56 protein-coding genes (2 of these 56 running past the window's edge) are annotated in these 57,671 nt (G+C 42.4%); 11 read left to right on the top strand and 45 right to left on the bottom strand.

Annotated features, from left to right (window positions below):
- The 5 genes from glpX to FBF83_RS08225 form a co-directional block, all read right to left on the bottom strand.
- Positions 1–120: the 5' portion of a class II fructose-bisphosphatase gene (glpX, locus tag FBF83_RS08245; protein WP_136946688.1), read on the bottom strand. 849 nt of this gene lie to the left of the window's left edge; 120 of the gene's 969 nt are visible here — the first part of the coding sequence; it begins with the start codon at positions 118–120; its stop codon lies beyond the left edge, outside the window.
- A 102-nt stretch (positions 121–222) separates the two neighbouring features.
- Positions 223–1,512 (bottom strand): UDP-N-acetylglucosamine 1-carboxyvinyltransferase, encoded by a 1,290-nt coding sequence (locus tag FBF83_RS08240; RefSeq protein WP_136946687.1) that lies wholly within the window; start codon positions 1,510–1,512, stop codon positions 223–225.
- 109 nt (positions 1,513–1,621) lie between these two features.
- Positions 1,622–2,275, bottom strand: a complete 654-nt coding sequence (gene fsa / locus FBF83_RS08235) for a fructose-6-phosphate aldolase (protein ID WP_136946686.1) — start codon at positions 2,273–2,275, stop codon at positions 1,622–1,624.
- Positions 2,276–2,457: 182 nt separating this feature from the next.
- A complete protein-coding gene (gene fba / locus FBF83_RS08230) occupies positions 2,458–3,321 on the bottom strand; it encodes a class II fructose-1,6-bisphosphate aldolase (protein ID WP_136946685.1) in 864 nt (287 codons plus the stop codon).
- Between the two features lie 293 nt (positions 3,322–3,614).
- Positions 3,615–3,980 (bottom strand): response regulator, encoded by a 366-nt coding sequence (locus FBF83_RS08225; protein WP_136946684.1) that lies wholly within the window; start codon positions 3,978–3,980, stop codon positions 3,615–3,617.
- 496 nt (positions 3,981–4,476) lie between these two features.
- Here FBF83_RS08225 and FBF83_RS08215 point away from each other — a divergent pair, with 496 nt between their 5' ends.
- Positions 4,477–5,007 carry a DUF2529 family protein gene (locus tag FBF83_RS08215; protein WP_169525255.1) on the top strand — a complete coding sequence of 177 codons (531 nt, stop codon included), beginning with the start codon at positions 4,477–4,479 and terminating at the stop codon, positions 5,005–5,007.
- A gap of 279 nt (positions 5,008–5,286) precedes the next feature.
- Here the strand turns inward: FBF83_RS08215 and FBF83_RS08205 are convergent, their stop codons facing one another.
- The 10 genes from FBF83_RS08205 to FBF83_RS08155 all read right to left on the bottom strand — a co-directional run bounded on the left by FBF83_RS08205 (position 5,287) and on the right by FBF83_RS08155 (position 20,479).
- Complete coding sequence (locus tag FBF83_RS08205) at positions 5,287–6,903, bottom strand: CTP synthase (protein WP_136946680.1); 1,617 nt, start codon at positions 6,901–6,903, stop codon at positions 5,287–5,289.
- Positions 6,904–7,517: 614 nt separating this feature from the next.
- Entirely contained in the window at positions 7,518–8,015 is a 498-nt protein-coding gene (gene rpoE / locus FBF83_RS08200) for a DNA-directed RNA polymerase subunit delta (RefSeq protein WP_240688033.1), read from the bottom strand.
- A 579-nt stretch (positions 8,016–8,594) separates the two neighbouring features.
- Positions 8,595–11,849: a fused isobutyryl-CoA mutase/GTPase IcmF gene (gene icmF / locus FBF83_RS08190; RefSeq protein ID WP_136947147.1), complete on the bottom strand. Its 3,255-nt coding sequence runs from the start codon at positions 11,847–11,849 to the stop codon at positions 8,595–8,597.
- 22 nt (positions 11,850–11,871) lie between these two features.
- Positions 11,872–12,486, bottom strand: a complete 615-nt coding sequence (locus FBF83_RS08185) for a TetR/AcrR family transcriptional regulator (RefSeq protein ID WP_136947146.1) — start codon at positions 12,484–12,486, stop codon at positions 11,872–11,874.
- A complete protein-coding gene (gene meaB, locus FBF83_RS08180) occupies positions 12,473–13,471 on the bottom strand; it encodes a methylmalonyl Co-A mutase-associated GTPase MeaB (RefSeq protein ID WP_136946678.1) in 999 nt (332 codons plus the stop codon). The genes FBF83_RS08185 and meaB overlap by 14 nt, the downstream gene beginning before the upstream one ends.
- Positions 13,472–13,485: 14 nt before the next feature.
- Positions 13,486–14,628: an acyl-CoA dehydrogenase gene (locus FBF83_RS08175; RefSeq protein WP_048311336.1), complete on the bottom strand. Its 1,143-nt coding sequence runs from the start codon at positions 14,626–14,628 to the stop codon at positions 13,486–13,488.
- Positions 14,629–14,999: 371 nt separating this feature from the next.
- Positions 15,000–16,142 (bottom strand): acyl-CoA dehydrogenase, encoded by a 1,143-nt coding sequence (locus FBF83_RS08170; RefSeq protein ID WP_136946677.1) that lies wholly within the window; start codon positions 16,140–16,142, stop codon positions 15,000–15,002.
- A 20-nt stretch (positions 16,143–16,162) separates the two neighbouring features.
- Entirely contained in the window at positions 16,163–17,017 is an 855-nt protein-coding gene (locus FBF83_RS08165) for a 3-hydroxybutyryl-CoA dehydrogenase (protein ID WP_136947145.1), read from the bottom strand.
- 14 nt (positions 17,018–17,031) lie between these two features.
- Positions 17,032–18,210: an acetyl-CoA C-acetyltransferase gene (locus FBF83_RS08160; RefSeq protein ID WP_136946676.1), complete on the bottom strand. Its 1,179-nt coding sequence runs from the start codon at positions 18,208–18,210 to the stop codon at positions 17,032–17,034.
- Positions 18,211–18,370: 160 nt separating this feature from the next.
- Positions 18,371–20,479, bottom strand: a complete 2,109-nt coding sequence (locus FBF83_RS08155) for a (Fe-S)-binding protein (RefSeq protein WP_136946675.1) — start codon at positions 20,477–20,479, stop codon at positions 18,371–18,373.
- 237 nt (positions 20,480–20,716) lie between these two features.
- On the opposite strand from FBF83_RS08155, the gene cls reads away from it, so the two are divergent.
- Both cls and uvsE read left to right on the top strand, forming a co-directional pair.
- The gene (cls, locus tag FBF83_RS08150) at positions 20,717–21,904 is read left to right on the top strand and encodes a cardiolipin synthase (RefSeq protein WP_136946674.1); all 1,188 of its coding nucleotides are present in this window, start codon (positions 20,717–20,719) and stop codon (positions 21,902–21,904) included.
- 81 nt (positions 21,905–21,985) lie between these two features.
- On the top strand, positions 21,986–22,942 hold the full coding sequence (gene uvsE / locus FBF83_RS08145) for a UV DNA damage repair endonuclease UvsE (protein WP_136946673.1): 957 nt from the start codon (positions 21,986–21,988) through the stop codon (positions 22,940–22,942).
- 9 nt (positions 22,943–22,951) lie between these two features.
- Here uvsE and FBF83_RS08140 read toward each other — a convergent pair whose 3' ends face one another.
- The 6 genes from FBF83_RS08140 to bacA form a co-directional block, all read right to left on the bottom strand.
- The gene (locus FBF83_RS08140) at positions 22,952–23,122 is read right to left on the bottom strand and encodes a XapX domain-containing protein (protein ID WP_136946672.1); all 171 of its coding nucleotides are present in this window, start codon (positions 23,120–23,122) and stop codon (positions 22,952–22,954) included.
- 295 nt (positions 23,123–23,417) lie between these two features.
- Positions 23,418–25,079, bottom strand: a complete 1,662-nt coding sequence (gene argS / locus FBF83_RS08135) for an arginine--tRNA ligase (RefSeq protein ID WP_136946671.1) — start codon at positions 25,077–25,079, stop codon at positions 23,418–23,420.
- On the bottom strand, positions 25,076–25,501 hold the full coding sequence (locus FBF83_RS08130; protein WP_136946670.1) for a DUF1934 domain-containing protein: 426 nt from the start codon (positions 25,499–25,501) through the stop codon (positions 25,076–25,078). The genes argS and FBF83_RS08130 overlap by 4 nt, the downstream gene beginning before the upstream one ends.
- A gap of 174 nt (positions 25,502–25,675) precedes the next feature.
- Positions 25,676–26,554 (bottom strand): agmatinase, encoded by an 879-nt coding sequence (gene speB / locus FBF83_RS08125; RefSeq protein ID WP_136947144.1) that lies wholly within the window; start codon positions 26,552–26,554, stop codon positions 25,676–25,678.
- A gap of 7 nt (positions 26,555–26,561) precedes the next feature.
- Positions 26,562–27,389 (bottom strand): polyamine aminopropyltransferase, encoded by an 828-nt coding sequence (gene speE, locus FBF83_RS08120; protein ID WP_136946669.1) that lies wholly within the window; start codon positions 27,387–27,389, stop codon positions 26,562–26,564.
- A 387-nt stretch (positions 27,390–27,776) separates the two neighbouring features.
- Entirely contained in the window at positions 27,777–28,562 is a 786-nt protein-coding gene (gene bacA / locus FBF83_RS08115) for an undecaprenyl-diphosphate phosphatase (RefSeq protein WP_136947143.1), read from the bottom strand.
- A 224-nt stretch (positions 28,563–28,786) separates the two neighbouring features.
- On the opposite strand from bacA, the gene FBF83_RS08110 reads away from it, so the two are divergent.
- Positions 28,787–30,844: a transglycosylase domain-containing protein gene (locus FBF83_RS08110; RefSeq protein ID WP_136946668.1), complete on the top strand. Its 2,058-nt coding sequence runs from the start codon at positions 28,787–28,789 to the stop codon at positions 30,842–30,844.
- Between the two features lie 29 nt (positions 30,845–30,873).
- Here the strand turns inward: FBF83_RS08110 and FBF83_RS08105 are convergent, their stop codons facing one another.
- Both FBF83_RS08105 and FBF83_RS08100 read right to left on the bottom strand, forming a co-directional pair.
- Positions 30,874–31,122, bottom strand: a complete 249-nt coding sequence (locus FBF83_RS08105; RefSeq protein WP_240688032.1) for a DUF2164 domain-containing protein — start codon at positions 31,120–31,122, stop codon at positions 30,874–30,876.
- Positions 31,123–31,523: 401 nt separating this feature from the next.
- Complete coding sequence (locus FBF83_RS08100) at positions 31,524–32,051, bottom strand: YwhD family protein (RefSeq protein WP_136946666.1); 528 nt, start codon at positions 32,049–32,051, stop codon at positions 31,524–31,526.
- A 187-nt stretch (positions 32,052–32,238) separates the two neighbouring features.
- Between FBF83_RS08100 and FBF83_RS08095 the strand changes: the two genes are divergently transcribed.
- Complete coding sequence (locus FBF83_RS08095; RefSeq protein WP_136946665.1) at positions 32,239–33,555, top strand: NCS2 family permease; 1,317 nt, start codon at positions 32,239–32,241, stop codon at positions 33,553–33,555.
- 153 nt (positions 33,556–33,708) lie between these two features.
- Positions 33,709–34,920 carry an EAL and HDOD domain-containing protein gene (locus tag FBF83_RS08090; protein WP_136946664.1) on the top strand — a complete coding sequence of 404 codons (1,212 nt, stop codon included), beginning with the start codon at positions 33,709–33,711 and terminating at the stop codon, positions 34,918–34,920.
- Between the two features lie 59 nt (positions 34,921–34,979).
- Here the strand turns inward: FBF83_RS08090 and FBF83_RS08085 are convergent, their stop codons facing one another.
- Positions 34,980–35,426, bottom strand: a complete 447-nt coding sequence (locus FBF83_RS08085; RefSeq protein WP_136946663.1) for an SRPBCC family protein — start codon at positions 35,424–35,426, stop codon at positions 34,980–34,982.
- A 288-nt stretch (positions 35,427–35,714) separates the two neighbouring features.
- Here FBF83_RS08085 and FBF83_RS08080 point away from each other — a divergent pair, with 288 nt between their 5' ends.
- Positions 35,715–36,140, top strand: a complete 426-nt coding sequence (locus tag FBF83_RS08080; RefSeq protein ID WP_136946662.1) for a hypothetical protein — start codon at positions 35,715–35,717, stop codon at positions 36,138–36,140.
- A gap of 476 nt (positions 36,141–36,616) precedes the next feature.
- On the opposite strand, the gene FBF83_RS08075 is transcribed toward FBF83_RS08080, so the two are convergent.
- From FBF83_RS08075 to FBF83_RS08065, 3 genes are all read right to left on the bottom strand, one after another.
- A complete protein-coding gene (locus tag FBF83_RS08075; protein WP_136946661.1) occupies positions 36,617–37,111 on the bottom strand; it encodes a YwgA family protein in 495 nt (164 codons plus the stop codon).
- A gap of 116 nt (positions 37,112–37,227) precedes the next feature.
- Positions 37,228–38,508, bottom strand: coding sequence for an HD domain-containing protein (locus FBF83_RS08070; protein ID WP_136946660.1), 1,281 nt, complete (start codon positions 38,506–38,508; stop codon positions 37,228–37,230).
- A gap of 192 nt (positions 38,509–38,700) precedes the next feature.
- Positions 38,701–39,933: a dicarboxylate/amino acid:cation symporter gene (locus tag FBF83_RS08065; protein WP_136946659.1), complete on the bottom strand. Its 1,233-nt coding sequence runs from the start codon at positions 39,931–39,933 to the stop codon at positions 38,701–38,703.
- Positions 39,934–40,417: 484 nt separating this feature from the next.
- Between FBF83_RS08065 and FBF83_RS08060 the strand changes: the two genes are divergently transcribed.
- On the top strand, positions 40,418–41,251 hold the full coding sequence (locus FBF83_RS08060) for a lipoate--protein ligase family protein (RefSeq protein ID WP_136946658.1): 834 nt from the start codon (positions 40,418–40,420) through the stop codon (positions 41,249–41,251).
- Between the two features lie 45 nt (positions 41,252–41,296).
- On the opposite strand, the gene pta is transcribed toward FBF83_RS08060, so the two are convergent.
- Positions 41,297–42,271 (bottom strand): phosphate acetyltransferase, encoded by a 975-nt coding sequence (gene pta / locus FBF83_RS08055; protein WP_136946657.1) that lies wholly within the window; start codon positions 42,269–42,271, stop codon positions 41,297–41,299.
- Positions 42,272–42,967: 696 nt separating this feature from the next.
- Between pta and hemQ the strand changes: the two genes are divergently transcribed.
- The 3 genes from hemQ (at position 42,968) to gerQ (ending at position 44,821) form a co-directional block, all read left to right on the top strand.
- Entirely contained in the window at positions 42,968–43,714 is a 747-nt protein-coding gene (gene hemQ, locus FBF83_RS08045; RefSeq protein WP_136946655.1) for a hydrogen peroxide-dependent heme synthase, read from the top strand.
- Between the two features lie 187 nt (positions 43,715–43,901).
- Positions 43,902–44,333, top strand: a complete 432-nt coding sequence (locus tag FBF83_RS08040) for a cell wall hydrolase (protein WP_136946654.1) — start codon at positions 43,902–43,904, stop codon at positions 44,331–44,333.
- 23 nt (positions 44,334–44,356) lie between these two features.
- On the top strand, positions 44,357–44,821 hold the full coding sequence (gerQ, locus tag FBF83_RS08035; protein WP_136946653.1) for a spore coat protein GerQ: 465 nt from the start codon (positions 44,357–44,359) through the stop codon (positions 44,819–44,821).
- 221 nt (positions 44,822–45,042) lie between these two features.
- On the opposite strand, the gene FBF83_RS08030 is transcribed toward gerQ, so the two are convergent.
- The 17 genes from FBF83_RS08030 to FBF83_RS07950 form a co-directional block, all read right to left on the bottom strand.
- Positions 45,043–45,411, bottom strand: coding sequence for a DUF423 domain-containing protein (locus FBF83_RS08030; RefSeq protein WP_136946652.1), 369 nt, complete (start codon positions 45,409–45,411; stop codon positions 45,043–45,045).
- A gap of 92 nt (positions 45,412–45,503) precedes the next feature.
- Positions 45,504–46,748 carry an ABC transporter permease gene (locus tag FBF83_RS08025; protein ID WP_136946651.1) on the bottom strand — a complete coding sequence of 415 codons (1,245 nt, stop codon included), beginning with the start codon at positions 46,746–46,748 and terminating at the stop codon, positions 45,504–45,506.
- Positions 46,745–47,446: an ABC transporter ATP-binding protein gene (locus FBF83_RS08020; protein ID WP_136946650.1), complete on the bottom strand. Its 702-nt coding sequence runs from the start codon at positions 47,444–47,446 to the stop codon at positions 46,745–46,747. The genes FBF83_RS08025 and FBF83_RS08020 overlap by 4 nt, the downstream gene beginning before the upstream one ends.
- Positions 47,447–47,494: 48 nt before the next feature.
- Positions 47,495–47,740 (bottom strand): helix-turn-helix domain-containing protein, encoded by a 246-nt coding sequence (locus FBF83_RS08015; RefSeq protein WP_136946649.1) that lies wholly within the window; start codon positions 47,738–47,740, stop codon positions 47,495–47,497.
- Entirely contained in the window at positions 47,737–47,883 is a 147-nt protein-coding gene (locus tag FBF83_RS08010; protein WP_136946648.1) for a YvrJ family protein, read from the bottom strand. Before FBF83_RS08010 ends, FBF83_RS08015 begins: the two co-directional genes overlap by 4 nt.
- Positions 47,880–48,443 carry a sigma-70 family RNA polymerase sigma factor gene (locus FBF83_RS08005; RefSeq protein WP_136946647.1) on the bottom strand — a complete coding sequence of 188 codons (564 nt, stop codon included), beginning with the start codon at positions 48,441–48,443 and terminating at the stop codon, positions 47,880–47,882. Before FBF83_RS08005 ends, FBF83_RS08010 begins: the two co-directional genes overlap by 4 nt.
- 156 nt (positions 48,444–48,599) lie before the next feature.
- A complete protein-coding gene (locus tag FBF83_RS08000; protein WP_136946646.1) occupies positions 48,600–49,034 on the bottom strand; it encodes a YaaR family protein in 435 nt (144 codons plus the stop codon).
- Entirely contained in the window at positions 49,031–49,552 is a 522-nt protein-coding gene (locus FBF83_RS07995) for a DUF6115 domain-containing protein (RefSeq protein ID WP_136946645.1), read from the bottom strand. Before FBF83_RS07995 ends, FBF83_RS08000 begins: the two co-directional genes overlap by 4 nt.
- A gap of 15 nt (positions 49,553–49,567) precedes the next feature.
- Positions 49,568–50,353, bottom strand: coding sequence for a FliA/WhiG family RNA polymerase sigma factor (locus FBF83_RS07990; RefSeq protein WP_136946644.1), 786 nt, complete (start codon positions 50,351–50,353; stop codon positions 49,568–49,570).
- Positions 50,354–50,382: 29 nt separating this feature from the next.
- A complete protein-coding gene (locus FBF83_RS07985; RefSeq protein ID WP_136946643.1) occupies positions 50,383–51,246 on the bottom strand; it encodes a MinD/ParA family protein in 864 nt (287 codons plus the stop codon).
- Entirely contained in the window at positions 51,239–52,420 is a 1,182-nt protein-coding gene (gene flhF, locus FBF83_RS07980; protein ID WP_136946642.1) for a flagellar biosynthesis protein FlhF, read from the bottom strand. The genes FBF83_RS07985 and flhF overlap by 8 nt, the downstream gene beginning before the upstream one ends.
- Complete coding sequence (gene flhA, locus FBF83_RS07975; RefSeq protein WP_136946641.1) at positions 52,417–54,450, bottom strand: flagellar biosynthesis protein FlhA; 2,034 nt, start codon at positions 54,448–54,450, stop codon at positions 52,417–52,419. The genes flhF and flhA overlap by 4 nt, the downstream gene beginning before the upstream one ends.
- Before the next feature lie 2 nt (positions 54,451–54,452).
- Positions 54,453–55,553 (bottom strand): flagellar biosynthesis protein FlhB, encoded by a 1,101-nt coding sequence (gene flhB, locus FBF83_RS07970; RefSeq protein WP_136946640.1) that lies wholly within the window; start codon positions 55,551–55,553, stop codon positions 54,453–54,455.
- Between the two features lie 4 nt (positions 55,554–55,557).
- Positions 55,558–56,334 (bottom strand): flagellar biosynthetic protein FliR, encoded by a 777-nt coding sequence (gene fliR, locus FBF83_RS07965; RefSeq protein WP_136946639.1) that lies wholly within the window; start codon positions 56,332–56,334, stop codon positions 55,558–55,560.
- 2 nt (positions 56,335–56,336) lie between these two features.
- Positions 56,337–56,606, bottom strand: coding sequence for a flagellar biosynthesis protein FliQ (gene fliQ, locus FBF83_RS07960; RefSeq protein ID WP_048311296.1), 270 nt, complete (start codon positions 56,604–56,606; stop codon positions 56,337–56,339).
- Positions 56,607–56,617: 11 nt separating this feature from the next.
- Positions 56,618–57,295, bottom strand: coding sequence for a flagellar type III secretion system pore protein FliP (fliP, locus tag FBF83_RS07955; RefSeq protein WP_420875125.1), 678 nt, complete (start codon positions 57,293–57,295; stop codon positions 56,618–56,620).
- A 5-nt stretch (positions 57,296–57,300) separates the two neighbouring features.
- A protein-coding gene (locus FBF83_RS07950; RefSeq protein WP_136946637.1) for a flagellar biosynthetic protein FliO crosses the window boundary here: on the bottom strand, positions 57,301–57,671 show its 3' portion. Its footprint extends 217 nt past the window's final position; only the last 371 of its 588 coding nucleotides appear in the window; the start codon falls outside the window, past its right edge — the gene reads right to left on this strand; the stop codon is at positions 57,301–57,303.

Genomic DNA, 57,671 nt, shown 5'->3' with positions numbered 1-57,671 from the left:
CATCGCAGTTGTTGCCGCATCATCAGCCTCTTCCTTCTTACCTCGACCCATCCAACGAGCTGAAGCAAGGGCAGCTGCTTCTGTTACCCTTACTAGTTCCATCGATAAACTTCTTTCCATCATGCTCTCCTCCCCGAATTAACACGATCTCTAGATTTAAAACGCTTACACGAAAAGATTACAGAAAGGCGGTTTGCACCGCCGCTTCTGTTGCATACTACTTTAAGAGCTTTCTACTTCTTTCAACTCTTCCTGGTCGAGCTTTTCTCGCCAAACTCGTGCACCAAGATTGTTTAGCTTTTCTACTAGTCGCTCATATCCTCGATCAATGTGCTCAAGTCCTGATATTTCAGTTACTCCTTCAGCCATCAGTCCAGCAACAACAAGTGCGGCCCCAGCACGTAAATCTGTTGCACGCACCTTGGCTCCCTGGAGCTTAACAGCGCCATTAATAATGGCAGATCGGCCTTCCACCTTAACGTTTGCTCCCATTCTGCGAAGCTCGTCAATGTGCTTGAACCTAGCTCCATAAATCGTATCCGTCACAATGCTGCTACCTTCAGCGTTAGTGAGCAACGATGTGAACGGCTGTTGAAGATCTGTTGGAAACCCAGGATAAACGAGCGTTTTCAAGTCTACACTTGTCCAACCTTCACGTGGAGACTTTATATACACTTGATCTTCATTTGTTTCTACTTTCACACCCATCTCACGCAGTTTCGAAATGAGCGATTCAAGGTGTTGGGAGATGACATTATCAATGACAACCTCGTCTCCCATCGCAGCCGCCATAATCATGTAAGTTCCTGCCTCAATTCGGTCAGGAATGATGGAATGGTAACAGCCGCTAAGCTCGTCTACTCCATCGATTCGGATGACGTCCGTTCCAGCTCCTTTAATCTTTGCACCCATGCTTGATAGTAGTGTTGCCACATCAATAATTTCAGGCTCTTTTGCAGCGTTTTCGATAACGGTGCGCCCTTTTGCACGAACAGCAGCAAGCATAATGTTAATTGTAGCTCCGACACTAACCACATCAAGGTAAATGCGCGCACCTTTTAACTCATCAGCACGGAGATAGATTGCGCCTTGCTCATTCGTTACCTTTGCTCCTAAGGCCTCGAATCCCTTGATATGCTGATCAATTGGACGTGGTCCAAGGTTACATCCGCCAGGAAGCCCGATTACGGCTTTTTTAAAACGCCCTAACATCGCGCCCATTAAGTAGTAAGAAGCACGTAGCTTCTTCACTTTCCCATTCGGCAAAGGCATAGCAATCATATCCTGTGGGTTCACAGTTAATGTATTTCCATTCAATTCAGCTTGTCCGCCGATCTCTTCAAGAAGATCACGGAGAATTCCCACGTCAGAAATATTCGGTAAATGATCAATTGTGACAGTGGAATCTGCTAAAATAGCCGCCGGGATTAAAGCAACCGCGCTATTTTTGGCACCGCTCACTTGAACGGTCCCACTTAAACGGTGACCTCCGGCGATCATCAACTTTTCCATAATGGTCTCCCTTCTTCGTCCGCATCTCATTCCTCTAACAATGTCGAAATTTGATACTTCTTAAGAATAGTATGGGCAAAAACAGGAAGTTCATGCCAATTTGTTCTTGTTATTCCATCTCTTTTTTTGCTTCTTCCCAATCAGCAAGGAATTGATCTATCCCTTTATCTGTAAGTGGGTGTTCAAGCATTTGTAGAACGACCTTAAGCGGCATTGTTCCAATGTCAGCACCGCGAAGAGCGGCTTCTGTTACATGTAGAGGATGACGAATGGATGCAGCAATAATTTCTGTTTCGATACCATGTACAGCAAATAGATCAGAAATTTCAGAGATGAGATCAAGACCGTTGTGTCCGATATCATCAAGTCGTCCAAGGAATGGTGAAACGTAAGAAGCCCCTGCGCGGGCAGCTAGCAATGCCTGATTCGCCGAAAAAACAAGCGTGACATTTGTCTTGATACCAGCTTCAGAGAATGCTTTAACAGCTTTCATCCCTTCACGATTCATTGGCACCTTCACTGTAATATTTGGCGCAATATCAGCTAGTTGCTTTCCTTCTTCAATCATTTCCTCTGCTGTCGTCGAAACAACTTCTGCACTAACAGATCCAGATACAAGGCTAGTAATTTCTCTAAGACGGTCATGAAAATTCACTTTTTCTTTCATCACTAAAGAAGGATTTGTTGTTACACCAGAAACAACACCCATGTCATGTGCTTCTTTAATATCATTCAAGTTTGCAGAATCTATGAAAATTTTCATTACGTATGTCCTCCTTCAATTTAGAAAGCGTTTACGAGAAAAATTTTAACATATTTTGTTTTAAGTTAGACGATTTGAAGGTAAATAAATGAAAAATAGTCGCAAGGTAGTAGATGAGGGGTTAAAACGGAAATCAGAAACCGCTCGAAGTCGAGCGGTTTTGATGATCCGATTTAAGAAGTTTATGCTTTGTTAGAAGAACCGAACTCACGCATTTTGCCGATTACTGTTTCTTTAATCGCATCGCGTGCTGGTCCCATGTATTTACGAGGATCATAAAGATCTGGCTTTTCTTCAAGAACAGAACGAACTGCTCTAGCAGAAGAAATTTGGCTCTCAGTGTTCACGTTGATTTTAGCATGTCCAAACTTGATCGCTTTTTTCACGTCAGCTGTTGGGATACCAGTACCACCGTGAAGTACTAGAGGAACACCAGTCATTTTGCTGATTGTTTCCATGCGGTCGAATCCAAGGTTAGGCTCACCTTTGTAAGGGCCGTGTACAGAACCAAGTGCAGGTGCGAAGCAGTCTACACCAGTTTCGTTGATAAGGCGCTCACACTCTTCAGGGATCGCGTAAGCAGCATCAGCGTCTTCAACAACAAGATCGTCTTCTTGTCCGCCAATACGTCCAAGCTCAGCTTCAACAGAAACACCAACTGCATGTGCAGCTTCCACTACTTTAGAAGTAAGTGCGATGTTTTCGTCTAGAGGGTAGTGAGAACCATCGATCATAACAGAAGTGAATCCAGCGTTGATCGCTTGCATACACTTCTCGAAGCTAGAACCGTGGTCAAGGTGAATTGCAACTGGTACTGTAACCTTGTACTCTTCCATAAGCGCTTCTACAATTGTAACAATTGTTTTGAATCCGCCCATGTAACGAGCAGCACCTTCAGAAACACCAAGAATAACTGGTGACTTCTCTTCTTGTGCAGCTTGTAGGATCGCTTGAGTAAACTCAAGGTTGTTAAGGTTAAATTGGCCAATTGCATAGCCTTCTGCTTTACCTTTTTCGAGCATTTCTTTCATAGAAACTAAAGGCATAATAAATCCTCCTCAATATAATTTAGAATTGCCAGGTTCTGACCTGGACCATCTTAATAACCAATACCTGCCGTTGAAGCATGCAGATGCATCCAGAAAAAACTGTCTTCTTCAAGATGGCACAAACATCGTGTTTTTATGTATGTCCCGTTCCAAGAATTTTCTGCTAATCTGAATCCATTACCTCTACAAATTCTTCAAAAACACGGTTCTATTATAGCATATGAATTCTATAAAAGAAGGGGAAAAAGCTTGATTTAATGGGATTTGTTTATGTAAGCGCTACCTCTTTGTTAAGAGAGCGCTGCTAATTCTTTTTTAACTGATGCTTTGATTTCATCAATGTCAAATGGTTTAGCAAAGTGAGTAATTGCACCTAAATCCATTGCTTCGTGAATCATGTCCAGTTCACCGTAAGCTGTCATAATGATAACAAGTGCTCTTGCTTCCATTTTCTTTATTCGTTTCAAAATTTCTAGTCCATCCATACCAGGGATTTTCATATCTAAAATAACTAAATCGGGGTCCTCACTTTTAACGATCGAAAGGGCTTGTACACCGTTTGCTGCCTGAAATGTTTGATAGCCTTCTTTTTGAAAAATTTCGTTAAGAAGGATACGAATGCCATATTGGTCATCTACTATTAATATTTTCTCCATGTGTGAGCCACCTCTACTTTTCAGTTAGTCTTAGTGATTTAATTCGCTTAAAGTGATTAAATCCCTTCCTGATTATGATTTTCAAGCAGGAATTCGCAAGGAAACGTTGTACGCGTTATAATGGAGAACGCTGTTTATGAATTTTTTGTGTTAAGATGATTGCCGATATTGCGATAAGAGTAGTAGTTGATTTACGCTCCAGGTGCTCGCTTTCCGCGGGGCGGGCGGTGAGCCTCCTCGGCACGCTTGGGCGTGCCTGTGGGGTCTCACCTGTCCCGCTCATCCCGCAGGAGTCGAGCACCTTCTGCTCCAATCAACTTTGTATTGTGGTTTTAAAAACATTCAATACTTTAATCTTCTAGAAATAATGTAAACCAAAAATCGAGCGGGTTCTTTTAATGAGTTCTTTATCCATAGTAATGACATCATAATTACAAATACAAATCAAATAAAAAATTTCAAGTAAGAAATTAGAGATAGAAAGGTTGTGGGCATGATGATGAAGATATTTACTACGCAGTTGATGGGTAAGTTTAAATTGATACAAGATAATCATGAGATGGTGATTGAAGATATTTCGCGTTTGTTTGCTCAGACGATTAATGGTGGAGGGACGGTTTATTTTTATGGTGAGCATGAGCTTCAAGGTGCGGCACTAGAAGCTGTTTATGGTGCTGAAAAGTTGCCTTCTTGTTCTATTCTACATGATCCATCTGCTTTAACGGAAAAAGATTGCGTTATTTTATTTACTCGATTCAATGATGATCAAGGCGCCGCAGATCGAGTGAGTAGGTTTAAAGAAACAGGGGCAGCTGTTGTAGGTGTTTCAGCAACGCGAAAAGATGCGTCACACGCTCTTGAGGAAAATGTGCATTTCCATATAAACACGGGACTGACGGATGGACTTGTTCCAAATGATGATGGGGAGCGTGTTGGTTATCCGTCTCTACTCACTTCTCTTTATGTGTACCATGCCCTTTATTTAACAACGAGGGAAATACTGGAAGAACATGGTTACGAATTTTAATGTAATTTCGTTGACATTGTTGCCGTAAGAGTAGTAGTTGATTTCCGCTCCAGGATGCTCGCTTTCCTTGGTGCGGGCGGTGAGCATCCTCGGCGCGCTTTAGGCGCGCCTGTGGGGTCTCACCTGTCCCGCTAGTCCCGCAGGAGTCGAGCACCTTCCGCTACAATCAACTTTGATATGTGGTTTTATTAAACCTGTTACAAAAACTATAGTCTTTTAGAAAAGGTCCATTTGCAAAAAAACATCCACTTCAACGTTGAAGTGGATGTTTTATGATTATTATCTATTGTTAGCGATTGTTGCGCCGATAAATTCTTTAAACAACGGCTGTGGACGTGTTGGGCGAGAAGTGAATTCTGGGTGGAATTGTGATGCAACAAACCATGGGTGGTCTTGCACTTCAACAACTTCAACAAGGCGTCCATCAGGGCTAGTTCCTGAGAAAATAAATCCTGCCTCTTCCATTTGAGCACGGTATTGATTACTGAACTCATAGCGATGGCGGTGACGCTCGTAAACAACCTCGTCATTATAAGCTTCGTACGCTTTTGTACCTTCAATAAGTTTACAAGGATATAGGCCTAGACGTAGTGTACCACCGAGATCTTCAACATCCTTTTGCTCAGGAAGAAGGTCAATGACAGGGTATTTTGTAGTTGGCTTAATTTCAGCAGAATGAGCACCTTCAAGGTTCAATACATTGCGCGCAAATTCAACTGAAGCAAGCTGCATACCAAGACAGATTCCAAGGAAAGGAACCTTGTTTTCACGCGCATATTGAATAGCCGTGATTTTCCCTTCAATACCGCGATCTCCGAAACCACCAGGTACAAGAATACCATCAACGTCTGAGAGAAGCTCATGCACATTTTCCTGTGTAACTGTCTCAGAGTTTACCCATTTGATATCGATATCCGCATCAAATGCATATCCAGCGTGTTTCAACGATTCAACGACCGAAATATAAGCATCTTGAAGAGCAACGTATTTACCAACAAGAGCGATCTTCGTCTTGCCTGAAAGGTTCTGCACCTTATTAACAAGGGCATTCCACTCTTCCATGTCCGCTTCTTGACAGTTCAATTTCAAGTGACGGCAAGTGATTTCATCAAGCTTCTGCTCTTGAAGGGCTAGTGGAACTTTATAAAGCGTGTCAGCATCTAGTGCTTCGATAACAGCATGCTCATCAATGTCACAGAACAATGCAATTTTATCTTTCATTTCCTGTGGAACTGGCTGCTCTGCACGAACAACGATTACGTTCGGTTGAATACCAAGGCTACGAAGCTCTTTAACGCTATGCTGTGTTGGCTTTGTTTTCATCTCACCGGCAGCTCTCAAATAAGGAAGAAGCGTACAGTGAATGTACATCACGTTCTCTTTACCGATATCACTCTTGATCTGACGAATCGCTTCAAGGAAAGGAAGACTTTCGATATCTCCAACCGTTCCGCCGATTTCTGTAATAACAACATCTGCGTTCGTTTCGTTGCCAGCGCGGAAGATGCGCTCTTTGATTTCATTCGTAATATGAGGAATTACCTGAACAGTTCCACCAAGGTAGTCGCCACGGCGTTCTTTGCGAAGTACAGTGGAATAGACTTTACCTGTTGTTACGTTTGAATTCTTAGAAAGGTTAATATCAATAAAACGCTCATAGTGCCCAAGGTCAAGATCCGTCTCTGCGCCATCATCCGTTACAAATACCTCACCGTGCTGATACGGACTCATTGTTCCTGGATCGACGTTAATGTATGGATCGAACTTCTGAATCGTTACGCTCACGCCACGGTTCTTTAGAAGACGTCCTAGTGATGCTGCTGTGATCCCTTTTCCTAGCGATGATACAACGCCGCCTGTTACAAAAATATACTTCTTCTGTTTGCCTGCTGTCATATTTATGCCCCCTCATGGTTTGTATTCTGCCCTTCTTGAAAGGAAGAGGATTCATCCGAAACGGTTGATTTTAGATTTTTTTAAATAAAATCAATGCAGATGGTTAAAATGAAATAAATTTATTGGAAGGTTCACTTACTGGGTTTTAGTCGCTCATTAGAGTCACACTGCTTATATTAAAAATAAATTTGTTTTCGTAAGCAAGGTTCGCAGACATTGTTGCTTTTAGATAAGTGGTTAATTTCCGCTCCAGGATGCTCGCTTTCCGCGGGGCGGGCGGTGAGCCTCCTCGTCGCTAACGCTCCTGTGGGGTCTCACCTGTCCCGCTAATCCCGCAGGAGTCGAGCATCCTTCCGCTCCAATGAGCGAAGTGTTGTGTTTTATTCAACATTGGTTTCAAAAGCAACAATTTTTTAGAACAGAGCCTTTCACAAAACCTGTTTTGATAACCCTTTTAGTAATGAGACAAAAACAAAAAAACAAAAGTGGCACCTGTCCCATAAATGAGGGGGCACTTTTGTTTTTATATCGTATCTATAAGTATATTAGTTTATTGGTGAAGCCCAAAAATGATTCTACCGATTTCGTTACTGAAAGTCAAGAAGCGACAGAAATTATTTCTTGTCTTCTTCTGAATCGTCTTCTACGTCGTCATCGTCGTCTTCATCAATGTCTTCATCATCTAAATCTTCTGTATCATCATCGAAATCATCGTCGTCAAAGTCATCAAGATCATCAACTTCTAGGTCTTCAAGATCATCTTCAGCATCTTCATCAAAACCTAGCTCGTCATCATCGCTAGACTTCTTGCGTTTCTTCGGCTTGATTGTTGTTGCTAGCTCTTCCTGTGTTTGCTCAACAGGATACCAGCCTTTTAATCCCCACTGGTTGTCTCCAAGCGTAACAAAACGGCCGTCTGTATTTAAGTTTGTGTATACTTCTGCAAGCATTTCTTGAAGCTGAGTAGAGCTAAGCCCTTTCATCTTCCCAATTCGCTCCATTAGTGTATAGAAAGAAACTGGTTTCTTCTCATCTTGCAAAATGTAATACATAATATCAATCATCGATGTTTCTTGAATGTCTTCAGCAGATAGCTGCTTTAAGCTACTCACGATATCGGCACTCCCTTTCCATTATCCTACGCTACTTCTAATAAATGACTCGCGTGCTTCAGCTGGTCGCTCTCTAGTAAAAGAACAAGTTGAGAAACTAGCTTATCATTCATTCATAGCTATTATTACATCTAACCTGTAGATCCTAATACAAAACATACCATTCATTATAAACAAATTTCAGCAATCTATGCTACGATTTTTGAACAAATCTATTGAAATGGCTGTTTTCAGAAACATTGTTGTCATATCAGCAGTGGTGATTTCCGCTCCAGGTGCTCGCTTTCCTTGGTGCGGGCGGTGAGCCTCCTCGGCGCGCTTAAGGCGCGCCTGTGGGGTCTCACCTGTCCCGCTAGTCCCGCAGGAGTCGAGCACCTTCCGCTACAATCACTTCGAAGTGTGGAGTTTTTATACAAAATCAAGCGCAAAACAATAATCTTTTAAATCAAAGCCATTGTAATAGAAGGATTTCGCCTTCGAACTCCCACTATTTCCTTAAGTCAGCAGAACGAAAAGGAGGAAGGCTTCCCTTCCTCCTACAATAATATGAACGCTTGCATTTGACAAGTTGTTAACCGTCTACATATTTCGACGATATTTCCCGCCAACTTCATAGAGTGCTGTGGTGATTTGCCCAAGACTTGCAACCTTTACTGTTTCCATTAATTCTTCGAAAATATTTCCTTTTGTAAGGGCAGCGCGCTTTAAGCGATTAAGGGCGTCATTTGTCTTGTCAGTATGCTCTTCTTGAAACTGTTTTAAGTTCGTGATTTGCTGTTCTTTCTCTTCTTTACTCGCTCGCGCAAGCTCCATGTTCCACTCTTCTTCTGCAGGTGGATTCGGATTTTTGTACGTATTTACGCCAACAATTGGAAGCTCTCCACTATGCTTAAGCATTTCATAATGCATCGATTCCTCTTGAATCTTACCACGCTGATATTGCGTCTCCATGGCGCCAAGAACGCCTCCACGTGCGTTAATCCGTTCAAATTCAGATAGAACGGCTTCTTCTACAAGATCTGTTAGCTCTTCAATGATAAAGGAGCCCTGAAGTGGATTTTCGTTCTTCGTCAATCCATGTTCTTTCGTAATAATCATTTGAATCGCCATGGCACGGCGAACGGATTCTTCTGTCGGAGTTGTAACAGCTTCATCATAAGCATTCGTGTGAAGCGAGTTACAGTTGTCATGAATCGCCATCAAGCCCTGCAACGTTGTACGAATATCGTTGAAATCCATCTCCTGTGCATGGAGTGAGCGACCGGACGTTTGTACATGGTATTTCAGTTTCTGACTTCGTGCATTTGCACCGTACTTCTCCCTCATGACAGTAGCCCAGATTCTACGAGCAACTCTACCAATAACAGTGTATTCAGGATCTAACCCGTTACTGAAGAAGAACGATAAATTCGGCGCGAACTTATCAATATCCATACCGCGGCTCAAGTAATATTCCACATACGTGAAACCGTTCGCGAGCGTAAACGCAAGCTGAGAAATTGGATTCGCTCCCGCTTCTGCAATATGATATCCAGAAATGGAGACGGAATAATAATTTCGAACGTTTTCATTAATGAAATATTCTTGAATGTCACCCATCATACGAAGGGCGAACTCCGTTGAGAAGATGCACGTGTTCTGACCTTGGTCTTCTTTTAGAATATCAGCTTGAACGGTACCACGAACCGTACTAAGCGTGCTTGCCTTAATATCTGCAAGCTCCTGCTCGGTTGCTTTACGTCCTTCTTTCTCTTCAAAACGATTGATTTGCTGCTCAATTGCTGTATTCATGAACATCGCAAGAATGATCGGTGCAGGTCCATTGATCGTCATCGAAACAGATGTTGAAGGTGCACAAAGATCGAATCCTGCATAAAGCTTCTTCATATCATCGAGGGTACAAATGCTAACCCCACTCTCGCCAACTTTACCGTAAATATCAGGGCGATAGTCTGGATCTTCTCCATAAAGGGTTACCGAATCAAAAGCTGTACTTAGACGCTTAGCATCTTCATTCTCAGAAAGGTAATGGAAGCGACGATTCGTTCGCTCTGGCGTTCCTTCTCCTGCGAATTGACGCTTAGGATCCTCTCCTTTTCGCTTAAACGGAAATACACCGCCTGTATATGGGAAGGAGCCTGGTACATTTTCTTTCAATACCCAGCGTACAATTTCTCCCCAGTCTTCGTACTTTGGAAGGGATACTTTCGGTATATCAAGTCCGGCAAGACTTTTCGTCGTTAATTCAGTAACGATTTCTTTATCTCGAATAACCGTCACAAATTCCTTGCCGCTATATTTCTCTTTCAACTCTGGCCAGTTCTCAATGATTTTTCTCGTTTCAGCATGCATGTCATCCATATTTTGATCTTTCATCCCTGACAACATCGAAATCGTCTCGTCATTTCCTTCTGTGCTCTCTAACATTTCAATTGTTCCTTGAAGCTGGAATGCTTTCCGAGCAAGCTGCACTTGCTTCTCCACATATTCATGGTAGCGACGAACAGAGCCTGAAATATCCTGCAAATATTGCTGACGCTGTGGTGGAATGATTAAGTTTAATTTCTCAACGATATCGCTTGTTTCGATATCTGTTGCCCAATCATTGCGGCATTTGCGATGAATCGTATCAACGAGTGCTTTAAATAGCGTATTTGTTCCTGGGTCATTAAACTGACTTGCGATCGTGCCATAGACAGGCATCTTATCAAGACTTTGCTCAAATAGCATATGACTGCGCTGGTACTGTTTTTTCACATCCCGAAGCGCATCTTCAGAGCCTTTTCGCTCGTATTTATTAATAACAATTAAATCAGCAAAATCGATCATATCAATTTTCTCTAGCTGTGAAGGCGCACCGAATTCACTTGTCATCACATACATAGAAACATCGGCAATTTCAACGATCTCGGCATCCCCCTGGCCAATACCGCTTGTTTCAATGATGATCAAGTCATATCCGGCCGCTTTCACAACCGTTAACGCTTCGCGAATCGAAAGCGATAGTTCGGTTTTGGATTTACGCGTTGCAAGACTTCTCATAAAGACGCGATCGTTATGAATGGCATTCATACGGATACGGTCACCTAGAAGAGCTCCACCAGTCTTTTGCTTCGTCGGATCAATTGATAGAATCGCAACAGTTTTCTCACTGAATTCATTAATGAAACGACGAACAAGTTCATCTGTTAAGGAGCTTTTCCCTGCTCCACCTGTACCTGTAATACCGATTACCGGTGTTTCCGTTGCCATTGATTTCAGTTTATCGAATACCTTCTCAGCTGTAGCTGCCGTCTCTTCTGATCCTTCAGCTCCAAAGCTTTCTGCAAGCGTAATAAGACTTGAGACTGCTTGAGGATCGCGTTCGTGTAGACGATCAATCTGGTTATCGATTTGTTTAAATGTCGGAAAATCGCATTCTTTTATCATCAGGTCGATCATTCCCTGAAGACCAAGATCACTTCCATCGTCAGGTGAGAAAATACGAGAAATACCGTATTCATGTAGCTCCTTAATTTCTTTCGGTATAATAACTCCGCCACCGCCACCATAAATCTTAACGTGTGACGCGCCTTTTTCTTTTAGAAGATCATACATGTACTTAAAGTACTCCATATGACCGCCCTGGTAGGAAGAGATGGCAATTCCCTGCGCATCCTCCTGAATTGCTGCGTTAACAACTTCTTCTACAGAACGATTATGTCCAAGGTGAACAACCTCTGCTCCACTAGACTGTAAAATTCGTCGCATAATATTAATAGACGCATCATGACCATCAAATAAACTTGAAGCGGTTACAAAACGAACGTGATGAACCGGCTTATACGTTTCCATTACACTCACTGCTATTCCTCCCCTAAACGTTATTTGCTTCTACAGGATTCAGTGCTTGAATGAGAAAAGCTTCCTGCATCTTTGCGTATTCATCTATTGAATAATGAGACCGTAGCGCCCAGCGCCTGAACACCCACATCTGTCCTTGGACGAGAATATTGTGAGCAGCTCCGTAAATTTCATCATCTGAGAGATTAAGCTTTCCTTCTGCCACGCACTCTTCAATCAGCTTCTCGAAAATTTCGGCCATCCCAAGTTCTTTCTTCAACACATATGGAAGGGTTTCACGTGGAAGGGACTTTGCTTCCTGATACATGACAAGCACTTCATCCTGCATATCATCCATCACATGATAAAACGCATGAAGGGCCTGCCTTAACCGGTCAATTCCAGTAATATTCGGCTTCAATTGCTCTTCTAGACGTTCGCGAACTTCATCGTAAATGCTGTCACAAACGAGATACAGCACATCTTCTTTTTTGCGAATGTATTCATACAGCGTTCCGATGCTGAATCCAGCCGCACGTGCGATTTCTCTCGTTGTTGTACGGTGAAATCCCTTTTCTTTAAAAAGGGACACCGCTGCCTTAATCATTTGTTCACGTCTTTTCTGGATGAGCTTTTCATCCTTCACCATCGAAGGAACGTTCTTTTTCACCTTCCCATCCCCTTCCTCTTAGCGTTTGTCGACCAACATAATCCTCAAGCAGCCGAACCGCCGCTGAGTAAGGGTCAACTGAACCACTTGTCACTTCTTCGATCCAGCTTTTATCGCGAGATTCTTCTTGTTCAACGAGCTTTTTCATCATTTCCGCATGAACAACTTCAATGACTTCACGTTCAAGCGACGTCTTTCGTCTCGCCTCTCGCTCACCTGACTGCTTGCTGTATGCAAAGTGTTCCTGAATCTTCTCCCAGAGTTCCTCAAGACCTTCACTTCTTACAGAAACGGTTTTGACAATTGGCGGACGCCACGGCGCATCATGTTTCACAATATCAAGCATGCTTTCAAGCTCGGCTAGTAACTTCGGCACCCCTGACAAATCCGCCTTATTCACAACAAAAAGATCCGCAATTTCCATAATACCGGCTTTGAACACTTGAACGACATCGCCACTACCAGGATTCAACACGACCGCAATCGTATCAGCAATTTTCATAATATCGAGTTCTGATTGGCCAACTCCAACGGTTTCAATTAAAATGACGTCGAATCCAAACGCATCCATCAGTCGAACCGTTTCTTTCGTTGTACGTGATAAGCCACCAAGACTTCCTCTCGTTCCCATGCTACGGATGAAAACGCCAGGATCAGTAAAATGCTCCGCCATCCGCACCCGATCTCCGAGAAGAGCACCGCCGCTAAATGGGCTCGTTGGGTCGACCGCTACTACACCAACGGTTAACCCCTGTTTCCTAAGGTAAGTAATAAGCCTGTTAACGAGCGAGCTTTTACCAGCACCCGGCGATCCCGTCATCCCAATATAATGAGCGCGTCCTGTCATTGGATGGATATCCTTCAGCAGCTCTAGCTTTTCTTCCGAATCATTCTCAACAGTGCTAATCGCTTTCGCAAGCGCACGTTCATCCTGATTTGAAATTCGTTCTGCGAGTGGATGCATTGCTTTCACCCTTCTTAATCAGCCATCAACATTCTTGAAATAACAAGACGCTGAATTTCATTCGTTCCTTCGTAAATTTGCGTAATCTTTGCATCTCTCATATAACGCTCAACGGGATAGTCCTTCGTATAACCATAGCCACCAAACACTTGGACAGCTTCTGTTGTAACTTCCATTGAGATATCGCCAGCATACAATTTAGACATCGCTGATTCTTTGCCGTATGGAAGTCCCTGACTTTCCTTCCATGCTGCTTGATAAGTTAATAGTCTTGCAGCTTCGATTTTCGTTGCCATATCAGCAAGCTTGAAACCAATTCCCTGGTTCTCACCGATTGGTTTACCGAACTGCTTACGCTCTTTCGCATATGCCGTTGCTGCATCAAGTGCACCCTGTGCAATTCCCACTGCCTGAGCTGCAATTCCGTTACGACCACCATCGAGTGTTTTCATCGCAATCTTGAAGCCCTGTCCTTCATCGCCAAGACGATTTTCAACTGGCACACGGCAATCTTCGAAAATAATTTCTAGTGTTGGAGATGAACGAATGCCAAGCTTTTTCTCCTTTTTACCCATTGAGAATCCTGGCGTATCTTTTTCAACAATAAATGCCGTAATCCCCTTATGACGCTTTTCTTTATCTGTTTGAGCAAACACAATATAAATATCAGCTTCGCCACCGTTTGTGATAAAGATTTTCGATCCGTTCAAAATGTAATCATCGCCATCAAGTTTAGCCGTCGTCTTCATGCCACCTGCATCCGATCCTGATCCGGGTTCAGTTAGGCCATATGCTCCCATTAGCTTTCCTTCTGCCATCGGACGAAGGAATTTCTGCTTCTGCTCTTCCGTTCCAAATGCATTCACAGGCCAGCCAGCAAGAGACGTGTGAGCAGAAAGCGTAACTCCTGTAGACGCACATACGCGAGATAGCTCTTCAACTGCAATCACATAACTTAAATAGTCAGACCCAATGCCACCATACTCTTCAGACCACGGGATGCCCGTTAAACCAAGCTCAGCCATTTGTTCAAACAGGTTGCGGTCGAAACGCTCTTCTTCATCACGTTCTGCAGCTGTTGGTTCAACTTCCTTTCTCGCAAAGTCGCGCACCATTTTACGTAGCATTTCATGTTCTTCTGATAGTTGGAAATTCATATGATTTCTCTCCTTTTGGTGGTTTGGACAATAAAATGAGATTTTGGACAATATATCTCGAATTTGGCTAATAAAAATGAAATTTGGCTAATATATCTGATTTTTGGACAATAAAACGGGTTTTTCCGGCTATGCTGATCCAGCTGCAGTGACCAGGGTCTCGATCGCTTCACCTCACAACTCGAACACAAAAGGCGTGTTCAATTTGTGAGGCTCCAGCGCTTGTCGACCCTAAACGGCCACCTCCGCTTTTCTTTAAATCCAGCTGCGACTCGCAGAAACTCCGATATTTCACTCTTTCACAGGAACACAAAAAGCGTGTTACCATTCAAGAGTTCCAATATCTCCGTTTCTGAACGCTCGTCTCCGCTTTACTTCATCAGGTTCCTACTTATCACGATTTTCTGTATTTCACTTGTGCCTTCGTAGATTTCGCATACTTTTGCGTCTCTAAAGAGGCGCTCGACTGGGTAATCTTTTGTGTAACCATATCCGCCGTAGACTTGGACGGCTTCGATTGATGCTTTGACAGCTGCTTTGGATGCGAAGAGCTTCGCCATCGATACTTCCTGCATGCACGGGGTGCCGTGGTTCTTTAGATCTGCTGCACGATAGGTTAGTAGTTTCGCAGCTTCTACATCCGTTGCCATATCAGCGAGTTTGAAGCCAAGCCCCTGGTTCTGACCGATTGGCTTACCAAACTGCTCGCGTTCTTTGGCGTAGGCTGTTGCATATTCCAATGCCGCTTCTGCAATTCCAAGGGATTGTGCAGCGATCCCGATTCTGCCGCTTTCAAGGTTCGCCATCGCAATTTTGAAGCCCTGACCTTCTTCACCAAGACGATTCTCAACTGGAACACGGCAGTCTTCGAAAATGATTTCTACAGTGTTTGATCCGTTTAGTCCCATCTTCTTTTCCTTTTTGCCTACGCTAAATCCAGGCATATCACGTTCGATAATAAAAGCTGTTACACCTTTACTTCCTTTTTCATCTGGATTCGTGCGTGCGAAAGTAACATACGTATCAGCTTCGCCACCGTTTGTAATGAAAATTTTCGAACCGTTCAAAATATAGTGATCACCATCACGAACTGCACGTGTTTTCATACTACTCGCATCTGAACCTGAACTCGGTTCTGTTAGAGCAAATGCTCCGAGATATTCGCCTGTCGCAAGTTTTGGAACGTATTTCTGTTTCTGCTCTTCCGTTCCAAATGAAAGGATCGGCAATGTGCCAACAGATGTATGAACGGAAAGAATTACCCCAACCGTTGCACTCACTTTGGATAGTTCATGAATTGCGATGATATAAGAGGTATAATCCATCTCAGCGCCATCATAGGCTTCTGGAATAGGGATACCCATTAATCCAAGCTCACCCATTCGCTTGATCAGTTCGCGTGGGAATCGATCCGTCTCTTCCATTTCCTCAACGATTGGCGCAATTTCTTTCTCAGCAAAATCACGGACCATCTTCTGCATCATCTTTTGCTCTTCCGTAAATACAAGCTCCATGCTCGTTCCCCCTCTTGGTGTTAATCCTGGTATTGGTAGAAGCCTCTTCCTGTCTTACGTCCGAGCCAGCCGGCTTTCACATACTTACGAAGAAGCGGGCATGGGCGGTATTTATCGTCGCCAAATCCTTCTTGGAGCGTTTCCATAATATAAAGACAAGTATCTAGACCGATAAAATCAGCGAGCGTTAGCGGCCCCATTGGATGATTCATTCCTAGCTTCATCACGCTATCGATATCCTCAGGAGACGAAACACCTTCATACACTGTATAAATAGCTTCGTTAATCATTGGCATCAAGATCCGATTGGATACAAAACCAGGGAAGTCATTTACTTCAACTGCTGTTTTCCCGAGGTCCACCGCTAATTTCTCAACTGCCTGATAGCTTTCATCTGTCGTCGCTAGGCCACGAATGATTTCAACGAGTTTCATAACAGGAACCGGATTCATGAAATGCATCCCGATTACTTTCTCAGGGCGTTTAGTAGCTGCAGCGATTTCCGTGATTGGAAGTGATGATGTATTCGTTGCAAGTATCGTATGCTCTGGTGCGATTTCATCAAGGCGCGCGAAGAGGTTTCCTTTCACTTCCATGTTTTCAACTGCTGCTTCAATAACAATATCTACGTGCTTCGCATCGTGAATATCTGTTGTTGCCTTCAGTCTTTCCATCGTTCCGTTTAGGTCGTCCTGTGTGATTCGCTCTTTAGAAACTTGTTTTGAAAGGTTTTTCTCAATTCTTTCAAGTCCTTTATCGATATACTCTTGCTTTAGATCGTTTAAATAGACCATGTATCCGGATGCTGCGCATACTTGTGCAATCCCTGCACCCATTTGTCCTGCACCGATCACCATAATTGTTTTGATTTCCATCATCATTCCGCCTCCTATACTTGAACCATAATTGCGTCACCCTGGCCGCCACCGCTGCAAATTGCTGCAATGCCGATCCCACCGCCACGTCTTTTTAATTCATGGATAAGTGTAATTAGAATTCTCGCTCCACTTGCACCAATGGGATGCCCGAGTGCGACTGCACCGCCGTGCACATTCACTTTTTCTTCATCAAGGGAAGCGATTTTGCCACTCGTTAATGCAACTGCTGCAAAAGCTTCGTTGATTTCGAAAAGGTCAATCTCTTCAAGCGTCTTGCCTGTTTTCTTCAAAAGTTCATTGATGACGAGACCAGGCGTTTTCGGGAAATCTTTTGCTTCCACGGCGATTGCTGTATGAGCTAGAATGGTTGCCATCACTTCTTTGCCTTCCTTAACAGCACGATCTTCAGACATGAGGACAAGCGCCCCAGCTCCGTCGTTTACGCCAGGTGCATTTCCTGCTGTAATCGTTCCATCTGCACCAAAGACAGGCTTCAGCTTGCTTAATTGTTCAGGCGTTGTGCCTTTTCGCGGTGCTTCATCGTGTTCAACAACAAGTGGATCACCTTTACGCTGTGGTACTTCAACCGGAACGATTTCCTCAGCGAAAATGCCTTCTTCCATTGCTTTCACCGCACGCTCCTGACTTCTAGATGCCCAGCGATCCTGTTCTTCTCTTGAGACTTCATACTCTTCTGCAGTTGTATTTCCGTATACACCCATATGACAGCCATCAAACGAACAAGTAAGCCCATCATGAACCATCAAGTCAACAATCTGCTTATCTCCCATTCGCATGCCCCAGCGTGCATCTTTCATGATGTAAGGGGCATTGCTCATAGATTCCATACCACCGGCCACAATCACTTCTTCATCCCCTGAACGGATGATTTGATCACCGAGCGTCACACTGCGCAGTCCTGATGCACACACCTTATTAATCGTTTCCGTTTTCACTTCCCATGGAATACCTGCGTGTCTAGCAGCTTGACGAGAAGGGATTTGCCCCTGACCTCCTTGAAGTACAGAACCCATAATCACTTCACCAACAGAAGCAGGATCAACACCTGCACGCTTCAACGCTTCTTTAATCGCTGTTCCACCGAGCTGTGATGCTTCGATTGACTTCAATGCCCCACCAAACTTACCAAATGGCGTTCTTACTCCACTGACAATGACTGTTTTTCCCATTCGAAAAACCTCCTCCGGTTATTGTAAACGCTATCATAATAGGTTAAAACACGACTGAACGCTCGCTCAGCTTATCTACAAAGCGACAAAGGAAAGAGCTCATACAGGTTGTAAAAAACCTGCATAAGCTAACCCTTTGAAGAAACTTCTTTCTATCAACTTATTGAACAACTGCTTCTTTTTGAACAATTGAACGTTCTAGAATTTCTACAATATCAAGTGTCGCTACTTCTTCTTCTACTTCTTTCGCTTTCGTTCCATCGCTCATCATCGTTAAGCAATATGGACACGCGCTTCCGATTACAGAAGGTTTTACACTAAGTGCCTGCTCAGTTCGAGTTACGTTGATGCGAGAACCAGTGTCTTCCTCTGTCCACATCAATCCGCCACCAGCTCCACAGCACATACCGTTTTCACGGTTACGATCCATCTCGATTACTTCTACACCAGGAATGCTACGTAGAATTTCGCGTGGTGGATCATAAACTTCATTGTATCGGCCGAGGTAACAAGAATCATGATACGTAATTCTCTCGTTTACTTCGTGCTTCGGCTTCAGTTTTCCTTCTTTAATCCAGTCGTACAATAACTCTGTATGGTGATATACCTCTGCTTCAAGTCCAAATTCCGGATACTCGTTTTTCAATGAGTTATAAGCATGAGGATCGATCGTAACAATCTTTGTGATGTTATGTTTCTGGAAAGTTTCAATATTCTTTTGTGCAAGATCCTGGAATAGGAACTCGTTCCCAACACGTCTTGGCGTATCGCCTGAGTTCTTCTCCTTATTACCAAGAATTGCGAATGAAATGCCTGCTTCGTTCATGATTTTAGCGAAGGAAGCTGCAATCTTCTGGCTACGGTTATCATAAGATCCCATTGAGCCAACCCAGAAGAGGTACTCAAACTCTTCACCAGCTTTTTCTTTCTCTTTCACAGTAGGTACAACGATATCATCACGCATATCGCGCCAGTTCTCACGCTCTTTACGGCTAATGCCCCACGGATTGCCTTGGCGTTCGATATTTGTAATTGCACGCTGTACATCGCTATCCATCTTCCCTTCCATTAGGACAAGGTGACGACGCATATCAATGATCTTATCAACGTGTTCGTTCTCAACTGGACACTGATCTTCACAGTTACGGCAAGTCGTACAAGCCCAGATCTCTTCTTCAGTGATAACGTTACCAATTAACTCATCACTGACAAGTCCTTCAGCTGCTGCTGCCGTCTCTTGCTGGCCACGCGATTGATAAGCAATCTGGTTTCCTGCTGTATTTGAAAAAGCATAAGCAGGTACCCAAGGCGTTCTTGATGTAACAGCTGCACCTTTTTCAGTTAAATGATCACGAAGCTTAACGATTAAATCCATTGGTGAAAGAATTTTACCTGTTGCAGTTGCTGGACACATGTTTGTACATCTGCCACATTCAACACAAGCGTATAGATCAACAAGCTGCTTCTGATTAAAGTCTTCAATCTTATTCACACCGTACTCTTCTTGACTCTCATCTTCGAAATCGATCGATGCAAGCTGACCGACTTTGTTCGTACGACCAAGAAATACGTTAACAGGTCCAGCAATTAAGTGTGCGTGCTTAGACTGCGGTACGTATACCATGAACGTTAGGAGTACAAGGAGGTGAATCCACCAGAAGAAGAAAAACAGTGCAATTGCAGCTGTCTCATTAATCCAGGAAAAGAGAAATGCAATTCCTGAAGCGACAGGTGCACTCCATGAATATTCAAGGTCATGCCAGAGTATTTCCATTCCATTTCCAAATAGTACTGAAATCATTAATAGTCCGATAAATAAAAGCACGAGTCCTGCTTTGAATCCTTTTTTCAACCTTGCAATCGCTTCGATATAACGGCGATAAAATGCCCAAACAACGGCTGTCAGAATCATAAGCGTTACGAGTTCTTGAAAGAACGTAAACGCTGGATATAAAGGTCCAAGAGGAAGATGTGATCCCGGCGATAGACCTTTAATAACCATGTCAATCGCACCGAATTGAACAAGAAGGAAACCGTAGAACATCATCACATGGATCGTTCCACTCTTCTTATCTTTTAGTAATTTCTTTTGCCCGAATACTTTGACCAGAATCGCTTCTAGTCGTTCTTTCATGGAATGATCAAATTCTGCTTTCTTTCCTAGCTTAATGTATTCATACCTTGTTTTCACAACATAACCAAACAAAGAGAACGCGTAAGCGGTTACAAGAATGAAAGCAATCCAGTTGGCGATCAATAAAGCATCCATGTTGGCAAACCTCTCCTTTCATGTCATTCCTTCTTGTTAGCACGCTTTACGATATCTGATCGGCGTCGGATGAACAGATCATTTATGAAAACGCTTTAAGTCAGAATGAAAGTAATTTTCTGACTACAGTATAACACAAAACAAACTGAATGAGCATTCAGTCAGAGAAATATTTTTACTTTTTTCTAATTTAGGACAAACTAAGACAACTAAAAAGATCGATCGGAGGGTTAAAGAATGGGATTGATACTTACAATCGTACTAGCTGCTTTGATTTGGGTTACGTTTGATCTCATTCTAGGATCAAAAAAACGTCGAGAGACGCCCTCTTCCTCTCAGTTAAAAATGAACGGAAATATCGAATTTGTGGCTGACGGTGAGGACTTTTTTCAAATGCTCCTTGATGATATTAAAGGCGCAAAACAACATATTCATATGATGTTTTATATTTTTAGAGACGATGAAACCGGGATGGAGTTCATTCAACAACTCTGTCAGAAGGCGACTTCAGGGGTAAGTGTCTACGTTCTCGCTGATTACGTTGGAAGTCATGGCCTTAAAAAATCGACAATAGAACAGATGACTTCATGCGGTATTCATTTTTCTTATTCTCGGAAAATCTATTTCCCTTCCATATTTTCAACATTAAACGAACGAAACCATCGTAAAATCACTGTTATTGATGGAAGCATTGGATACGTTGGGGGATTTAACGTAGGTGATGAATACGCTGGGAAGAAACCGAAATTTGGTTATTGGAGAGACTATCATCTTTGTATTACTGGTGAAGCAGTGAACGCACTTCAACAGCAATTTCTAATTGATTGGGAAAAAGACAATCCACCTCTATTTGAAGATGACTCTTTCTATCCATCCTTACCACAGGGCAAAACAACCATTCAGTTTCATATTACCAACGGGAGCGAAGTAAAAGAATCGTTTGCAAGCTATATTGATCAGGCTACTACCTCCATCATCATTGGTTCGCCCTACTTTATTCCTGGTGAGATGGTACAAAAAAGCCTTGTTGATGCGATCCAGCGAGGTGTGTCAGTTAAACTGATTCTTCCAATGAGAGCCGATCACCCCCTGGTTAAGGAAGCTTCTTACCGATATTTAGTCGAGCTAATTGAAGAAGGCGGCGAGGTTTATCAATATATGAACGGGTTTTATCACGCAAAGGTGATGATTATTGATGATAAAATTTGCGATATTGGGACAGCTAATTTTGATCAGCGAAGTTTTCATATTAATGGAGAAATCAATTGTATATTTGAAAGTCCGGAGGTTCTTGCTCAGATTATGGAAGTAATTAATCGTGACTTCATCCAATCAGAACGTCTTGATCTAGCGCGTCTTAAAAAGCGGACAATAAGCAACAGGTTAATTAGTCCATTTGCTCAACTCTTCAGCCCGTTCCTGTAGAAAGGATGTGCCATGAGCCGTTTGATTTCAGTGCTGGAGGGAATAAAACATGAGACACAACAGAGAAAGGAATGCCATGCTATGCAACTGCGTTTCGGCTATGTTTCTAATGCTCTTGCCCTCTATGAAGCGTCACCTGCTAGAACGATGACGTTTGCAAGTTGGTCAAAGCTCTCAAAAGAGGAGAGGGAAACGAAGCTTCACTCGATTACAGATACAAATCTCACAAGTACACTTAGAGCGCTTCATTATAATATTGCTCATGAAATCGAATTATATCGCATGTCTTCTTCCATCGTTCCCCTTGCTACTCATCCAGAAGCAACGTGGGATTACATAACACCTTTTCGTGATAAATTTAAGGAAATAGGTGACCTTGTTAAAAAGCATAAACTCCGCGTTAGCTTTCATCCCAATCAATTCACGTTATTTACAAGCCCGAAGCAACACGTAACAGATAATGCGATTGGTGACCTTGATTATCATGTTGCCATGCTGCAAGCAATGGGACTCGATAAGCGCGCGATTACAAACATTCATATAGGTGGAGCGTACGGAGATAAAGAAGAAACACTCAAGCGCTTCTACAAAAATTTCGAAACCATTCCAGAACCCATTCGATCGCACGTTACACTTGAAAACGATGATAAAACATACAATGCCTTAGAAACACTTGAGACGTGTGAGCGAATAGGAGTCCCGTTCATATTTGATTACCATCATCATATGGCCAATCCCGGTGACGGGCTTCCAGAAGATTTTTTGGAGCGTGTGCACAAGACTTGGAAATCACATAACATACGACCAAAATTCCATCTCTCATCACCTAAGTCGGAAAATGCTTATCGCAGCCACTCAGATTACGTAGATCAGGAGTTTGCCCTCCCTTTCATCAAAATGTTGAAAGAGTATGGCGAAGACGCAGATATCATGATTGAAGCAAAGAAAAAAGACCTTGCGGCACTTCAACTTGTTGAAGATCTGTCAACAGTCCGTGGCGTCAAGCGTCTTAGTGGAGGGTCGCTTCTTTGGAAATAAGTGCTCTCCTTAAAGTGATAAATATCCAGAGAGCCAGGCATAAGCTTTGAATCCAAGGTAAATCCCCATAATCCCAGCAATTCCTGCAAACGCCGGAGGAGCTGGAATCGGTAGCTTTAAGAATGCAAAAACCAAGCCAACAATAAATCCAGTTAACGTTGCAATCAAAATCGTTTTCATTATATCGCTCCTTTCTTAAAGTATGACCGAATTAGGAAATGACTATAAAAAGCTTTTCATAATTACGTTATAGTAGTTGGGAGTGATTTCCGCTCCAGTGGGACTCGTCCCGCTAGTCCCGCAGGAGTCGAGCTCCTTCCGCTTCAATCGGCTAAGTGTGTGCTTTTCTAACACCTCACAAAACATCAATCTTTTATAAAGAAAAGCGATCGAGAACCTGGTCACTGCAGCTAGATCTGAAAACCGGAAGTGACCGAATAAAATCCCCTGTTGCTCTTGCAACAGGGGATTTTGGTTACATTTTTTCTGGTGCTGTTACGCCAATAATTTCTAGTGTGTTTTGAATCGTTTGGCGCACGGCTTTCATAAGTTTGAAACGTGCTGCACTTTTTGCAAGATCCTCAGAATCAAGCACGCGTTCGGCGTTGTAGAAACTGTGCAGTGCTGCAGCAAGTTCGAATGCATAGTTTGTAATGCGGTGCGTCATACGCTTATCCGCCGCATCAGAGATTGCTTCAGGAAGCTCTCCAAGCTTCTTCAGGAGATCCATTTCTTTCTCAGATGTAATAAGAGAAAGATCAGCGTCTTCTGTTAAGCCCATTTCTTCACCCTGACGAAGGATGCTGCATACGCGAGCGTGTGCGTACTGTACGTAATAAACAGGGTTTTCATTTGAACGTGATACGGCAAGGTCCATATCAAAATCAAGATGGGAGTCTGAACTTCTCATTGAGAAGAAATAGCGCATTGCGTCAATGCCAACTTCGTCCATCAATTCACGAAGGGTAACAGCTTTCCCTGTTCTCTTACTCATCTTCATTTTTTCGCCATCTTTAAACAGGTTAACCATTTGAATGATTTCAACTTCAAGCTGCTCACGCTTGTAACCGAGCGCTTCAATAGCCGCTTTCATTCTTGGAATATACCCGTGATGGTCAGCGCCCCAGATGTTGATCAGCTTATCGAATCCACGAGAAAGCTTATCCTGATGATAAGCGATATCTGGTGTTAGATACGTATATGAACCATCGCCTTTGATTAGTACGCGGTCTTTATCATCGCCGTAAGTTGTTGATCGGAACCACGTTGCGCCGTCCTGTTCAAACGTCTCACCACGGTCTTTTAATTTCGCAAGTACATCATCAATTTTACTCGACGCGTAAAGGGATGTTTCAGAGAACCAAACGTCGAATTCAACGCCAAATTCCTTCAAATCTTTTTTGAGCTTCTCAAGCTCACGCTCAAGACCATATTCGCGGAAATAAGCATAGCGCTCCTTATCATCAAGCTGAAGTAAGCGATCGCCTTCCTTTTCAACAAGATCTTTACCGAATTGAACAATATCCTGACCTTGGTAGCCGTCTTCAGGCATGTCCTTTTCTTTTCCTAGCGCCTGCATGTAACGTGCTTCTAAAGAAACAGTTAGGTTATGAATCTGGTTACCCGCATCGTTAATGTAGTATTCACGTGATACATCATATCCTGCGCGATCAAGAATATTACATAGCGTATCTCCGACAGCAGCTCCACGTGCATGTCCTAAATGCAAGCTACCTGTTGGATTCGCTGATACAAACTCCACCTGGATCTTCTCATTACGATTTGCTGATCGTCCGTACGCATTGCCATGATCAAGAATCGTTGGAATGAGTTCTGTTAGATATGCTGTATCCATGAAAAAGTTAATAAAGCCAGGTCCAGCAATATCAATTTGCTTAATGCCTGCTTTTTGCATATCAAGATTCGCTTTCAAATCCTCAGCAATCGCACGTGGCGCTTTCTTCGCAATTCGCGCTAGCTGCATCGCCATATTTGTCGCATAGTCACCGTGTGCCTTATCTTTTGGTGATTCTAGAATAACTTCTGGAATCTCACTTTCTGATGCAAGATTCGCCTTCAGGACGGCCTGCTTAATTTCTTCTTTTAACTGCTCTTTCTTTTGTTCAACACTATTCATTGACTTGCTCCTTTCCAGGTTAGCGTCAGTTCATGCCGCTGTGTTTCATCTTCTTCAAGGTATAGTAAATAGCGAAGCGTCAGACGTCCTTTGTTCTTCTCACGATCCACTAGCTGTTCAATACGTTCTGTACGAATCTGCATAGGCATAGAACCAAAAGGCGTTTTATAAAGAGACTCTGATACATGGCCAGGTGCAAACTGTTGGCGCATCGAGAGAGCTCCCCTTCGAATGACAGTCACTTGTTCTTGATCTATTTTAACAGTCGTTGAAACCTTACCAATTTCAAGGTCCTCTTCATAGCGTATATAAAGCGCCTCTCCCTTTTCAACAATGCTTCCGTTCACTGTTTGTTTCGATGAATCTTTCTGATTCCCTGACTCAATTCGGGAATCGATCTTTAATTCAAACTCACTACTCATTCTTTCACGTCCTAACTAAAGCTTTAACTTTCTTATTATAAGAAAAGCGAAGGTGGCTTGTCCACCCCCGACAAGCTTAAGGCAATTGCTTGGGCTAGACTTAAATGAAATATATCCCTACTCTTCCAATAAAAAAGAGACTGTATTCAAAATGAATACAGCCTCGGAACAATTTTATTTCTTGTCTGTCCAGCCTAGTAGCATCTCACGCATAAATTTGCTTGCCGCGATTGGGGTTTGTTCAGATGGATCATAAGCAGGTGCAACCTCTACTAAGTCAGCACCAACCACGTTCAAACCTGAGTTGGAAATAGCTGAAATGGCCTCAAGAAGCTCTTTAGACGTAATGCCTCCAGCTTCTGCAGTGCCTGTCCCAGGTGCATGCGCTGGATCAAGGACATCAATGTCGATCGTCACATACACATTGCGTCCTTCAAGCGATGGAAGAACCTTTTTAAGAGGCTCTGCCACTTCGAATTTGTGCATATGCATACCGGACTCTTTTGCGAACTGGAATTCTTCACGCATACCAGAGCGGATGCCGAACGAGTAAACATTCTCAGCACCAATCAACCCACAAATTTTACGAACTGGTGTGGAGTGAGAAAGCGGCTCCCCTTCATATTCCTCACGAAGATCCGCATGTGCATCAATATGAATGACTGCAAGATCGTCATACTTCTTATGGAAAGCTTTAAGAATCGGCCACGTAACAAGGTGCTCGCCACCCATTCCAAGTGGAAACTTACCAGCTTCAAGCAATGAATCGATATACTCTTCAATCATATCAATGCTCCGCTTTGGGTTGCCGAATGGAAGTGGAATATCGCCCGCATCGAAATAGCGAATCTCTTCAAGATGACGATCTGCATAAGGACTGTATTCCTCAAGTCCAAGTGAAGCTTCACGAATACGTCCCGGACCGAAACGAGAGCCAGGACGGAAGCTTACTGTCCAGTCCATTGGCATGCCGTATATGACCACGTTACTATCCTCGAAAGAAGGATTGCTTAGAATAAAAACATTACCTGAATAAGCTTCATCGAATTTCATGCTCATCTTATTTCACTAGATCCTGTACGAATTTAGGAAGCGCGAAGCATGCTGTGTGAAGCTCTTTTGTATAATACTTTGTATCAATGTCGTGGAAGCGACTTTCAGGGACTTCAAGCGGATCATTCTGTTTCGAACCGATTGTAAACGTCCATAGACCACTCGGATAAGTTGGGATGTTCGCTGTATAAACGCGAGTAATCGGGAAAATTTCTCTTACATCTCTTGATACTTGAGAAATCAAATCGGCTTTAAACCAAGGGTTGTCCGTTTGTGCAACGAAAATACCGTCTTCTTTTAGTGCTTTTGAGATGCCTTCATAGAATCCGCGCTCAAAAAGCTTAGCAGCAGGTCCAACTGGTTCAGTTGAATCGACCATGATTACATCATACTCCCCTTCGCTCTTTGCAATGTGCATAAAGCCATCGTCAACAAGCACTTCAACGCGCTCATCTTCAAGAGCTCCTGCAATCGAAGGAAGGTATTTCTTAGAGTATTCAATGACTTTGCCATCAATCTCAACAAGCGTTGCTTTTTCAACAGATGGATGCTTTAATACTTCGCGAATAACGCCTCCGTCACCGCCACCAACAACAAGCACATGTTTTGGATTAGGGTGTGTGAAAAGAGGTACGTGTGCAACCATTTCGTGATAGACAAATTCATCTTTCTCAGTTGTCATTACCATGCCATCAAGAACGAGCATGTTTCCGAATTCTTCTGTTTCAATCATATCAAGACGCTGAAAATCAGTTTGCTCTGTATGCAGCGTTTGTTTAATTTTAGCTGTAATACCGAAGCGTTCTGTTTGTTTTTCTGTATACCATAATTCCATTTAAACCACTCCTCTATTTCAATCTGCTATACTTCTCCGTTCCCGAATCACATTCGTCCAAACAGGATTAGTATATTGCAAAAGAATCTATCTAAACAAAGCACAAGAAAAGTATAGTCGACTCGCGATAAAAAGCAAGAGAATTTTATATTTTCATTAAAAATGGGGGATTTCCGCTCCAGGATGCTCGCTTTCCGCGGGGTGGGCGGTGAGCCTCCTCGTCGCTAACGCTCCTGTGGGGTCTCACCTGTCCCGCTAATCCCGCAGGAGTCGAGCATCCTTCCGCTTCAATCAGCTATATTGAGTGGTTTTTTAAACAAAAGGCCTTCAATAACTAAAATCTTTTAGAAACGAAAATAGATTTTCTTCAAATATCGTGGATACCCCTTAGAAAAGAACCATCCATACAAAAAGAGCAAGCACGAATCGATAGATTGCAAATGGGATTAGGCGGACGCGTTCGATAAATTTGATAAATGTTACAATAGCAAAAAGTGCCACAAAAAAAGCTGTAAAGAACCCTGTCGCGAATATAGGTATATCAGACAATGCTAAGTACTGATAACTTTTCAATAAATCATATCCGCTTGCTGCAACCATCATTGGTACAGCCAGAATAAAGGAAAACTCTGCAGCTGTTTTGTGGTTTGTGCCAAGTAATACCCCACCGGAGATGGTGGCACCTGAACGAGAGAACCCTGGCCAAAGAGCAAGGCATTGGAACAGGCCAATCGAGAAAGCTTGGCGCAACGTGAGGTCGTCAAGACTAGCGCTAATTGGTGGACGCTTCCTGAGATCAGCTACAATCATTAACACACCGCCTACTACTAACCCAATGACAACTGTGTAAGGCGAGAATAAATAGGTTTTAATAAAACCGTGGAGGAGAAATCCAGCCGCTACAGCGGGAATCATTCCGAGTATAAGGTGAACGAGTGACAAACCACCTTGTTTTTTACCTGGCGAAAGCAGATCAATAAACCTCTTTCGATACATGACAACAACAGCAAGAATCGACCCAAGTTGAATGACAATCTCAAACGTTTTAGCTCTTTCACCTGTGAAATCCAACCAGTACCCAGTCAAAATAAGATGACCTGTTGATGATACGGGTAGAAATTCTGTTAACCCTTCAACAATACCTAGAATAATCGCAATGATCATTTCCATTATCGTCTCTCCCCTAGCGCAAAATAATAATAAGTATCCCACATTCTTTAGGCAATAAGAATCCTACTAACAAAATAAAAGTAAGCTTACGTTCTCTCTTACTTCATCCTATTCACAAATTGGACAAATATATTTCTCTACTGGTTAGAAGTTTATCTATTTAAGCGTTTAAGAGTTTCGCGATTGTCACATACTAGATTTAAAACGACGAATGTGGGGTGAACCACATGAAATGGCTTAAGGAAGAGCGATTCCAGTATTGGAGACGCTGGGGAATGCTTCTTGGTAGACTTATGATCATCGGTATTGTGTTGCTTGGGGTTTCATTCGGGTCTCTTTATTTGCTAGCTGTTATCATGGGCGCTCCAGAAATTCAGGTGCCACAAACAACGATTTATTATGATCATGATAAAAACGTTATAGATGAGAGCAATAAAGAAGGACAAAATCGTTATTGGGTTAAACTTGATGATATCTCACCTAATTTGATTGACGCGACAATTGCAATTGAAGATCGGAATTTCTATACTCACTCTGGTTTTGATTTCAAACGAATTGGCGGTGCGATCCTAGCTGATCTAAAAGCGATGGCAAAAGTACAAGGGGCAAGCACGATTACACAGCAATACGCGCGTAATCTCTTTCTCGAGCACGATAAGACGTGGAAACGAAAAGCTGTAGAAGCTTTCTATGCTTATCGACTTGAGGTTCATTACTCCAAAAAAGATATTCTTGAAGGTTATTTAAATACAATCTATTATGGTCACGGATCATATGGTATTGAATCGGCAGCAAGAACATATTTCGGTAAATCAGCTCAAGATCTTACACTTGCAGAAGCCGCGATGCTTGCGGGAGTTCCAAAAGGCCCTGGTTATTACTCACCTTATGCTAATGCGGAACGCGCAAAGAATCGTCAAGAAACGGTGCTTGACGCAATGGTAGCGAATCATTCATTAAATCAAGATGAAGCACAGCAAGCTCTGCAAGAAAACATGGCCTTGCAGGCATTTAATGAAGATACCGAGCCAGAAATCGCTCCTTATTTTGCAGCAGAGGTGAAAAAGGAACTTAAATCAAAGCTAGCGCTTGATGAGCGGGTAATTGAACAAGGTGGCCTTCACGTTTATACGACGCTTGATACTGATATGCAAAAAAAGGCGGATCGATGGGTTGCTTCAAGCATTGACAAGGATAGTAACATTCAAGCGGCGCTTGTAGCGATGGAGCCAACAACCGGTGCAGTAAAAGCACTAATTGGTGGGCGGGATTACGAAGAAAGTAAGTTTAATCGCGCAACAATGGCAAAGCGTACGCCTGGTTCGACTTTTAAACCGCTTCTTTATTATGCGGCTATCAAAAATGGGTTTACACCATCTACTCTCGTTCGAAGTGAACCAACAACGTTCTACTATGATAATGATAAAGAAACATACTCACCGCACAATTACGGAGATGCGTATGCAAACGATGAGATCACCCTTGCTCAAGCATTAGCGCTCTCAGACAATATTGTGGCAGTGAAGACACACATGTTTCTCGAAGAAAAAACGCTCGTGAAGACAGCAGAAGATTTTGGAATTAAAAGTAAGCTCTCTCCTATTCCATCTCTTGCACTTGGAACAAAGCCAGTCGGTATGTTGGAAATGGCTGACGCCTACAGTATGCTTGCGAACGGCGGGAATAGTGTTACACCGCACTATATCGAGAAAGTAACGGACCGAGATGGGAAAGTGATTTATCAGCATGAGTCCCAATCTGAACTCATTCTAGATCCAGCAGTTGCCTTCGTCACAACGGATATGATGAAAGGAATTTTCGATGAATCATTGAACGACTACACACGTGTAACAGGTTCAGGAATAGACCATTTGCTAACACGTCCAGCAGCAGCCAAAACAGGTACGACATCAACCGATAGCTGGATGGTTGGATTCACACCGCAACTTACCACTGCTGTATGGGTTGGATATGATAAAGGTGAGAAGTTAAATTATCGTAACGACGGATTATATGCTAAGAAGATTTGGGCAAATTTCATAGAGGATGCACTAGAGGGGGAAGAAGTTCTTGATTTCGAGCCTCCCAAAAATGTCATTGCTGTGGATATTGACCCGCAAACTGGTTTACTCGCAAGTGAAAATTGCCCAACCAAACGTCTAACTTATTATATAGAAGGAACCGAACCACACGAGCACTGCGCAGATCATCCAGGAGGAGCTACTGAAGAAGATAGAAAAACCCACAAAGGACTTCTCGATCGATTTTTCCATTGGATTAGATAGTCATAACGGACGCCAAATGGCGTCCGTTATTATCTTCCTACCTCAGATTTCTTAAGGGCTTCTAGATCCTGTTCAATGCTCATCCATTTTTGTTCTGTCATCGAGATCGCATCTGAGATACCAGCATTGTAAAGTGTTGGGCCTATGTCTGACATAATAAAATGTAGAAAGTTCTCTGCAGCAAGCTCACCGATTTCTTCATCACGCTCGTCATAGAAATAAGACTGAATTCGCTCGACTAGCTCTTTCTTTTTCTCTCTAGGAATCTGTTTCCACATCACACTCATCCTTTCTGTGTTTTTTCTGGGCTTTGTTTCGATAAAGTGTTGATTTCCGCTCCAGGATGCTCGCTTTCCGCGGGGCGGGCGGTGAGCCTCCTCGTAGCTAACGCTCCTGTGGGGTCTCACCTGTCCCGCTAGTCCCGCAGGAGTCGAGCATCCTTCCACTCCAATCAGCTAAATGTGGTTCTTTTTCAAAACCAACCTCTCTTCAAACAACGTCCTCATAGAAACAGTTCTTCAGCTTGTAAGCGTTATTATTTCAATAACCAGAACAGCCCGAGGAAAGATTCCTCGGGCCGTTTTGGGTCCTAGCTATATGTGTTGCGTATAAATAAGTTTACGCTCAGTTTTCTAAAACCTCAAGACCTTTTATCATATATTCAAAAAACAAATTAAAGTTAGTCTTGAAGTCCCAGTTTTACTTCATCACTTGAACGCTCATACACATCTTTATCAAATTCAATTAAATAATCACGTAGCATCTTTTTGGATTTGGCATCCATGTGGTCAACCACAACTTTACCTTTCATGGATTTATCCATGTTGTTTACGTGTTCAGGCATGCTTTTCCAAGCGCGTTTCGCTTCAGCGTTAAGAAAGAACTCACATGCTCCAATTCCGTAATAGTGAGGACCATCCTCAGTTCTTTGCAGCGTTACCCAAACAATCCATGCCGTATGTCCATCGGGTACTTCTTCACGAGTCTTCACAAGCTTCTTCCGTTTCTCAAGAGCGCTTCTTGCATGAAGTGCACCAACGTCCACATATATCTCGTCTGTTGTTGGGTCAATAATAACAGGCGACACGTTATCAAGGTTTATTGTACCAACGCCATATCCGCCGTGCCCATCCGTCGAGTCACCGCTTAGAATATTAAAGCCTGTTGAAGGCTTCTTTTTCGGCTTTTTCTCTTCTTCGTTTGCCATTATTCTCTACCTCCTTCAATCACAAATCTCCGTTATCATTTTATCACAATTAATCCATTGTATTCATCCAGTAGCTTTCGTGACTGATATAGCAGCTCATGACAAATTCCCTCTTGTCAAAAGAGTCGTTTACGAATATTATAGTATTTGTGCCAAAAAAATGTTCGTATTTATTGGAGGTATTATCATGTTTAACTCCTTTTTTAGATTAAAAGAGAATGGAACTAACGTTAAAACAGAATTCCTTGCAGGACTGACTACGTTCCTGACAATGGTATATATCGTCATCGTAAACCCAATTATCCTCTCGTCAACAGGCGTACCGTTCGATACGGTATTTATCGCAACCATCATTGCAGCTGTTGTAGGTACACTATGGATGGGATTATTCGCTAACTATCCAATTGCTATTGCACCCGGCATGGGCTTGAATGCTTACTTTGCCTTCTCAGTTGTTGGTGGACAAAGCGGCGTCTCTTACCAAGTAGCTTTTGGAGCCGTCTTTATCGCTGGACTGCTTTTCATCATTCTTTCATTAACACCTTTCCGTGAAAAGCTGATTGAAGCAATTCCCACTAATCTAAAGCTCGGAATTACAGCAGGTATCGGTCTTTTCATCGCGTTTATCGGACTTCGCATGACAGGTATTATTGTTGCGGATAAAGAGAACCTTGTTGGACTTGGCGATTTGCATTCACCAGCGGTCATTCTTGCACTATCTGGATTGATCATCACACTGATCCTGATGGCACGTAATGTGCCTGGAGCGCTTTTCTTCGGTATGATTATAACAGCCCTTATTGCTGTTTTCACAGGACAGCTTGAATTTAAAGATGGCTTTATGAACACGCCAAGTGCACCTGAATTCTTCATCTTTGGTAGCCCACTTCAAGCGATCAAAGATATGATTGAATATGGACTCTACGCTGTTGTGTTCTCGTTCTTACTAGTTACATTATTTGATACCACTGGAACAATGGTTGGTGTTGCTGAACAAGCTGGCTTAATGAAGGGCAAGAAGATGCCGCGTGCTCGTCAGGCACTACTTGCTGACTCAATTGGTACGACGATCGGAGCGATCTTTGGAACTAGCCCAACAAGCGCCTACATCGAATCGTCATCAGGCGTTGCTGCTGGAGGTAGAACAGGCTTAACATCCGTCGTTGTTGCTGCCTTATTCATCGTATCAGCATTTTTCGGTCCACTTGTTGGCTCGCTATCAGGTCTTGCAGCAATCACTGCCCCGACGCTTATTATAGTCGGAAGCTTGATGATCGGAGCTGTCGGCAAAATCGACTGGACCGAATTTGATGAGGCATTTCCTGCTTTCCTAATTATCTTGACGATGCCACTTACAGCTAGTATCGCAACAGGTATTGCGCTTGGTTTCATTACTTATCCGATTCTTAAAATTGTTAAGGGAAAATGGCGCGAAGTTCATCCACTGCTCTATCTTTTCGCTGTTCTTTTCTTCTATCAACTCGCATTTCTACCACATGCGTAATAACACGTTCTGCTCTTTCATAAGAGCAGAACTTTTTTTGTGTCTAAAAAGCAGATCAGTAGGTTCCTCCAACAAAGAAAATTTAAATTGAATTTTTTGCCATCTTGTTTATACTTATAGATAGAATATCTACGGGACCTTTGGAGGGTACATATGGAAGCATTTATAGGACGTCAGCCTATCTTAACAGTCGATAAAGATTTGTATGGTTATGAATTGCTTCATCGATCAAGCGACAGAAACGCGTATCAAGGATTTGATGGTACGCAGGCTACCGCAACTGTTATTTCTAATTCCTATTTAAGTTTTGGTCTTAATCATTTATCAGATCAAAAGCGTTGTTTTATTAATTTTACAGAAAAACTGTTGCTAGACGAGGTGCCTACCTTCTTTTCGCCTGAAACAATCATTGTAGAAATACTAGAATCGGTTAACATAACGGAAAACGTTATTGCTGCATGTTATAAGCTTAAAAGATTAGGATATAAACTTGCGCTCGATGATGTGACTGACATGAGCAACTACGAGAAGATCATCGATTTAATCGACATTATTAAAGTAGACTTCATGGATACCTCAAAGCAAAAGCGACTGGAAATTGTGGAGCAATTTAACCACTTACCAATCACTTTTCTTGCTGAAAAAGTAGAAACGCTCGAAGAGTTTGATGAAGCGAAAGAGCTCGGTTATGTGCTTTTTCAAGGATACTTTTTTAGTAAACCAGTCATTCTCTCAACAAAAGATATCAAACCAATGCCTCAACAGTACGTCAAAATGCTTGAGGAAATTAACCAACCTGTTCCTAATATAAGCTTAGTCTCTGAACTCGTTGAGCGAGATCTTGCTCTTTCTTATAAACTACTTCGCCTCATTAATTCTCTTGGGCTACCCGTAAAGGTAAGCAACATTAGACAGGCGATTGTGTTACTTGGGTTATTTGAAGTGAAGAAATGGATCATGATTTTAATGCTTACGAAAGAAACAAATGAATCTTCAAAAGTTATCCAGCTGTCTCTTATTCGCTCAAGATTGTCAGAACGAATTGCTAGGAAAATTCGTATCAATCCGAGTGACGCTTCATTCATAGGAATGTTCTCGCTTCTCGAATGCATTCTTCAACGACCAATCAGTAATATTCTAGTAGACTTGCCTATTGAGGATCATATAAAGGATGCGTTACTTGATGAAAATCACTCCTCAATCTATGCACATGTGCTTAAATTAGTAAAAGCGATCGAACGTTGTGACTGGAAATCTGTTGATCTCATGCTATTTAAAGTCAATATTTCAATGGATGATTTACAAAAAGATTATTTCGAAGCCGTTCGGTGGGCTAATTCTGTTATTGGTACGTTTGGACCTTAATCCTAACTATAAAAACAAGTCGCAGCTCAATCCATTTCGAAGCGAGCTGCGACTTGTTTTTATATGTTCATTGGTGATAAGGTCTTTCCTGTTTCTAAATAACTTTTAAGATTACTCAATATGGCTGGCCAACCATTGTTAAGGCCTCTAAAGGTGTCCTCTTCATCACAAAAATCGTCCGCAACAATATTCTCGTGAACGAGCGTAAGTTTAACTGCCTCGTCTAACTTCTTCATTTTAAACGTAACGATGGATGGCTCATCTCGTTCAACGTCTGGATGATCCCACGTAAACGTAAGCTTTTCATAAGGCTCAGACGTTACAACTTCACCTTCCCCATCAACCTCACCATTCTTCCTTAAAAAGGTTACCTTTGAACCTTCTTTCCAATAAGATTGAACTTCCATTCCAAAGAAATAGTTTTTAGTACATTCACCACTGGTTAAAGCTTTCCAAAGCTTTTCAGGTGTCGTAGCGATATATATTGAATAGTCATAAGCGTTCATTTTCTTCCTCCATTATTAAAGTAATTACTGTCGGACTAGTCATCTGGTTAGCAGTATATTTACAAATTAGGGTCACTAACAGGTATTAAAATTAAAAACCTGTTTAGCAGTTAAAGAAGGAACCTACTCAAACACATGACTTTTGAACCCTTTTTCTCATTCGACAAAAACTTCAAATTCCCACGACCTTTTTCCGCAAATTCTGATCCTAGTGAACGATTATACTATTCTTCAAACGGGTATTAATTGTAATGAACTCGAAACAATTGTAAAGAAGGTGGAAATATGTTGAAGAAATTACTTTATGAACCAGGAATGATCGGAAGCGTACTTGGAATCATTGGCTCGCTTATTTACATACTCATTCTGACAGCAGGCGGATATAGTCATACATCATTAGCAGGCTTCATTAGTTTGCTAAGTGTCATAATTGGCTATTACTTACTTTCGACGTTTTGGCTTCCTGCCCTGCTTGAATCAAAAGAAACGGTTGCTCTATCGACAGGTATCGCGTTCCATACCACTGCTTCCTTCTCACTCGTTTTCATGATGGCAGGCTCTTTACCTGAAGTTCGCGAGCTTATCATTCCATATATTAGCACTCTTTTATTCTCTCTTTTAATGATATCCTTACTTACTATTAGTGGACTCGTACTTTCAAAATTGGAGTTTAACAGGACGAATTCTCAAAGTGAGACAAAGGTATCTATCTAAAGGTCTCTAATCGTAGACATTGTTGCGATAAAAGTGGTGGTTGATTTCCGCTACAGGGTGCTCGCTTTCCGCGGGGCGTGCCTGTGGGGTCTCACCTGTCCCGCTAGTCCCGCAGGAGTCGAGCACCCTTCCGCTCCAATTAGCTAAGTGAGGTTCTTTATACAACAAAAGCAATAGCCTTTTAGAAAAGAGTCTTTTGTAGACATTGTTGCTTTAAAAGTGTTAGGGAATTCCACTGAAGGATGCTCACTTTTCTGGTGCAGGCGGTCAGCCCCCGGAGGACCTCATTTGAACAGTTTTGTAAAACCCCTTTTTAAGTACGATTTAATATACCAACTGAAGATAATAAGATATTTTGACAAAAAAAGAGCACCAAAATCTATGCGATTTGGTGCTCTTTTTTATGTGTAATTTTAAGTTTTGCTCTCGAAACCAGAACCCGGTACTTTATTGTAACCTTTTTCCGGTTCAATCTATTAACAACCAAGCTTCTCCATAAAGGAATAAGCTTGATCGATCTCTGTATCTGAATAATTCTGTTTACTTTTGATCGTACGAACCTTCTCAATCACTTCCGTCTTCGTTAATCGATCAAAAAATAGAATTGTAGAAACGAGCTCAAGAAAGCGGGAGCTCTGGCTATTAATCTCAGGAATACATTCACTAAGTTCCGGCATGTCGAACTCAAAATGACTGAGGAATTCGCTTCCTTCGTTTGTCACTGTATACTTATATTGATAATATCCGCCTTTGCTTTCCTTCACTTCTGTTACAAGTCCAAGGTTACAAAGCTCTTCAACCCGAAGTGTTAGTTCTTCTGAGTACGGCCCATAGAAATGGAATTGATATTTCTCGTTAAATGGCAATTGCAGTTTTTTGCAGATGTAGACTACTTTCTGCAATTTCTTACGTCCAATGACTTCTCCGGCTTCCTTCAACACAGCTATCACTTTCGCGTGATCTTCTAGCAACCTGCACCCCTCCCATGTACTTTTTACAGGTTGTCCAAAAAGCTTTCTTATTCTATAACGCATAACCTGTAGCGGAAGCGAACTTCATTCCAGGGGCTGCACTTCTTTTTGAACAGCTAATTTAGATTAAGCAATGACTTAATACGACGAGTAGCATCAGATTTTCCTTCAAGAATTAAATCTTGAGGAAAATAAAGTTTATGATCTGTGCGTTTCTTTCCAGAAATCGCTTCAACCACTTCAGATTCACGTGAGAGCTCACGCAAGTCGCCACCTGGCTTAAGCAGGTGAATTGGTAGACGTTCTTCTTCCTCACCCGGGCGATAGAAATCGTATGGCAAATCTGAAGAAGAATCTACTTCAAGATAATAATCAGGATCGATTCCTGCTTCTTTAAAGGAATCGTAGAGTTCTCTCCACGCATTCATTTGCATTGGATTAAATTCAATGTACTTAAACAGACGGCGATTCATAAATCGTTCACATAGATCTCGAAGAATCGCATCATCTTCTTCCTGCCAGATCTGGAAATAGAACTTTACGACAGAGTCATCAAGCTTAAGGAAATCTTCGAGACTAATGTCTTCCTTAAACAGAGAATAAAAGTGAATGGGTTCCTGTTTGAACGCATACCCTTCAGCATACAACTTTTTCGCTCTGTGAAGAATCTTGCTTAGAATCACTTCCGCACTTCGCGTAACAGGATGGAAATAGACTTGCCAATACATCTGATACCGACTCATAATATAGTCTTCTACAGCATGCATACCACTTTGCTTAATCACAATTTGATCGCCACCTGGGCGCATCACTCGCAAGATCCGCTCAATATCAAAATGCCCATAGCTCACGCCTGTGAAATAAGCATCGCGCAATAGGTAGTCCATTCGATCCGCATCAATCTGGCTCGAAATTAAACTAACCACAAGTTTGTTCGTATGTGTCTTGGCAATGACATCTGCCACTTCTTCTGGGAAGCTATCACTTACCTTTCGCAGTACCTGGTTAATTTCCGTATCACCAAGAATAACCATGCGTGTAAAATCTTCATGATCTAGATTAAACACTTTCTCGAAAGAGTGTGAAAATGGGCCATGACCGACATCGTGCAACAGAGCAGCACACATACTTAGCAACCTGTTTTCTTCGTCCCAGCTATCATATTGAGAAAAGATTTCGTTAATGCGCCTTACAATTTCATATACACCAAGTGAATGGCTGAAGCGACTATGCTCTGCACCGTGAAATGTTAGATACGTTGTTCCAAGTTGGTTTACTCTACGTAAACGCTGGAATTCTTTCGTACCAATTAACTCCCAGATTAAACGGTACCGGACATGGATATAGCGGTGGACAGGGTCTTTGAATACTTTTTCTTCGCTTAATCGTTCGAGCATTTCTACGATGGACTCCTTCCGTCAAATTCATCCCTTAATTATATAACAGGTAATGGTAAATGAAAACCTTCCCCCTTTACGGTTTTCACCAAATGGGAGAAGGTTCATGATTGTCGGGTATTACGAAAGAATGGAATAATTCTTTGTTCTAGCTTTCAATGCAGCTCTGTTTAAAATGAGCCTACATGATCATTAAAGAACTGACTTAACTTCTTTTCCTTCGCGCTTTTCTTCTGATTTTGTAATGTACATAGCAGCTGCAGCATCACCAGTGATATTAACAGCCGTACGAGTCATATCAAGCAAACGGTCAACGGCAAGGATAAGGCCGATTGGTTCGACCGGAAGGCCAACTTGCTTAAGAACCATCGCAAGCATAATAAGTCCTACACCCGGTACACCTGCTGTACCAATACTAGCAAGCGTTGCTGTGATTACAACGATGATTAATTGAGTAAATGTTAAGTCTACACCGGTAATTTGAGCGATAAAAATGGTTGCTACACCCTGCATGATCGCTGTTCCGTCCATGTTAATTGTAGCGCCAAGTGGCTGAACAAAACTACTGATTTGCTTAGGGATTTTCAGGTTTTCCTGTGCGGTTTTCATCGATACAGGAAGTGTACCACTACTTGATGATGTACTGAATGCAACAGCCATCGCTGGAGCAAAAGCTTTATAGAATTTAATAGGATTCTCTTTACATAAGAAATAGATTGCACTACCATATGTGAAAAGAAAATGAATGAGTAAAGCACCAAGAACAACAAGGAAATACATCCCCATGGATTGAAGTGCTTCTTTACCCTGTCCGCCAACAGCAGATGCGATAAGGGCAAATGCACCATAGGGAGCTGTTTCCATGATAATTTTAACAAGATACATCATTACGTCATTACCTTGTTCAAACAAATCCCTTAACGCTTTTGTTTTCTCTCCTAGAATAGCAAGAGCAAAACCTATGAAAATAGCAAATGCAATAATTTGAAGCATATTCCCTTCAACAAGTGCTTGAACAGGATTAGTTGGAATGATGTTTATAATGGTGTCCAAAACAGGTGGCGCGTCTTGCGCTTCGAAATCAGCGTTTCCTGAGAAGGAACCTTCAACACCTGGCTTAATTAAGTAAGCAAGTGCCATAGCAATTGAAATCGCAATCGTAGTTGTAATAAGGAAAAAGCCTACTGTCTTTCCTCCCATACGGCCTAGCTTCTTCGGATCGCTTATTCCAGCCGTACCTACAACGATAGAGAAGAATACGATTGGTACAACTAGCATCTTAATTAAGTTAAGAAATATCTGTCCCACAGGACCAAATAGATACTTATCGACAGGTGCAAATGCATCCGGTGCGAAAAGATTAAAGATGACACCAACTAGGATACCTAAAACCAGACCTGCAATAATTTTAACCGTTAACTTCATAAACACGTCCCCTTTCGTCCAATCGACGTTTAATCCACCATGAAGTGGCAGTCATACATTCATCACAGATGAAGATTGACTACCTCTAGAAGTGAGATTGGTTGAACCACCATTAATGGAAGTCCTACACTATGCAATTGTTCATATCTTATCAGTCTTATATGAAAGCTCTTACATACCTTTCCAATTCTTTGCTAACTATACCCGCTAACTAGCTAACTCGAAACTACCGTAATTCCCATTATATCATTTTAGACAATTCTCGCAATTTCCTTTTTTTCGCAACCTAGAAAATAGCCTTTAAAACCAAAGTTTTATAGAAGCTTTTTTGTATTAAATAGGAAAAAAGGATGACTTTTTAAACCCTTTAGATCCAACTTTTTCATGTCATCACCCGGGAAATACTGTCGGAAGATGTCTTATGATTGTTTTTTTCATCATGCTATAATAGAAAACGATTAGCTACAGAAGAAGGGATAAAATTATGACGAACGATTCCATACTATTCCAGCCAAAATGGCGGATCATTGATCAATCGACACTTGGTCCATCATTTGATGCGCTACAATCTTTCGCCATGGACGATACGCTTTGCAATTCAGCAGGAAGTGGCGATTCGCCACCGATCATGCGTTCATGGGTTCACCATAATACCATTGTACTAGGAATACAAGATACGCGCCTTCCTTTTTTTGATGAGGGTGTTCGTTATTTGAAAGAACTTGGGTATCGAGTGATTGTTCGAAATTCAGGAGGCCTTGCTGTCGTTCTCGATGCAGGTGTCTTGAATCTTTCTCTCGTCTTTGCCGAGAAACAGCAGCAAATTGATATCGATACGGGCTATGAAGCGATGGTGGATTTCGTCCAGCACATTCTCGCGCCATATAACGTGACAATTGAAGATCGAGAAATTGTCGGGTCTTACTGTCCTGGAAGGTATGACCTTAGCATCAATGGCCGTAAATTCGCTGGTATATCTCAGAGAAGATTGCGAGGTGGCGTCGCCGTTCAAGTCTACTTATGTGTTGATGGGAGTGGGTCTGAACGAGCGAGTGTCATTCAGGAGTTCTATAAACGAGCTGTTAACGGAGAGCCAACAAAATTCACATATCCAGAAATTGTACCTGAAACGATGGCCTCATTAAGTGAGCTTATCGGGGAAGAACTTACTGTAAGTGATTTGATGATGCAAACCCTTAAAACGTTAAAAACGTATGCAGATTCAATGACTACTGAACACCTATCCATCTCAGAACTATCTCTCTATGACTATAATTATCAGCGCGTTTTCACCCGCAATGAAAAAGCACTTGCTTAGTAACGAAAACCCCCGAAGGAAATCCTTCGGGGGTTTTGCTTCTACTTATAAGCTTTGCATCGCTGTAATCAATGCTAGCTTGTACACATCTTCTTCGCTACAACCGCGTGATAGATCGTTAACCGGCTTATTCAGACCCTGAAGAACCGGGCCAACCGCTTCGTATCCACCGAGGCGTTGAACCATTTTGTACCCAATGTTACCCGCTTCAAGACTCGGGAACACAAATACATTTGCTTCTCCTTTAAGTGGAGAATCAGGAGCTTTCTTCTGAGCTACTTCTGGTACGAAGGCAGCGTCGAATTGGAATTCGCCATCAATAACAAGATCAGGAGCCATTTCTTTAGCAATTCGCGTTGCTTCTTCTACTTTTTCAGTTTCAGGAGATTTAGCTGATCCTTTTGTTGAGAAGCTTAGCATCGCTACTTTTGGCTCAATGCCAAACATTTTTGCTGTTTCAGCACTGCTAAGACCGATTTCAGCTAGGTCGTTGCTGTCAGGAGAAATATTAATCGCACAATCAGCGAATACATACTTCTCATCGCCTTTAACCATTACGAATGCACCTGATGTTTTCTTGATGCCTTCTTTTGTTTTGATGATTTGTAGAGCTGGGCGTACTGTATCACCAGTTGAGTGTACAGCACCGCTTACAAGACCATCTGCCTTGCCAGTGTGAACAAGCATTGTGCCAAAGTAGTTCACATTAAGAAGGATTTCTTGTGCCTGTTCAGTTGTTGCTTTGCCTTTACGACGTTCAACAAATGATTCCACAAGTGCGTCCATCTCTCCGTATGTTGCAGGATCCATAATCACAAGATCACTGTGCAATTCAAGACTTAAGCTTGATGCCTTATCTTTAACAGCTTCTTCCCCACCAATTACGATTGGTTTAAGAATACCATCTTCTGCGAGACGATTTGCTGCAGCTAGAACGCGCTCATCTGTCCCTTCAGGAAAAACGATTGTCGGGTAACCAGATTTTACTTGGTCTTTCATGTTTGTAAATAGATCACTCATTGTATTCACCTCATTTATTTAATATCCATCCCATACGATACTCCTTTTTCCCTTAAAACAAAAATAAATCCGGTAATGTAAACCTTTGCATGTAAAAGTTCTATTTTTCTGACTACTGATTTCGTAGTGTGGTTGATTTCCGCTCCAGATGCTCGCTTTCCGCAGGGCGGGCGGTGAGCCTCCTCGGCACGCTTTAGTCGTGCCTGTGGGGTCTCACCTGTCCCGCTAGTCCCGCAGGAGTCGAGCATCTTCCGCTCCAATCAGCTAAGTGTGGCTCTTTTTTACAAAACTTCTTTTAAAAACAACAATCATTTAAGAATTAGTCTTTTATAGCCTCTTCAATGGAGAGATTATTACGAAATTGCCTCAAACTTATCCTGCACTATCCACCATGCAACAATACCGTTAAAAAATAACCCGCAATATTAAGTAAGTTAGAAACACTTCATCCACCTCAAGTTTCATGGAATCGTCATCCTCGATCGCTTTTAAAGAGGAAGAAGTATTGGTATAGTAGGTAGTGGATAAAGTGAAACTTCCATAAGAGCGGGCAGTGCTTTATCCCCTCTTATGGTTAGTTGAACCAATCGGACCTTTAGGGGCAGTTGACCCGTACTTTAACGTCTTAATGAAACTGCGTAGGTGGGGGTTTACTGCCACTTAAGGGTGGGATAAATGATAAGGAGTGAATCAGATATGAATGAAGCAGCAGTAACTCTTGATGGCTGGTATTGCCTTCATGACTTCCGTAGCATGGACTGGACGGCATGGAAACAGCTCTCAAGCGATGAACGTGAACAAGCGATTAATGAGTTTCTTACTTTCCTTGAGAAATGGGAAGTAACAGCAGGCCATAAGCAAGGTAGTCACGCTCTTTATTCCATCGTTGGTCAGAAAGCAGACTTTATGTTGATGCTCCTGCGCCCGACTATGGAAGAATTAAATGAAATCGAGAACGCTTTTAATAAAACAACTTTCGCTGAATATACGATTCCGACATACTCATATGTATCGGTTGTGGAACTCAGCAACTACATGGCTGGCAAAGACAGCGATCCTGATAACGATCCACGTATTCAGGCTCGTCTGAAGCCAGAATTAACAGAAGCACCTTACGTTTGTTTCTACCCAATGAACAAGAAACGTGAAGGAAATGATAACTGGTACATGCTTCCGATGGACGAGCGTCGCGACATGATGCGAAGCCACGGCCTAATCGGTCGTAGCTATGCTGGTAAAGTTAAGCAGATCATTACTGGATCTGTTGGCTTCGACGATTGGGAATGGGGCGTTACGCTATTCTCTGACGATGTCCTTCAATTTAAGAAGCTTGTCTACGAAATGCGTTTTGATGAAGTGAGTGCACGTTTCGGTGAATTCGGTAGCTTCTACGTTGGAACTCATCTTCCGAAAGAACGTCTTACACAGTTTTTATATGTTTAAATAGGTCATCCCCTCTGAGCATTTCAGAGGGGATTTTTCTCGTTTTTTTGAACATGAATTGCTTTTTTGGTGTCTCACCTTCTTGTCATATTCCTTCATACGATACATAGAATGAGTTACGTAGAGCCATGGCATTTTTAATACTTCTTGCATATGGTAAGGGTCACAACTGAGAAGAGGTGTAGTTATGGCGGTTATTAAAACGAATGAGAATGACGTAAACCTTCTAGCACGTTTAATGAGAGCGGAGGCAGAAGGCGAAGGTGAGCTTGGGATGCTGATGGTAGGAAATGTCAGCGTGAATCGAGTTAAGGTACGGTGTCTTGATTTCAAGAACATCAACTCGATGAACAGCATGGTTTATCAGAATCCAGGCGGGTTTGAAGCTACGCAAAAGGGCTACTTCTACCAGAGAGCACGTGAAAAAGACAAACGTCTTGCACGCAAAGCCATCAAGGGAATGAAGTATGACCCAGCAAGTCACTCCCTTTGGTTCTTTAAGCCTGGAGGACCATGCCCACCCCAATGGTATAACCAGTGGAATGCTGGTCGTTTCAAATCGCATTGTTTCTACAAGCCTACCGAAAGTGAATGCTCTGAGGTGTACAACAGCTACTAAGAGAAAGCTTAAGGAGGGTTAAGATGAACAATCAATACTGGAATAAACCGGGTGCACAAAATCAAGGAGGCGGCTATCAGCAGATGGCACCACAGCAAGGACAGGGTGGACAGATGGGCCAATACCCATCAGGTTATCCTGGGCAAGGACAGCAGGGTCAGCAAGTTCAAGGTGCCATGACGCAAGGAGGAAGCCAAGGATTTCCCGGACAGCTACCAGTCGAGCAATCATACATTGAAAACATCTTACGCTTAAACCTTGGAAAAATCGCTACTGTCTACATGACATTTGAGAACAACGAGAAATGGAATGCGAAAGTGTTTAAAGGGGTTGTGGAAGCAGCCGGAAGAGATCACATTATTCTATCCGATCCTCAAACAGGCAAACGCTACCTTCTTCTCATGATTTACCTTGATTACATTACGTTTGATGAAGAGCTTGAATACAACTATCCTCTTCAGCAAATGGCGCAATATTCTCCTAGATAATAGCCGAAAAGCTGCCGGATATCCGGCAGCTTTTCATTTTGGCTAATATATTTAGAATTTGGCCAATAAAATAGGATTTTAGCTAATATAATTGATTTTTGGCCAATATCCTGAGATTTCGGCCAATAAACCAACAGCCTCGACACCGTTTGACAAATACCGGGTGGTGCCTGTCACCCGCGACCCGCGAATTCGCGAAGCCGCGAACGCGCCACAAACACTTACAGCTTAAACGCTGCGACAATCAGCAGAATCCACGCTGTAATAAACGCTACTCCACCAAGCGGGGTAATCGCTCCGAGGATTTTGATGCCGCTCAAGCTTAGTACGTACAAGCTTCCTGAGAAGAGTACAATTCCAGCAAACATAAGCCAACCTGCCCATTGAATGAGTCCAGCTGACTGCAGCTTATCGGCAGCAAGGGCAATCCCGATTAAGCCGAGCGCATGGTACATATGGTATTGAACACCTGTTTTAAACGTTGCGAGCATTCTTTCTGACAATCTACTTTCTAAACCGTGGGCACCAAAGGCACCTAGTCCTACAGCTAGCGCAGCATTAATCGCACCGATGATTAAAAATAGCTTCATCTCGTCATCCCTCCATCTCGATCTACTTCCCATCATAGCGGAAAGCATTTACAGGAAGCAACGAATTCCACAATTGTTCATACACCTTTCGATTATTGAGAAGGTGATGAAGGAACGACACCATGTTGCACCATTCGAAAACTTCCCTTCAGCATTAACCAGCCACCTAACGGAAAGAGAAAGATCCCGATCCACCCAGGAAACGCTACCCCCGTTATGATACTAAGTAGGATAAAACATGGCACCGTAAAGACTTTAATGGCTCGCCTTGAAGACAACTCTCTAAGCTGTTGATCCCATTGAAATAACTGAGCATAACTTCCTTCAGAGAATTCGCGCCAGTCCGCTTTGGAAAGTCCGATTAACGCATATAGCGCAAAAAGCAGAACAATCACTTTCACAACTAATGGTAGCATGAAGATAGCAGCTGTCCCCCATCCAGTTACCTGCAAATAATACTGACCCTTTCCAGGCGAGCGAAGAATCCATTTCAAATAGAGATCAACGATTCTCGTCTCAGGACTACCGTTCTTTCTTAGTCGCTTTGACTCTTTAAAAAGAAACGGCTTCTTTCGAACAAACAAGGTCCTTCCAGATGAAACACCAACCTGTCTCATCAGCAATCTCGTTATGCCTTGTTTATCATCCCGTTCCAATATGACATCTTTGAAAAACGTGCCCTTCAACTTGAGACGATAATTTAATTGAACAACTAAAAGAAGTAGCAGAAAAGCAACGCCTACAAACACGAACAATATAGATTTCCACCCCACCTGACTCGCAAGAAGAATTCCAATTGAAACGACATTCAATAGTCCATTCGTAAGCAATTTAACCCAAAAAGATTGATAACTAAGTCTAATATAATAGCGACATACGTTTACATTCCAGCTCACAAACAGCACAAAAATCCCAGTTATGATCACTCGCTCAATTCCCCATCCCCAACCTGTTACGAGGAATGGAAGAACGGCCGCGATACTGAGTAACGTAAGCACCAACCCTTTAAGAAGTGAATACACCATCCCCCACTTTTTCAATCCATTCACAAGACTGTTATTCTGCAGGAGGTACACTTGATCTGCTTCTTCCATGTAAGCTCTAAGAGACCATAATGTCGCGATCAGAAATAACGGTATTATTACAGCCTGCTCAGGAATGGAATCTAGCCATACCGGCGCGATGAACCACCACGACCGGTAATAGGCGACTGAAATAACCAGTGCTGGAATCACGATATAAAGCCAAACAGTCCAATCAATTGCAGTTCGCATATCCCGTAGCTTATAATGCCAATCATCTTTTACCCGCTTTCGTAGCAACTGGAAAGATGTCATATGCTTTGCTCCAGGAGACTGTCAACGCAATCGAGAAGTGAACCTTTCTCCACTCCTGATCGCTCTCTTAATTCCCCTAGAGTTCCTTCACCAGCCATTTCGCCACTTGAAATTAGCACAAATCGATCGCATATTCGTTCTGCTGTATCCAAAACGTGCGTGGACATGAGCACTCCGGCGCCACGTGCTCTTTCTTTTTCGATTAGCTTTAGAAAATCTTTCGTTGCTCTTGGATCAAGCCCCAGAAATGGTTCATCAATGATATATAAATCAGGCTTAAGCATAAAAGCCGTGATGAGTATCACCTTCTGTCTCATTCCTTTTGAGTAGCTAGATGGAAGGTCATGTTCAACATGATCCAGCTTGAAATAGCGAATGAGATCTTTTGCTCGGCCTTCCCATTCACCGTCTTGGAACGACACCGCCGCTGCCGCAAGCTCCAAATGCTCCCAGAGCGTTAAACTGTCATAGAAAACGGGCTGCTCAGGGATATAAGCATAACGAGCATTACCTTCAAGTGTTACGCTTCCTTTCCACTCTTTTACTAATCCTAAAATCGTTTTAATAGTAGTACTTTTACCCGCTCCGTTCGAACCTAATAGACCAAGAAGCTCGCCACTTTTCACCTTAAATGATAGATCTCTAATTGTTTTACTGTTCTTTTCGTAACCTGCTTCTTCTATTTCAACATTCAGCATTGATCGTCACCTCTACCTTTACTACGAAACCAAAAAGGAAAAGGTTTCCTACCCTTTCCCTTTCTTCCCCCCTATAAATTGCTCGAAGTTCGGCACTTCCTCCATGTTGTACTTCTCTACTGCTTCTAGAATTTTCACGTAAAGCTCCTGCCTTAAATCATCACGATATTCAAAAGGCGTCTGCCTGAGCTCCGCTTCAATCTTCTTCTCAAATTGACTGAAAATCAGCTCTAGCGCTTCCTCATCACTTTGTTTCGCTTGTTGTAAAAGCTTATATAACCTCGCGTTCGTCATCTTTTTTTATTCATCTCCTGCTCAGAAACAGCATTTGTTAGGTCATCGATTTTCCTCTCTAGTCGAAAAAGCAAATACAGTGAAACAACGATTGGGAACCCTAAATCACCTATCATGGCGTTAATTACATTCGTTACGGTCATCGTATGCTCTCCTTTCGTCCTTCTCTTAATTTCTCAAGTGCTCGCTTTCTTCTTCTACTGACAGCCTGCTGAGATATGCCTGAAGCTTCGGCGATTTCCGTATCTGTCGCCTCAAGCCTATATGAATTCTCTAATACTTCTCTCTGCTTTCCTGTCAGTCTTTTATAAGCAGAATAAAGAGATTTAGACGTTAGCTGTTCTTCAAACCGACCGTCTATTTGAGTATCCTCACTGCCGACAAGATCGATCCACGTACTTCCTGACTCTCCTACAGACTGATCAAGCGTTAGTGGATAACGAAGATGCTCAAGCCTCCGCTTACGATCGAAATTAATGGCTGTATAGCGAATTAATTTCGTAAGATAAGCAATAAAACGAATTTCAACATAATACATGTGGAACAGTGTATTTAAATTCATCAGCGTCTTCTGACTAGGGTTCAGAAGAGCCTCCCTAAAACTTGTCCAATGCACGTCTTCTTGAACGAACGATTTAAAAAGGAGGTTTTCCTTCAGTTCCTCATACGCTTTCGTTGTTATAAATGGACACTTCTTCATCATCCTCACCTCTCCCTTCTCTGTATGTAGGATAGAAAGTATCCTGGATAGCAAAAATCACAACCCTTAATTCGAACATATGTTCTTATTTCTATTATAGAAAAAACTCATGCTTTTTAACATGAGTCAATACTTCCTTTTTTTATTAGGTCAATCGTACTAGAGTGAAAGGTCAACGAGCATCCCTTTGATTTCGCCGATTAATGATAGCAAATTGACGCCAGCCTTCTCTTTTTCAAGGATTTCTTCCTGCAATTCAACAAGCTTACTCTCCACGGTTTCAACAAGCTTAAACGTTCGACTTCTACCAAAGCGATCTGTTGAGTTTCTCTCAGATAGCGTTAAACCCTGATTGACCGCTTCTTCAAGAAACTGCTTTACCATCCGCTTATAAGCTGTTAGGTTCTGAAAGGTTCGTTCCCTGCTTAGAACTTTACCTTGTTCATCAATCTGATTGAGAAGGCGCTCTAATGCCATGCCTTTTAACTCTTTCGATGCTTCACTCATAACAGATTGAAAGCCCTTTTGTACATTACCCTTTGGCATATCTTTCTTAAAAGGATCTACCGTTGATTGACTCTGTTGAATTTTCATCGCTGCAGAGACCTTCCATGCATGTTTACAATAAGCTCAATTTCACCTGTTCCACAATTAAGAAGCCTTGCGATATCAGTTGCTGCAAATCCCTGTTGATACAACTGAATGGCTTTTTGGTTGCGTTCGTTTTTAGCGGACGGATGCTGAATAATGATCGGACTTCTTGGTTCTGTTTGCTGTGGTGGAATTGGTTGCTGCTCGTATTGAAGTGGCTCGCGTGGCTGTGACTGCGACTGCGTGTACTGTGGTTCCTGCCGGGGTTGCTGAACAGGCTTTCCGTTCTGCTCAAGTACACGAAGACGAATGTCGAGCTGATTCTCCCGCTTCTCCACAAATGTTTTTACCTGAGTCATCAGCCGGTCATTTTCATGCTCGAGCTGTTCAATATATTCCTCCATACTTGATGCAACTTCTTCTCTCACTTCAGAGCTTTTGGACTGCTTTAAGTAAAGCAGAACGATACATAGAAAACTAACGAGATGAAGGGCGATACTTATAAATATGAATGGATACATCCTAAATCACTCCGATTACATGGATTGGACATGTTCTTTGTTTGCTCGCAGTACACCCTTCATGCGAAGAAGCGCTCTTGAGTGAAGCTGTGAGATTCTACTTGTTGATAAATTGAGAATTCTCGCTATTTCTGTAAGGGTTAACTCCTCGAAATACACGAGCGATACGACTAGCTTCTCTTTCTCAGGTAGACGGTCAATTGTCTCAGCCAATAGTTCTTTAATGAAGCGCTGATGTAAATGCTTCTCTGGAAGGTCTGCTCGTTCGTTCTCGATCACACTATACCGTTCGATCTGCTGTTGATCATCATCGTGAACGGGTTCATCAACCGATATCATTGTTGAAAGAGAGGCGTCCTGTATAACCTGCTGAACTTCACCTACCGTCATATCAAGGTAGTTTGCCACATCCTGATCACTAGAGGAAGTTTGATTTTTCTGTTCAAGAGCCGCATAAGCTTCTTCAATTTTGCGAGCTTTATCACGAACCGATCTTGGAACCCAATCGTTTTGTCTCAGTCCATCAATAATCGCTCCTTTAATTCGCCAGCTCGCATACGTTTCGAACTTCAAATCACGTTCAGGTTCAAACTTACCTAACGCATCAAGAAGTCCCTGATACGCGAAGCTACTAAGGTCGTCACGCTGAACAGAAGATGGAAGGGCAGCTGCATATCGTTGCACGGCAAAATCTACGAGTGGGCGATAGAGAGAGATTAGTTGATTGCCCGCCTCTTCATCTTTCTCCTCTTTCCATGCCCTCCAGTATTCAATTGTTTCTTTCGTCATTTTGGATTTCATGGGATTCACCACCTGAACATTTTCCCGTTTTATTTGTGAAACAGCATTTTTGTAAGGAATCCCTTTACACCAAGCTTATAAGTTGAAGGGAGATCTAGATACGTATGGACTAATTGAGTGATGGCTTCTGAAGCTTTGGCGTTTGGATATTCTAGTAAGTATGGTGATTGAGCCATAACAGCTTTTCGAACCATCACATCATCTGGAATCCAGCCGAGTATATCAATCGTTTTATTTAAGAATTTCTCAGAAGCTTGCTGAAAATTATGCGCTGTTCGTCCCGCTTCCTGATCACTAATCGCTCGATTAATAATCAACTTAACAGGTAGCTTTGGATCTCTTGCATGAAGTGCTTTCAGAACACCATAAGCATCTGTAATGGATGGTGGTTCTGGGTTAATGACGAGAAACACATCATCAGCTGCTTGGAGGAACCTCATTCCTTCTTGAGTTAATCCAGCTCCAGTGTCTAAAATAATATAATCAACCATCCCCTGAAGAACATTGAATTCATTAAAAAAGTGATTTAGCTGTTCGCCATCTAATGAAAACACTTTGCCAATTCCGTTCCCACCCGAAATATATTGAAGGCCGTTTACACCTTTTTGAATAATTGCATCAAGCGTTAAGTTTTTCTCAAGCATTGATACAAGCGTTTCTTTCGGTGTAACGCCCATTAAAACATCAATATTCGCCATACCAACGTCCAAATCAAAAATCATTACTTTCTTATCGAGTGCAGCAAGGCTTAGGGCAAAATTCAATGAAACATTCGATTTGCCAACCCCACCTTTACCACTTGTAACAGCGATCACTCTCGTGCGTCTTAACTTATCTTCTGGCTGAATTCGTTTCATTACCTCTTGTCGGAGTCGATTCGCTTGATCAGACATACACTTTTTCCCCCGCAACCAGGTCGAGAAGGAATTCCGGTGTTGTTTTGACCATATCATCAGGTACGTTTTGTCCTGTCGTCACAACGGTAACTGGCAACTTGTAATCTTCCATTAAGTTGAAAATCGGTCCTCTCACAGTTGTTTCATCCATCTTCGTCATCATGACCTCTGTAATCCCAAGGGGTTGGAAATTATCAGTAATCGATTTCATATCTGCATAACGATGGGTGAGACTTAGAATAAGATTAATTGAAATCTCTTTATCTACTAGAAGATGCTCTAGCTGACTAATAAACTTGTATTGCTGGTAGTTACGCCCAGCTGTATCCATCAGAATAATATCGCACGATGCAAGGTTTGAAAGCGCCTGATCTAGCTCCTCTGGTGATTGAACGACTTCTAGTGGAATTCCTAGAATGTCCGCATATGTTCTAAGTTGATCGACTGCAGCGATTCGATACGTGTCAGATGTAATTAAGCCAACTGACTTACGCTCTTTTAATAGAATATCGCCAGCAAGCTTTGCAATTGTAGTTGTTTTACCTACACCTGTAGGTCCTACAAAGCATCTAATTCTTTTGTTTGTATTTCCTATATTAGGATAATTCTTCATTCGTTTTGAGAATTCCTGTCTCATCCAGTCAAATGTATCTTCTTTCGTGTATCCTGGCATCGACTTCGCCTTAATCAATAGCTCTGCCATGACACTAGATCTAATCGAATTCGTATATTCATGTTCTTCAAGATAGGAATTAACCGGCTTTAAGAACTTTGGCAGCCGCTCATTCTCCATCATTTGCATCATGATTTCCTTCATAGATCTGAGCTCGCCAATTACATCGACTTCCTCCTGCTCATATTGCATTGGTGGAGTCAGCACTTTAGGCTCTTGGTATTTTTGCTCCTGTTCCACTTGAACGACTTTCGGTGTTTCCTCACGCCGCTTTTTCTCAGACTGAAGAAGTGTTGCGAACTCCTCTGTTTCCTCTTTTGCTACTTTCTTTTCATCGAGGGCAGCAAGCACTTCAAGTCTTTGCTTCTGAAAAAAACCAAAGAATCCGCCAACTTTTACTTTTTTGGTATTTAAAATAACAGCATCCTGCCCAAGCTCTTTACGAATCAATGGCATCGCTTCTCGCAGGTGGGTCACAACATAGCGTTTAATCTTCATGGTAGATTAATCACTCCTACACTCTGGACTTCTACTTCAGGTTCTAGCTCACTGTATGAAAGAATCATCAGTTCTGGCATGTAGCGTTCAAGAAACTGACGTAGATACATTCGAATCGCAGGTGACGTTAATAGAATAGGCTGGATGCCAGACTGCTGCAGACGGCTCACCTGTTGTAGAACTTCCTGATAAATGGTTTGTGATGTTTCAGGATCTAGTGCAAGATAGCTTCCTTGATCAGACTGCTGAACGGATTCTGCAAATCTCTTTTCAAGCCGCGCCCCTGCAGTTAACACTTTAACTGGCTCTCCTGGTACTGCAACCTGTGAAGTTATCTGTCTTGATAGCGACTGGCGCACGTATTCAGCAAGCACGTCTGTATCCTTCGTGCGAACTCCGTTATCTGCGAGTGATTCGAGAATCATATCAAGCGACCTGATTGATACCTTTTCTTTTAACAGTCTCATCAGCACTTTTTGAACATCGCCGATGGTAAGGATATTCGGAATAAGTTCTTCTAATACAGCTGGAGAAGACTCTCGAACGTTATCAAGCAAATGCTTCACTTCTTGACGGCTTAATAATTCATGCGCATGTCGTTTAATGACTTCAGTTAGATGTGTTGAAACAACAGATGGCGGATCAACTATCGTATAACCTGATAATTCGGCGCGATCCTTCATTTCCTCTGTTACCCAAAGAGCTGGCAACCCGAAAGCAGGTTCGACTGTCTCAATACCTGAAACAGATTCATCTTCAAGACCGCTACTCATCGCAAGGTACTGATCTAAAAGGACCTCACCACCTGCTACACGGTTTCCCTTAATTTTAATGACGTATTCATTCGGTTCGAGCTGAATGTTGTCTCGAATACGAATAACAGGTACGACAATCCCAAATTCAAGCGCAATTTGTCTTCGAATCATAATGACTCGATCAAGAAGATCCCCACCCTGCTTCTGATCAGCGAGTGGAATTAATCCATAACCGAACTCGAACTCGATCGGATCAACCTGGAGAAGGGTTGTCACGCTCTCAGGCTTCTTCATTTCCTCTACCTCTTCATCGCCAGCTGCCGTTTCAGCTTCTTCTGCTTGAGTAAGGTTTTTCTGCATCGTCCAACCGGCATAAACGAGTAAACCAGCGATCGGGAACGTGAGCAGTGGGTTGATTGGTGTTGCGACACCAAGAAGTCCAATAACAGCTCCAACAACGTATAGAAGCTTCGGATAAGCAAATATTTGTGCCGTAATATCTGAACCAAGATTTCCGTCCGACGCGGCGCGAGTTACAACAATACCTGTTGCGGTTGAAATAAGCAGTGCAGGAATTTGACTGACAAGACCATCACCGATCGAGAGTAACGTAAACGTCGTTGCTGCGTCGCCAACAGGCATGCCGTGCACAACCATTCCGATGATTAACCCACCGATAATGTTGATAATTGTAATCACGATCCCTGCGATGGCATCCCCTTTGACGAACTTACTTGCCCCATCCATCGCACCGTAAAAGTCAGCTTCTCGCTCGATTTTCTGCCTTCGTTCTTTTGCATCCAGGTCTGAAATCATTCCAGCATTTAAGTCAGCATCAATACTCATCTGCTTCCCTGGCATAGCATCAAGTGTAAAGCGGGCTGCAACTTCCGCTACCCGTTCGGATCCTTTTGTAATGACGATAAATTGAATAATAACAAGAATAAGGAAAACAAGGAGTCCGATAACAACACTTCCGCCAACTACGAATGAGCCAAACGTTTCAATCACCTGTCCACCCGTTTTGTTCGTAAGAATGGATCTTGTTGTTGATACGTTCAAACCTAGTCTGAATAGCGTTGTTAATAACAAAAGCGACGGAAAAATCGAGAATTGTAGCGCTTCTTTCGTATTCATCGCGACGAGAATTATCGTTAGAGCAAGACTAATGTTCATCATGATGAGGAAGTCGAGTAGAAGCGGAGGAAAAGGAATAACCATCATAATAACAATCATGATGACTGAGACAAGTACGGCGTAATCTTTGATTTTCATGGTTAGTTCCCTCCTCCCGGGTAGCCTTTAATGCTGTAGACGTAAGCAAGAATTTCAGCAACTGCTTTGAACAAATCCTCAGGAACACCGTCACCAATTTCAACCTGGTGATAGAGCGCTCTTGCTAACTGGACATTTTCAGTTGTAATAATGTCATGCTCTTTCGCTTTTTCCTTAATTTTAAGAGCAACGTAATCCATTCCTTTTGCAACGACAGTCGGCTTGTCCATTTCATTTGGGTCATACTTGAGTGCAACTGCAAAGTGCGTCGGGTTTGTGATCACAACATCAGCACTTGGAATTTCAGCGATCATCCTGTTCATTCCAAGCGCACGCTGCTTCTCTTTAATTTTCGATTTAATGAGCGGGTCACCCTCGCTCTTTTTATATTCATCCTTAATGTCCTGTTTTGACATGCGGATGTTTTTTTCAAAGTCATATTTCTGATAAACATAGTCAAGTAGCGCCAGGAATAGAAGAAGAATCCCAACGGATAACCCCGTTTGTACGATTAGTGAGCCAACGAGTGATATGGCGTCTCCTATCGACTTCTGAGAAATTAGCATCACTTCTTCACGTTTGTTCCAGAGGACTGTGAAGGTGACGGCTGAGATAAACGTGATTTTAATTAATGATTTTAGAAGCTCAACAAGCGTTCTTGCCGAGAAAATGCGTTTTGCCCCTTTAAGCGGGTTAATTCGTTCAAGCTTTGCATGTAATGGATCTGTTGAAAAAAGAAAACCAACTTGCATATAGTTTGCGACAACACCCATAACGAGTGATATGCCCATTAACGGAGCGGCAATCACGGCTGCCTGCCAAACATTTTCTTTCATCATAAGATCAACATTCTGCTCTGTTAATGTCCAATTGGTAATGTAGACAAAATTGCTACGAATCATCGTTTGAAGGCCCTCAATGATCCACCCTCCTAGAAAAGACATAAAGAGGAAGACGCCGATCATCATAAATGCAGATGGGATTTCAGCACTTCTTGCTACCTGCCCTTTTTTGCGAGAATCCTGTCTTTTCTGTGGTGTTGCTTTCTCCGTCTTTTCCTGCGAAAAAAACTGAAGGTTCATTTTCAAACGATATGTACGCATCGTGCTACCCACCCAATATTTGTATAAGCTGACCCATTGTATCGATCATTTCGCGGAAAACGCCTCTTAATAGAAAGAAGAACGTTGGAATCGTAACGAGAATCAGAACAAAGCCGACAAAGATTTTCAGTGGCAGTCCAACGACAAAAATATTAACCTGTGGCACAGCTCTTGCGAGAAGACCTAACGCAACATCTACTAGAAACAGTGATGCAACAATCGGTAATGCAAGTTGAAATGCCGAGAAAAACATGCCTGAGAAAACTTCTGCTATGAATCTTGTAAGTGACTGACTATCAGCCTGCGTTAGTAGGGCATATGCAGGAAGAAGTTCATAACTTCTAACAAGACCATCTAGCATCATATGATGACCATCAACCGAAACGAGAAACAGTAATGCTAGCATATACTTAAAGTTACCGATGATCGGAACCTGGGCTCGCGTCTGTGGATCAATAACGTTTGCCATCACAAACCCCATCTGGAAATCTATAAAAGCACCTGCAACCTGAACGGTATAAAGAATAAGGGACGCGATAAAACCAAGTGAAAGTCCAATAAACAATTCTTTCAGGATGTAGATCACAAATGCTAGATCAAGTGCGAGGTCCGTTTCTCCTCCTAATCCAGCTGTAACGATCAGTGCGAAGAAAAAACCTAGCCCCACTTTGAAGCGGTTTGGAACACTTCTTGTCGAGAACACTGGTGCTGTAATGAAAAAAGACGTCGCCCTCATAAACACGAGCAAAAATAACGGTAGAGCGTTAATAACACTTTCCATCGTTATCCGATAAACCTGTACAGATTCTGATACAAATTCGTCGTGTAATCGATTAACGTTGTTAACATCCAAGGTCCAAACAGAATGATTGTTAAGAGAACGGCAATAATTTTTGGAATAAACGCGAGCGTCTGCTCTTGAATCTGCGTCATCGCTTGAAACACACTAACGATTAAGCCAACTCCAAGCGCAATCAGTAGGAGCGGAGCTGATACTATAATAACAATATAAACCGCATCTTCTGCGAGTGAAATGACCATATCTGGCGTCATCGTCGGCCTCCTTAGAAGCTTAGTAGAAGTGATTCGACAACTAGATACCAGCCATCGACAAGCACAAATAGTAGAATTTTAAACGGAAGTGAAATCATAACTGGTGGAAGCATCATCATACCCATCGCCATGAGCGTAGACGCTACTACCATATCGATAATAAGAAACGGAATAAAAATAATAAATCCAATTTGAAACGCTGTTTTCAATTCCGAAATTGCAAACGCTGGTACGAGCGCAGTTAGCCTGATCTCTTCTACAGACTCTGGCTTTTCAAGCTCCGCGTATTTATAGAATAGGGCAAGGTCTTTCTCTCTCGTATGCCCTGCCATAAATTCCTTAATAGGCAGTTCTGCGGCATCTAACGCTTCCTCCTGCCCAATTTCTTCATTCAAGTAAGGCTGAAGCGCTTCACTATTAATCTCAGAAAGAACGGGCGACATAACAAAAAAGGTAAGAAAAAGCGCCAACCCTACTAAAACCTGATTTGGTGGCATAGATTGGGTTGCTAGTGCCGATCTGACGAATGATAGGACAACAACTATTCTCGTAAAACAGGTCATGAGAACAAGAATAGCAGGGGCAAGTGACAGTACTGTTAGAAGAAGAACAAGCTGAACGGTAACCGAAACATCTTCTGTCGCATTAGAGCCAAAATCTAGTCCAGGGATCGTTAAGTTTATGAGCATATCCATCACTTATCGTCCCTTCCCTCGTTGTCATCCCAATATCTCGTCCGCTTGCTTCTCTGTCGCTTCAAGCTTGCTTGCACCATATCCTGAATACCGGTCTGCTTGTTATTCATAAACGAAAAGCTCGTTTTCTGATCTTCAGCAGTGTCCAGTATGTTTTTCACTTCTTCTTCATCATGAATTTCTTTTAGAAGATTAACCGTATCACCAACGCCAATCATATAAAGAGAGTTACCAACCTTCACCATTTGGACAGACTTGTTATTACCAAGAGGGGTCCCTCCAATTGGCGTGAAAACCGAATGGTGCTGTAGCTTATGCTGTCGCTTCGATAGAAATCGAATAAGCAAATAAATCAGCCCAACAACAACAA

The sequence above is a fragment of the Guptibacillus hwajinpoensis genome (assembly GCF_005144865.1).
In the GTDB taxonomy this organism is placed as follows: domain Bacteria; phylum Bacillota; class Bacilli; order Bacillales; family Guptibacillaceae; genus Guptibacillus; species Guptibacillus hwajinpoensis_A.
The sequence above is the reverse complement of the archived record's forward strand: the minus strand, read 5'-3'. Positions and strand labels throughout refer to the sequence as shown.

What these genes read in the sequence shown, in the direction of transcription:
- FBF83_RS08240 (WP_136946687.1), bottom strand. Translation starts at nt 1,512, where the DNA reads ATGGAAAAGTTGATGATCGCCGGAGGTCACCGTTTAAGTGGGACCGTT.
- fsa (WP_136946686.1), bottom strand. Translation starts at nt 2,275, where the DNA reads ATGAAAATTTTCATAGATTCTGCAAACTTGAATGATATTAAAGAAGCA.
- fba (WP_136946685.1), bottom strand. Translation starts at nt 3,321, where the DNA reads ATGCCTTTAGTTTCTATGAAAGAAATGCTCGAAAAAGGTAAAGCAGAA.
- FBF83_RS08225 (WP_136946684.1), bottom strand. Translation starts at nt 3,980, where the DNA reads ATGGAGAAAATATTAATAGTAGATGACCAATATGGCATTCGTATCCTT.
- FBF83_RS08215 (WP_169525255.1), top strand. Translation starts at nt 4,477, where the DNA reads ATGATGAAGATATTTACTACGCAGTTGATGGGTAAGTTTAAATTGATA.
- FBF83_RS08205 (WP_136946680.1), bottom strand. Translation starts at nt 6,903, where the DNA reads ATGACAGCAGGCAAACAGAAGAAGTATATTTTTGTAACAGGCGGCGTT.
- icmF (WP_136947147.1), bottom strand. Translation starts at nt 11,849, where the DNA reads ATGGAAACGTATAAGCCGGTTCATCACGTTCGTTTTGTAACCGCTTCA.
- FBF83_RS08185 (WP_136947146.1), bottom strand. Translation starts at nt 12,486, where the DNA reads ATGGTGAAGGATGAAAAGCTCATCCAGAAAAGACGTGAACAAATGATT.
- meaB (WP_136946678.1), bottom strand. Translation starts at nt 13,471, where the DNA reads ATGCATCCACTCGCAGAACGAATTTCAAATCAGGATGAACGTGCGCTT.
- FBF83_RS08175 (WP_048311336.1), bottom strand. Translation starts at nt 14,628, where the DNA reads ATGAATTTCCAACTATCAGAAGAACATGAAATGCTACGTAAAATGGTG.
- FBF83_RS08170 (WP_136946677.1), bottom strand. Translation starts at nt 16,142, where the DNA reads ATGGAGCTTGTATTTACGGAAGAGCAAAAGATGATGCAGAAGATGGTC.
- FBF83_RS08165 (WP_136947145.1), bottom strand. Translation starts at nt 17,017, where the DNA reads ATGGAAATCAAAACAATTATGGTGATCGGTGCAGGACAAATGGGTGCA.
- FBF83_RS08160 (WP_136946676.1), bottom strand. Translation starts at nt 18,210, where the DNA reads ATGGGAAAAACAGTCATTGTCAGTGGAGTAAGAACGCCATTTGGTAAG.
- FBF83_RS08155 (WP_136946675.1), bottom strand. Translation starts at nt 20,479, where the DNA reads ATGGATGCTTTATTGATCGCCAACTGGATTGCTTTCATTCTTGTAACC.
- cls (WP_136946674.1), top strand. Translation starts at nt 20,717, where the DNA reads ATGGGATTGATACTTACAATCGTACTAGCTGCTTTGATTTGGGTTACG.
- uvsE (WP_136946673.1), top strand. Translation starts at nt 21,986, where the DNA reads ATGCAACTGCGTTTCGGCTATGTTTCTAATGCTCTTGCCCTCTATGAA.
- FBF83_RS08140 (WP_136946672.1), bottom strand. Translation starts at nt 23,122, where the DNA reads ATGAAAACGATTTTGATTGCAACGTTAACTGGATTTATTGTTGGCTTG.
- argS (WP_136946671.1), bottom strand. Translation starts at nt 25,079, where the DNA reads ATGAATAGTGTTGAACAAAAGAAAGAGCAGTTAAAAGAAGAAATTAAG.
- FBF83_RS08130 (WP_136946670.1), bottom strand. Translation starts at nt 25,501, where the DNA reads ATGAGTAGTGAGTTTGAATTAAAGATCGATTCCCGAATTGAGTCAGGG.
- speB (WP_136947144.1), bottom strand. Translation starts at nt 26,554, where the DNA reads ATGAAATTCGATGAAGCTTATTCAGGTAATGTTTTTATTCTAAGCAAT.
- speE (WP_136946669.1), bottom strand. Translation starts at nt 27,389, where the DNA reads ATGGAATTATGGTATACAGAAAAACAAACAGAACGCTTCGGTATTACA.
- FBF83_RS08110 (WP_136946668.1), top strand. Translation starts at nt 28,787, where the DNA reads ATGAAATGGCTTAAGGAAGAGCGATTCCAGTATTGGAGACGCTGGGGA.
- FBF83_RS08105 (WP_240688032.1), bottom strand. Translation starts at nt 31,122, where the DNA reads ATGTGGAAACAGATTCCTAGAGAGAAAAAGAAAGAGCTAGTCGAGCGA.
- FBF83_RS08100 (WP_136946666.1), bottom strand. Translation starts at nt 32,051, where the DNA reads ATGGCAAACGAAGAAGAGAAAAAGCCGAAAAAGAAGCCTTCAACAGGC.
- FBF83_RS08095 (WP_136946665.1), top strand. Translation starts at nt 32,239, where the DNA reads ATGTTTAACTCCTTTTTTAGATTAAAAGAGAATGGAACTAACGTTAAA.
- FBF83_RS08090 (WP_136946664.1), top strand. Translation starts at nt 33,709, where the DNA reads ATGGAAGCATTTATAGGACGTCAGCCTATCTTAACAGTCGATAAAGAT.
- FBF83_RS08085 (WP_136946663.1), bottom strand. Translation starts at nt 35,426, where the DNA reads ATGAACGCTTATGACTATTCAATATATATCGCTACGACACCTGAAAAG.
- FBF83_RS08070 (WP_136946660.1), bottom strand. Translation starts at nt 38,508, where the DNA reads ATGCTCGAACGATTAAGCGAAGAAAAAGTATTCAAAGACCCTGTCCAC.
- FBF83_RS08065 (WP_136946659.1), bottom strand. Translation starts at nt 39,933, where the DNA reads ATGAAGTTAACGGTTAAAATTATTGCAGGTCTGGTTTTAGGTATCCTA.
- FBF83_RS08060 (WP_136946658.1), top strand. Translation starts at nt 40,418, where the DNA reads ATGACGAACGATTCCATACTATTCCAGCCAAAATGGCGGATCATTGAT.
- pta (WP_136946657.1), bottom strand. Translation starts at nt 42,271, where the DNA reads ATGAGTGATCTATTTACAAACATGAAAGACCAAGTAAAATCTGGTTAC.
- hemQ (WP_136946655.1), top strand. Translation starts at nt 42,968, where the DNA reads ATGAATGAAGCAGCAGTAACTCTTGATGGCTGGTATTGCCTTCATGAC.
- FBF83_RS08040 (WP_136946654.1), top strand. Translation starts at nt 43,902, where the DNA reads ATGGCGGTTATTAAAACGAATGAGAATGACGTAAACCTTCTAGCACGT.
- gerQ (WP_136946653.1), top strand. Translation starts at nt 44,357, where the DNA reads ATGAACAATCAATACTGGAATAAACCGGGTGCACAAAATCAAGGAGGC.
- FBF83_RS08030 (WP_136946652.1), bottom strand. Translation starts at nt 45,411, where the DNA reads ATGAAGCTATTTTTAATCATCGGTGCGATTAATGCTGCGCTAGCTGTA.
- FBF83_RS08025 (WP_136946651.1), bottom strand. Translation starts at nt 46,748, where the DNA reads ATGACATCTTTCCAGTTGCTACGAAAGCGGGTAAAAGATGATTGGCAT.
- FBF83_RS08020 (WP_136946650.1), bottom strand. Translation starts at nt 47,446, where the DNA reads ATGCTGAATGTTGAAATAGAAGAAGCAGGTTACGAAAAGAACAGTAAA.
- FBF83_RS08015 (WP_136946649.1), bottom strand. Translation starts at nt 47,740, where the DNA reads ATGACGAACGCGAGGTTATATAAGCTTTTACAACAAGCGAAACAAAGT.
- FBF83_RS08010 (WP_136946648.1), bottom strand. Translation starts at nt 47,883, where the DNA reads ATGACCGTAACGAATGTAATTAACGCCATGATAGGTGATTTAGGGTTC.
- FBF83_RS08005 (WP_136946647.1), bottom strand. Translation starts at nt 48,443, where the DNA reads ATGATGAAGAAGTGTCCATTTATAACAACGAAAGCGTATGAGGAACTG.
- FBF83_RS08000 (WP_136946646.1), bottom strand. Translation starts at nt 49,034, where the DNA reads ATGAAAATTCAACAGAGTCAATCAACGGTAGATCCTTTTAAGAAAGAT.
- FBF83_RS07995 (WP_136946645.1), bottom strand. Translation starts at nt 49,552, where the DNA reads ATGTATCCATTCATATTTATAAGTATCGCCCTTCATCTCGTTAGTTTT.
- FBF83_RS07990 (WP_136946644.1), bottom strand. Translation starts at nt 50,353, where the DNA reads ATGAAATCCAAAATGACGAAAGAAACAATTGAATACTGGAGGGCATGG.
- FBF83_RS07985 (WP_136946643.1), bottom strand. Translation starts at nt 51,246, where the DNA reads ATGTCTGATCAAGCGAATCGACTCCGACAAGAGGTAATGAAACGAATT.
- flhF (WP_136946642.1), bottom strand. Translation starts at nt 52,420, where the DNA reads ATGAAGATTAAACGCTATGTTGTGACCCACCTGCGAGAAGCGATGCCA.
- flhA (WP_136946641.1), bottom strand. Translation starts at nt 54,450, where the DNA reads ATGAAAATCAAAGATTACGCCGTACTTGTCTCAGTCATCATGATTGTT.
- flhB (WP_136946640.1), bottom strand. Translation starts at nt 55,553, where the DNA reads ATGCGTACATATCGTTTGAAAATGAACCTTCAGTTTTTTTCGCAGGAA.
- fliR (WP_136946639.1), bottom strand. Translation starts at nt 56,334, where the DNA reads ATGGAAAGTGTTATTAACGCTCTACCGTTATTTTTGCTCGTGTTTATG.
- fliQ (WP_048311296.1), bottom strand. Translation starts at nt 56,606, where the DNA reads ATGACGCCAGATATGGTCATTTCACTCGCAGAAGATGCGGTTTATATT.
- fliP (WP_420875125.1), bottom strand. Translation starts at nt 57,295, where the DNA reads ATGCTCATAAACTTAACGATCCCTGGACTAGATTTTGGCTCTAATGCG.